The organism is Psychrobacter sp. Pi2-52 (genome assembly GCF_904846705.1).
Lineage (GTDB): Bacteria > Pseudomonadota > Gammaproteobacteria > Pseudomonadales > Moraxellaceae > Psychrobacter.
This window is the reverse complement of sequence record NZ_CAJHBS010000007.1, coordinates 1-57671: the sequence shown is the minus strand read 5'-3', so window position 1 is coordinate 57671 and position 57671 is coordinate 1. Positions and strand designations below refer to the sequence as shown.

Below are 57671 nucleotides of genomic sequence, written 5' to 3'. Positions count from 1 at the left end.
AGAAAACAAAGAAAACGACGAGATGGGTCAGTTTATCCGCCCACTTGCCAAGCATCTTAAAGAATGGGGCGATTTGACTGCACGCATCGGCATGCAAGCAACTGAAACGCCAGATGCTGTCGGCGGCGCGGCGGTAGACTATATGTATTTCAGCGGTTATGTAACTCTAGCTTACTTATGGGCGCGTATGGCACTGGTTGCTCAGACTGCTATCGCAAACGGTACTGGCGAAAAATCATTCTATGACGCTAAAGTTAAAACGGCTCAGTTCTACTTTGCTAAGCTATTGCCACGTACTACTACGCACGTACAGCGTATCAGCACTGGTGTAGAGCCATACATGAGCATGGACGTTGATCAGTTTGCCTTTTAATTAAAGCGCTAAACTTTGCAATCGTATAGTCTTGAGCGGCAATATACTTCGGTGTGTTGCCGCTTTGTTTTGCGCGTGCTTATGACAACTATCAACATAGTTTTGACTATAGCAACTGTCTATAAGTACCGACCTGTCTACCTTCTCACATTATAGTTATCAGCAAGGTGTCTATAAGTACTTCAATAGCCGTTGCTAACTTTTGGTGTACGCACAATTCACGAAGAAATACACTCGCTCACAAGCTTATTTGTTAAACTTTGATTATTAATCGCTAAGGTTATACCAAGAAAACAGTTGATAATCTTAACAACTTCAATTTTAATTATTTGAACCAAAGGAATGTTTATGGCTGTTTATAATGCCCCTCTTAATGACATGCGCTTTATCTTAAATGACGTATTCAAGGCGCCAGAGTTTTGGCAAAACAACGAAAACTTGGCTCATGTCGACATGGAAACTGTCGATATGATTTTAGAAGAAATGGGAAAACTGTCAAAAAACATTCTACTTCCTATTAACCGTAGCGGTGATGAAGAAGGCGCAACTTTCGAGGGTGATGGCGTCGTCACGACTCCGACAGGATTCAAAGAAGCCTATAAGCAATATGCTGAGTCAGGCTGGGTCGGCTTAAGCGGTAATGCTGAATACGGCGGTCAGGGCTTCCCTAAAATGGTTACCATGCTCACCGAAGAGATGGTTTTTACTGCTAACCAATCATTTGCTCTGTATCCAAACCTAACGGTTGGTGCGACGCTTTGCTTAAATGCGGCTGGCTCTGAAGAGCAAAAGCAAACTTATCTAGAAAAAATGTACAACGGTGAATGGGCTGGCACCATGTGCTTGACGGAGCCGCATGCTGGTACTGATTTGGGTATTATCAAAACCAAAGCTGTGCCTAATGATGATGGTAGCTATGATATCTCTGGTACCAAAATCTTTATCACTGGTGGTGAGCATGACCTTACTGACAACATCATTCATTTGGTATTGGCAAAAACACCAAATGCACCAGAAGGCTCAAAAGGTATCTCGCTATTTGTCGTACCAAAATTCTTGGTCAATGCAGATGGTAGCTTAGGCGAGCGCAACACATTAGCGGTAGGCTCTATCGAACACAAAATGGGTATCAAAGCCTCTGCAACTTGTGTCATGAACTTTGATAATGCTAAAGGCTGGATGGTTGGCGCGGAAAACACTGGTCTATCATCAATGTTTATCATGATGAACTATGAGCGTGTCACTATGGGCTTGCAAGGCCTTGGTGGTTCTGAGCTTGCCTATCAAAATGCAGCGTTATATGCCAATGACCGTGGTCAAGGCCGTAGCGATACCCAGCTACAAAGCCCAGAAAAACCTGCTGACGCTATTATTCATCATGCTGATGTCCGTCGTATGCTATTGAACGCTAAAGTAAACACTGAAGCGTCTCGCTGTTTTGCGATGTACGTTGCCAAAAATCTTGATGAAGAGAAGTTTAGTACCGATCCTGAGTCAGCCAAAGCGGCTGCAGCTCGTGTTGCCCTACTGACACCAGTTGCTAAAGCGTTCCTGACTGATAAAGCACTAGAAGCCACTGTTGATTGTCAGCAAGTATTTGGTGGTCATGGCTATATCCGCGAATGGGGTATGGAGCAGATCGTTCGTGATACCCGTATTGCACAGATTTATGAAGGCACCAACGGTATTCAAGCGCTTGACTTACTAGGTCGTAAAGTTGCTCGTAACAACGGTAAGTACGTCACTCACTTCTTGGGTGAGATTCGTGACTTTGTTAGCAACATGCAAGCAGATCACGCTATCAAACAAGCTACGTTAAATGCAGCAGATACCATTGAAGAGTTAACCACCACTGTGCTTAACAACATCGGTGAACGCAAAAACGAAATCAATGGCTGTGCGGTTGACTACATGCATGCGTTTGGCTACCTTGCTTACTCATACATGTTTGCGTTGATGGTAGAAGCCGCTAATGGAAAAGAAGGCGAGTTTTATACCAATAAAGCCAAGCTTGCTGACTATTTCATTGGCCGTGTCCTACCGCGTATCGATGCTCATGCAAAAATGGTCAAAGCTGGTAGTGACCCAATGATGAACTTTGATCTTGCTTATTTCGACGTTCCTGCAAGCTAAGCTAGCTTTACAACTAACCTAAAATACCTTGATTAAAAGGACAGTCGTGTTACTGTCCTTTTTTTTGTCAAAATAACTGCTAACAAAATAATTCAATATCAATAGGCAGTTCCGATTAAAATAACGCAAGACAAGATGTCGCTCGACTACAATTGAACGATTGGCAAACTTTACTCAACCACTTATACCGACTTAAATAATAAAAACGATTGAAACAACCATGATAAAGGGTGCGACGTGTCAGAATTAAAACGCATTTTACAACAGATTACCGCCTTGAGCGACGTGCCAGACCCTGCGGTACTCAAACGCTTGATTGATGAGCTACGAGTCAGTGATAAAGAACCTGCATTGGCCAATGAGAAAATTCAATCCCTTATTGATATCATACATCAGCATCCAGAATATGGTGATGGTCTGTCTAGTTTTGTGCTAAAACTGATTATCCAATATCGACAAATTGCGCTGTATACCGACACTGGTATCATGTCCGATCAAGGGTTCTTTAACAGTTTACGCCGGTTAATTGGTCATCGGTTTTTACCATTACTACCACAAGATGACTCTGTCGTTGAACTGGTGGGCTATCTGTTTAACAAGCGCTCTGATGAACGCTGGCTGGCCAATATCGAAAAGGAAAAATGGGACAAACTGGTTGAGCTGGTTCGCGTAGAAGAGAAACATTTAAACCTAGTCGCTACCGCAAAAAACAGTATTTTAAACGCCATTATCATTTTATCTTATCGCATCAGCGGTATCGGCTTGCATCCTGATTTGATGGAGTCGTATCCACAGATACTGAACTATTCCGCATCTTTTGTTGCACAAAATCAAGAAGCCGTACTCTTCGTTAATCAATATCGTCAAGCACATGAACTTGATACCTTGACAGATATTACGCCTGAGCAAGCAGTCGATCCCGCACCTCTATTGGTTATGCTTGAACAGTGCGAAGATATCGTCGCTACCGTACGCAAGCGGATTTATAAGACCGGTATTTCTATTCGTTTGACTAATATGATGCTGCGTCTAGATCAAAGCTTGCAGCGTATGCGGATTTTGACTGAGTTAGTCACAGACGATAATCAAAAGCGAGATCGTGCTGTTATCGAACTGATACAGGCGCTCATCACTACAGCCAACCAGCGCTATAGTATTGGTTATTTGATTGATAACAATACCAAACTACTCTCTCGCAAAGTCACAGAAAATGCCAGTCGCGTCGGCGAGCATTATATTAGTACCGATAAAGCTGGCTATCAAAAGATGCTCAAAAAAGCCTCTATTGGTGGCTTTATCATCGCATTTATGGCAACTATAAAAATACTGGCGTACCACTTAGCGCTCGCACCCATGGGTCGCGCGTTCATCAACAGTATGATTTATGGTTTGGGCTTCGTATTTATTCATGTTATTCGCGGCACAGTCGCGACTAAGCAGCCAGCCATGACCGCGGCTGCAATCGCTTCTACCATATCTGAAGGCTCTGGTAAAAAATCACATCAATTGACCAAGCTATCAGAATTGGTCGTCGATATCTTGCGCACCCAGTTTATTGCTATCATGGGTAACGTCATGTTAGCCGTACCCGTCGCCTTGATTATCTCTTTTGCTTGGTTGCAATATACTGGCGCGCCAATGATCGATACCGAAAAAGCAGGACACTTGCTACATGATCTCGACCCGTTCCACTCATTAGCACTGCCCCATGCTGCTATTGCTGGGGTTTACCTGTTCTTATCTGGTTTGATTGCCGGTTATTACGATAACTTGGCAGTTTATAACAACGTAGGCGCGCGTATACAACGTCACAGATTGTTGAAATATATACTGCCTAGCTCATGGCTTCAGCGTTTAGGCGGCTTTATAGAGGCCAACTTGGGCGCTATCATGGGTAACTTCTTATTCGGGGTGTTCTTAGGTAGTACCGCAACTATTGGCTATATCTTCGGCTTACCAATTGATATTCGTCACATTGCCTTTGCTTCAGCAAACTTGGCACATGGACTATTCAATATATCTGCTGACGACATCAGCTGGAGTCTCATCCTAATTTCTATACTTGGCGTGGCCCTTATTGGTCTGGTCAACTTAATCGTTAGCTTTTCGTTGGCACTGTTTGTTGCCCTACGTTCTAAAGAAGTTCGCTTTTTTGAATGGAGTCGTCTCACAAAGCTCGTATTTGGCCATATTATTAGCCATCCATCTGACTTTTTCTGGCCACGTGATAAGCCAATGAAATATGCGCGTATCGATAGTCAGGGTCACATGATATTTGATGATACCTCCGCACAAAAAAATGGCAAATCTATACCAAGTAATTATGTGGTAAGGCGTCTGTCTGATGTCAGAATCCTGCCTGAATCTAAACATGCTGATGCTCAACATTCCCAGACGAATACCGACATCAACTATGAAAAGCAGCCGACAGATGAGTATACGCAGCCGTATAACTCTCCTGAAAAGGTGATGGATCTGGATGATGGTTTAGTCGATGACGAACTAAACAGCGTTCCTTATACCGACGATATCCAATACGATAAGGCCACCAAAACGATAAGTGCGCTCAATAACGATATCGTTAGTGATGAGCCACACCACATTGACTCTGATGACAAGCAAACTGGTGACGCAAAAACCCCTTTACCAAAACCTAAAAAACCACCAAAGCTACCTAATTAAATAGGTAGTTGCGGTAGCTTTATGCTCGATCGACTGTTGATAATAAAGTCATTGAATACATGTAAAATAATGGATTGGATATGACCGAAAGAGTAACCAACAAAGCAATTTTCAGTAGTAGAATTTTTTCAATTAATTATGTTACCTACCCTACTAACCACAGCGTTATGAAGCACTGTGACCCCGTACAAAAAGGCCGTTATTACAAATTAAACTTTGTTTTAATTCAGCCTAAAGTTGGTGGTGTGTTCGAGTGTTCAAACTGCATTATGAACCTGTTCGACAGAGTTTATTTATTTCGTCCCGATAAATATGAGCACAGTGTTTCACGAATTCAGTCTGGTAAACGCGTGTTATTGAGTTTTGCTTTGAATATTTAGCCAAAGCTTATTAAAGCTGGGCAAACTGTCGAGTTATTTTCCTTTGATTGGTTTGCCATAGGTATACCCCCAAGGGAACCAGTTATTTCACCCTTTAAGCCTATTAACAGACCATCTAAAACGAACTGCTATAACGGAACTACTTATAACAGACTGTTTATTTAGCCTTGTATATTAAGACGCTTATAACCCTCTTTATGGGCTCAGGCACTGTGCGCTTGAAGTTATTACCTTGCCATCACCCAATCTATAAGCCAATAGATAATTACCCCACACACAGCCCCCGTCAAGTGCGCGCGCATGTGGCAAATCAATTTCGCCTTTTAGCGCAGCCCAATGTCCAAATAGTATCTTACGAGTGCGCGGTACTTGCCACTCAAACCAAGGCAAAAAATCGGTTGGCATAGCCTCATCTAAACCTGCTGAAAAGCTAAACTCAAGTGACCCGTCCTGCTTACACAAGCGCATACGCGTAAAGTAATTAGCAATCGCCCGCATCTTAGTAAATCCTTCGATACCTGCATGCCATTCATCCGCTTCTTTGCTATATAGATTCGGCAGCAATTGATCGAGCTGATTCAAATTACTTTGCAGCTGAGCTTCTAATTGCTGCGCATATCCTGCGGCGGCTTCAATACTCCAATGCGGTGGAATACCCGCATGTACCAGCACCGTGTGCTCATCAGGATAGGCTAATATCGGCTGCCTACGTAACCATTCGAGCAACTCATCACAGTCATCCGCAGCAAAGATAGGTGCCGTTTTGTCTTTATTTTTAAGCCTGGCGGCCCCGCGCCAGACTGCTATCAAATTAAGATCATGATTGCCCAATACCGTTGCCGCAGCGCCTTGCTCACACAACGCTTTGACATGACGCAGCGTGTTCAATGAGTCCTCGCCACGTGCTACCAGATCACCAGCAAACCATAATTTGTCTTGGGCAGGATCGAAATCCAGTGTTTTTAGCAATTGTAGATATGCAGCATAGCAACCTTGTAAGTCACCGATAACATACTGATGGCGAAAACTCATAACACCTCAATGATTTAAACACGATAGTTAAAGACAGCTAGCTCGATAAGAAATAAATACCTAAGCACCAATCACAAAAATAAAGCATAAAAAACCGCCATTATAATTGACGGTTAGTAGCATGCTTTTATGTATCAGAAATACATTATACGTCTAGCTGCTGTGAATGATTGCTTAGGTTCACAAAATCTGTGACGCTTAATGTCTCAGGTCGTGCCTGTGGATCGATACCACAAGCCGCAAAATCGTCTTCGCTCAATGTCGGTAGCAACGTTGATTTTTTGAAGATAGCACGTAGCGTCTTGCGACGATGGTTGAAAGTCTCACGCACGACAATAGCAAAGTGCTCTTCATCATTTGCGACTACTGGTTTGTTGATATGCGGTGTCAGGCGGAAGACAGCACTGGTCACCTTGGGTGGTGGATTAAACGCACCGCGAGGAACGGTCAGCAAGTAATCTGTATCACAGTGATATTGCATAATGACCGACAAGCGGCCATAAGTCTTGCTACCCACGTCGGCTGTGATACGCTCGACCACTTCTTTTTGCAACATAAAATGCATGTCTTGAATCACATCGGCATAGCTAAGCAGATGAAATAAGATAGGCGTTGAGATGTTATACGGTAGGTTGCCCACTACGCGCAGCTTACCGCGCTCTTCACTATATAGCTCACGGTAGTCCACATGCATCGCATTGTCTTTGATAATCTCAAAGTTTGGATGGCTATTGGCACCGATACGAATACGCAAGCTATCTGCCAAATCACGATCTAGCTCCACCACTGTCATTGCATCCACTTCTGCCAATAACGGCTCGGTCAATGCGCCCATACCAGGCCCAATCTCGATCAAATTGTCATCGCGCTCTAGACGAATACTTTCGACGATTTCGCGAATGACGCTAGTATCATGCAAGAAATTTTGGCCAAAGCGCTTACGCGGCTGATGTTTGGCAGCACGTAAGCTGTTAGAAATAGTTTGAGCATCAAATGAAGTTTTGGACATAAAAGAGTCTTAATGTATAAAAGATAAATGGGCGATGATAATGTAATGGCAGCGATATACTGACTTTATAATGGTGAATTATAGCACAGCTCATAATTAGGCTGTGTTTTTGAATAACTATTATCGATAGACGAGCCATGCTTTCGAGTAACTGACTCGGTAACTTTTTACCTCTACATCCATATAATATAAACTCTGATTATGCTAAATGGCAGCGTCAAACCAAGCGCTAGCAGACAGAAACAAGTCCAAAGATGGAGTCATCATAACAATCGCGGCGTAAAACTAAATCGATAATTAAGGATTTTTAACGCTTCTTGGGTTTAATAAAGCCCGACTACATAACGCAATCGGTTATGTCTCACCTTTTGAGTTTGAAAAGCAGTATTATGATAATTTAACCCTGTCAGGCATTGCTGCCTGACTCCAGTAAGCCAGTCTCTGATATAGTCGAGGCGGTCCAGCTCTACGCGATCGTCATCCCGCCAGATAAATACCCTTAGGGAGTTCAAATATGATCTTGAAACTTAACGTCACCCTCCATTATCGACTCTCAGAACCCATGGATCTTTTGCTTCAGATCGAAGCCGCCGATCTTGCGGATCAACGGGTACGGTCAGCCGAGATTTGGACATCAGACGTTGCGCATTTTTCACGGGTCGCCGCAGATGATGGTATAGGAGAGCGGATTTGGATTCACGCTGAAGGGGATTTTAGCTGCACTTACCTCGCAGAAATCGCTGTTGACCGTCCTGCCTTGAACATATCGGCATTGTCCCAAACGCCCTTGCATCTTTTGCCTGGAGAAACGATCAGGCATTTAATGCCGTCTCACTATTGCCCCTCAGAACAGTTCCATGCCTTTGTGGACGCCGAGTTTGGCGATCTCGCTGGCGGCGCACGGATTGCCGCGATGCGCGACTGGATCGAGTCGGCGTTTAGCTATGTACCCGGATCGAGCCATGCACAAACTACCGCGCTCGACAGCTTTGCTCAACGTCAGGGCGTATGCCGCGACTTTGCGCATGTTCTCGTAACCCTAGCGCGCGCGTCGTCGATACCAGCTAGGTTTGTGAGCGTTTATGCGCCCGATGTGACACCACAAGACTTTCATGCCGTGGCCGAGGTCTATCTCGAAGGGAGCTGGCACCTCATTGATCCGACTGGCATGGCAGATGCCGACACAATGGCCCGCATCGGTGTTGGGTCCGATGCGTCAAACGTTGCGTTCTTAACCTCGTTCGGATCCATGGAGCTGATCAACCAATCGGTATCCGTAACCAGACAGTCTTAGGGTCCTGACCCTAGGCTTTCGAGCCTAGGTTTAAAACAGATGCTGCCCGTCATGCACGATGTAAACTTTACTAAATCGTCTTAGGTGGCTGCCTTTTTAGATAGGCATTACTGATAATAAAATTATTAAGTACTATGTGAAAAATATCTATAAGCACTGACTTATACAGCAGGTACATCGATAAGTGATTTATCAGCCATCTCATTAGCCATATTTAGTGCTTGATATAAACTGGTCGCACTCGCACCGCCGCTTCCTGCCAAGTCTAACGCCGTACCATGATCGACAGAAGTACGTATATAAGGCAAGCCCAAGGTTAGATTAACCGTATCACCAAAACCGTGCGATTTTAATACTGGCAATCCTTGATCGTGATACATGGCAATGACCGCATCACAGTTTGTTAAATGTCTGGTAGTAAATAACGTATCAGCTGGCATCGCTTCTGATATATTGATACCTGCATCGATAAACTCTCTCAGAACTGGATTGATAATCTCAACCTCCTCACTTCCCAAGTGACCACCCTCGCCTGCATGTGGATTGAGACCACAAACTAAGATACGAGGCTGCGTGAGACCAAACTTCTCTCTCATGTCATCGATGACAATTTGTACCGTTTGCCGCACATTGTCGGCAGTGATGGCGGCAGGGATGTCCTTTAATGGTAAATGCGTAGTGACAAGCGCGACTTTCATCGCTTGATTAGCAAGCATCATGACGACCTTCTCACAGCCGCTTTGCTGCATAAAAAATTCAGTATGACCACTAAACTTCGTCCCGTCTAACAGCTTGATACCAGCATCTATCAACGCTGATTTTTGCAAGGGACCTGTGACGATGGCAGCGACTGTATTATTTATTGCCAGTTTATGAGCAATATCTAACTGCTGAGCCACCATCGCTGAGTTAGCAATATTAATTTTCCCGCAGACCACGGGTGCGGCACAAGGGATATTCAGTAGGATGAAAGCACTATCAGCGTCTATATCTTGCTGTGATATCTGCGCTACCAAGTTAACATCGAGGGTATCGGCGTTCATATCTGCATTGATAGTATGCCAACTAGGTGTGCTTTTGAGCACGCCAGCTGTAACCAATTCCTCTGCGCGAGTTTGCATGGCTTTAGCATCAGCAGTCACCCAAATTGGTCGAGCAAAGTCTTGCAACTTACCCTCTACTGCTAGTCCTAGTACGACGTCCATGCCAATACCTGCAGGCTCACCTGTCGTGATTAATAGTGGGCGCTTTTCTTCTGTCATAACAATAGCCTTATATTATTCAAATTATTGATTTTATTATACTTATAATTATTATTCTAAGTTTTTATACTTAGATATTGTATGGTATTTCTTAGTTCATGAAAAACAATCACTTCAGATTTAGTTCTTTATCGAGTCTAAAAAACCACATTATGTGTTAAACTTTCGCATCTGATTGTAGCATTTACAGACAAACCTGAGACCGCGTTTTGGTACTTCTATCGTAGAGGCGCGCCACGTTTGTATTGCTCTATCATCGACATCCTTTTTCATACCCATTTTAACTCATTAGGCACTCATGGCAGAAAACGACAAAACCGACGACTTACTCAATCAGACACCGCCGCACAATATTGATATTGAAAAGGCATTGCTCGCGTCTTTGATGAGTATCGAAGAGGCGTACGACAAGATTGCCGATATTGTCACCAAAGATGACTTTTATGCTGGGCGACATCAATATATTTTTGATGCCATTGCCCATTTGGCGGCAGTGAATGAGCCTTATGATACCGTCATGGTACACGACTGGTTAGAAGCGCAGAAATTACTCAAAGGTGCAGGTGGTGACAGTTATTTGGCCGATATTTTGAGCCAAAGTCCTGCGACTTTGTTTAACCTGACTGCCTACGCCCAGCGTGTGCGTGAACTATCAACCCTACGCCAGCTGATTACCACTGGTAATGATATGCTGACGCTTGCCTATAATCCAAAAGACCAAAGCGTTAGTGACATTCTCGACAATGTCGAGGGTAAGATATTTAGTATCAATGAGCAGCATAACAAGCGCGCGGAACAACGCGGCCCTGTCGGTATTACCTCTGTCTTGACCAATGTTATCGATAAAATTCAAGAACTAAAATCTAATCCCGATGGCATGATTGGTTTGCAGACACCATTTGCCGAGCTGAATAACAAAACCCAAGGACTACAAGCCGGTGATTTAATTATCGTTGCTGCGCGTCCTTCGATGGGTAAAACCACTTTTGCGATGAACTTGGCAGAAGGGATCTTGTTTAATGAAGATTTGCCTGTTGTGGTGTTTTCTATGGAGATGCCTGCCGAGTCTATCGTCATGCGTCTGCTATCCTCATGGGGCGCGATTAACCAGACGCATCTGCGTTCTGGGCAGATGAATGAAGATGAATGGGCAAAGATGATGAACGCCATTCAACATTTGCAATCAAAGCATTTATATATTGACGACAGTACTGCCCTACCGCCATCTGAGATGCGTTCCCGCTGCCGCCGTATCGCCAAAAACCATGATGGTCGCTTGGGTGCAATCGTAGTCGATTATCTGCAGCTAATGAAAGTACCCAGTCTAGATGGTAACCGTGTTGGCGAGATTTCTGAGATTTCGCGTAGTTTAAAGGCGCTCGCACGTGAGCTTGAATGTCCAGTGATTGCTTTATCACAGCTTAACCGTAGTCTAGAAAACCGTCCAAACAAACGTCCTATCATGTCGGATCTACGTGAGTCTGGTGCGATTGAGCAGGATGCCGATTTGATTATGTTCATCTATCGTGATGAGGTTTATAATGAAAACTCAGACCACAAAGGCGTGGCGGAAATCATCATTGGTAAACAGCGTAACGGTCCTATCGGTACTATTCGTCTAGGCTTTGAAGGTCAATTTACCCGCTTTATCAATCTCACGCCAGAGTACTACCAAGGCGTCAGTTTTGAGAATGATGAGTAACTAACCTTATAAAATTTAATTCTGACAAAGACTAAGCCTTATATAGACTCAGTTTAAATTATAGGTTAATAAATAATTTTACATAACCAGTTTTAATACAATAGCCAGTACCGCATCAAATCAATCGATGCAGTACTGGCTTTATAACTTCATAATTCTACTCATATAGAAGGCGATTATGCGCACAATCACTATAAAACCAAAAGCCCTTACCCATAACCTGAATCAAGTCAAACAACGAGCACCCCAATCTAAAGTATTAGCTATGGTCAAATCCAACGCTTATGGACATGGCGTGGCGGCAGTCTTGCCAGCCCTGCAGCAAGCAGATGGTATCGGTGTCGCTACGTTGACTGAAGCGCTAGAAGCCAGACAGTTAGGCTGGGAGAAAACCATCGGTCTAGTAGAAGGTGCGTTTACCGCTGATGAATGGCAACAAGCGATTGATCATGATATTAGCTGCGTGATTCACCATGGACCACAGCTAGAATGGGCACTGCAAAATATCCCGCCAGCTAGCAGTGCAACCAGAGTGGCTTGGCTCAAATACAATACGGGCATGAACCGTTTGGGTTTTAACGCTGAGGGTGTGCTATCAGCAGCAAAATGCCTACATGAGGCGGGTTATCAGCTGATCCTAGCCACGCATTTTGCCAATGCTGATGACTACGATCATCCATTAAATGCGATGCAGATTGAGCGTTTCTCAAGCGTACTAGCGACTTTGAAAGACATCATTAGCCCAGATATCCAAGGTTCGTTATGCAACTCTGCTGGTATCGTCAACTTCCCAGAGTACCATTATGACTGGGTACGTCCAGGCATTATCTTATACGGTAGCTCACCTGTCGTTGATAAGAGCGCACAAGAATTAGACTTGCAGCCTGCAATGGAGTTTACTGCTCAAATCATGGCTCTACAAACCGTTAGCGCCAATGATGCGATCGGCTATGGTAGCCGCTGGCGTGCGCAGCAAGACACCAGAACCGCTTTGGTCAGCGTTGGATATGGCGATGGCTATCCACGTGTGGTTACTGATGATGCGTATGTCACTGTCATCGATGCTAACGACAAACAAAGCTACCGTTGCCCAGTGATTGGACGCGTGGCAATGGATATGATTGTCATTGATATCAGTAGCGCACCTGAGAGTCTTGCCATAGATAGCAAGGTCATGCTCTGGGGCGATGCGCCGCGTGTCGACGAAGTTGCAAGTCATGCTGGGACGATTAGCTATGAGCTATTATGTCGCCTTAGCATACGTCCAAACCGTACACAGGCATAATCATTAACGGCACAGTCATTAGCATATAAGGTATTGCGGCTTGCTAATGTGATTTCGGTCTATTTAACAAGCCATTTGATCTTGATAAAAATGAACGTTTACATTGAAAGTAAATACGCTATACTAAAAGTTTGTTGTCAACCCAGTATACGCACTAACGCGATGCTATTGAAGACTGATGACGTTTCACTGACTGCGATCGACTGCTAGGATTACTATGAGTTTGCGCCATTTTTTAACCTTATCTGATTTAACCAAACAAGAACTAGAAAACTTAATCAAACGCGCAAGCGAATTGCGTAAGATGCAACACGCAGGCGAGATATACCAGCCTTTTGTTGGTCGTACGCTTGGCATGATATTTGAAAAATCTTCAACGCGTACCCGTATCTCATTTGAGACGGGCATGGGTCAATTTGGTGGTAACGCCATATTTTTATCACCAAACGATACGCAGCTCGGTCGCGGCGAGCCACTAGAAGACTCAGCACGCGTGATTTCTAGCATGGTTGATATCATTATGATTCGTACCTTTGGGCATGAAAAAGTTGAAACCTTTGCTGAATATTCCAGTGTACCGATTATCAATGCGTTGACCGATGACTATCATCCTTGCCAGTTGCTTGCTGATATGCAAACCTATTACGAGCATCGCGGTAGTATCGAAAATAAGATTGTGACTTGGGTCGGTGATGGCAACAATATGTGTTCATCATTTATGCAAGCTGCTAATCAGTTTGGTTTTGAATTACGCGTGGCAGCACCTTATGGGTTTGAGCCTGATCCGAAACTTATGGAACGCTTTTCACATTGCGTGAGTTTGGTAGAAAACGTACAGGACGCGGCAAAAGATTCTAATTTGATTGTCACCGATGTATGGGCAAGTATGGGTCAAGAATCCGAGCAAAATACGCGCGCACGTCGTTTTGCACCGTATCAAGTGACGCCGTCTCTATTAGACAAAGCCGATCCTGAAGTGGTGTTTATGCATTGCTTGCCAGCTCACCGCGGTGAAGAAATCTCTCATGACATGCTTAATGACCCACGCTCTGTCGTCTGGGATGAAGCTGAAAACCGCTTACATGCACAAAAAGCATTGATGGAGTTTTTACTTAAAGACAAAATCAAGTTACCTGCATAACTTAGGCTATTCTATAAAAAGACCGTGAGATCAATAGTAAAATAACTTGCTAACAAACTCCTAAATAAGTTCCCAAATAAAAAAGCCATCCAGATCTGGACGGCTTTTTTGTTTATACAAATGATTTGATCATAGATTAACGCGTGAGCGTTGTCACGCCATTTGCACCTGCTTTTAGCAAAACGTCTGCTTGGTTTGCTGCAAAGATACCATTACAGACCACACCTACGATATTATTTAGCTCTTTTTCTAGCGCGATTGGATTGCTCACATCCAAATCGTAGGTGTCTAGAATAACATTACCATAGTCGGTGACAAAGTCTTCACGATATACCGGTTCACCGCCCAATTTGGCCAATTGGCGAGCTACATACGAGCGTGCTTGTGGTAATACTTCAATCGGTACTGGAAACGCGCGACCTAATATATCAACACTTTTACTATCATCGACCATACAGACGAACTTGTTTGAAGCGGCTGCCACAATCTTTTCGCGAGTCAATGCACCGCCGCCGCCTTTGATAAGTTGCAAGTGCTCGTTAACTTCATCCGCACCATCGATATAAACATCCAATGTACCAGCAAAGTTCAAATCGACTATTTCGATACCAAGCGCACGAAGTTTGTCTTCTGTCACCTGTGAGCTAGCGACAGCGCCAGCAAGCTTCAATTGTGGCAACAACTCAATCAAACAGTTGACCGTACTACCTGTCCCTACCCCAAGTATCATATCGTCTTTGATATAGCTTAGAGCAGCTTTGGCCGCGGCTTGCTTTTGTGCTTGCTGATCACTCATCATAAATCCTTGGAAAATAAACGTATGGTCTTAAAAAAAGTAAAAGGCTAAAACAGATAAAATACGCGGCTATTATAACCGATGATATTAATGGATGTTAGCGCATCATGACGCTAATTTGTGAGTCCTATCGTGCCTAGCTCAGGCTTAACTTAGGTAAATACTTGCACTTCATGTAAATTCGAGCACGAAATCCCAAGAAAACTGCAATTGAGTCTTGCAAGATACTAAAAATCGGCATAGGCTAATCTATTTCGTTTTTATATTCATCTACATTTTTTATATTCACTCTGTTTAGGGATTACTATGCTGTCACACTGGGTACGAGCCATCTTACAAGCCACCGTCTATGACGTTGCTATTCAAACACCACTTGAAACGGCGCCCAAGCTGACCCAACGTTTTGCTAATGACATTCGATTTAAGCGTGAAGACTTACAACCAGTCAAATCATTTAAATTGCGCGGTGCCTATAACCGTATCAGTCAGTTGAGCGATGAGCAAAAAGCGCGCGGTGTGATTTGTGCTTCGGCAGGTAATCATGCGCAAGGCGTGGCTTACTCTGCGCGCAAACTATCACTAAATAACATCATCGTCATGCCAACCACGACTCCCGATATCAAAGTGGATGCGGTAAGAGCACTTGGTGGCAATGTAGATCTACACGGAGATAGTTTTGATCAAGCAAACCGTTATGCGATCGATCGTGCTGAACGCGAAGGACTGACCTTTATTCCACCTTATGACGATGAATTAGTCATCGCAGGACAAGGCACCATCGGTCTTGAGCTGACCCAGCAGTGGCGCAACATGGACTATGTATTCGTTGCCGTTGGTGGTGGTGGCCTAATCTCTGGTGTGGCCGCATTTTTAGGTGAAGTGGCACCACATGTCAAAGTGATTGCAGTAGAAGCCGAGCAGTCAGCCTGCCTAAAAGCAGCGCTTGAAACAGGTGAACGTGTCAAGCTTGAGCAAGTAGGATTGTTCGTCGATGGCGTGGCAGTCGCGCAGATTGGCGAATTGCCTTTTGACGTCGTGCGTACGCAAAAAAGCGATAATTCAGGCCCTGTCGTTGAGCCTAACGTCGTCACCTGTAGCAACGATGAAGTCTGCGCCGCGGTCAAAGATGTGTTTGAGGAGAGCCGCAGTATCGTAGAGCCTGCAGGCGCGTTAGCGGTTGCTGGTATGAAAAAATACCTTCAAGCTAACGAGATTACGGGCAAAAACTGTGCAGCCATCATTTGCGGCGCTAATATGAATTTTGACCGCCTGCGTTATATCGCTGAGCGTACTGAAATTGGTGAGAAAAAAGAAGCCATCTTTGGGGTTACTATTCCTGAACAAACGGGTGCTTTCTTGAACTTCTGTCGTAGTCTACATGGCCGTAATATTACTGAGTTTAACTACCGCGCTGACAGCAAAAAATCACCAGACTCAATGGAGCCTGCCTCAATCTTCGTCGGTATTGCTTTAAAAGAAGGTGAAAAAGAGCGTCAAACCATCAGCAACCAACTGGCAGACGATGGCTACACTGCTCACGACCTGACTGATGATGATATCGCCAAATCACATATCCGTCATTTGATTGGTGGTCATGCTCATGTCGAAAACGAGCAATTGCTACAAGTGGTATTCCCAGAACGTCCAGGTGCATTGCTAACGTTCTTAGAAAAACTGGGTGACGATTTTAATATTACCTTATTCCATTACCGTAACCATGGGGCTGCTGAAGGTCGTGTATTGGTCGGTTTACAAGCCTCTGAAGGCAACTCTCGTCAGCTACAAGACGCGCTTTTAGATATTGGTTATGACTGTGCCACGGTCAATGACAACATTGGCTATCAGTTATTTTTGAGATAGTAAAAATAGACGTAATGTCTCTTATCTAATGGCAGTTTTTAAGTCGATTAAAAACTGCCATTTTCATATTAATAATGATTATGAGCTGGCAGGTATGGCACAGTGATAAACAAAGTATTAGTGATATTGGCCTGTCTGATTTTCGTGCTTATAGGTTATAGAGTTCTTCAACCTAAAAACACGGTACATCAACCTGCAACCAATACAGCAGCAGATATCGTAACACAACCTACTCTTACCTCTAATGACGTTGATAATATTGATGATATACCACCAACATACGTTGATTTGGGTACCACTTCAACATCAGCGCCAACTGCCACTCCAGTCTTATCAACATAACCAGCCCCAAGCTTTTCATGTGACGGCAGAACACATTGCTCACAAATGACATCCTGTGCAGAAGCCACTTATTTCACAAACTACTGTCCTAATACCAAAATGGATGGTAACCACGATGGTGTACCTTGTGAACAACAATGGTGCAACTAACCCACAGTCATCAAATCTATTTGCAAATATTAAAGTTGCCCTAATATTGTTTATATAAACTATGATTTAATATAAAAACGAATGCAGAGTGACTCTTATGAAGAAAAGTGCTGATGATAACCAAGGTTTGGTGAAAATCCGTCTCGATAAATGGCTATGGGCAGCTAGGTTTTATCGTACACGTACCCTAGCCAAACAAGCGATTGAAAGTGGACGCGTACACTATGCCGGTAGCCGGGTAAAAACCAGTAAAGAGATTTCAGTTGGAGATGAGCTAACCATTCGTCAAGGCTCAGCGACCGCGATGACCGAAAAGACGGTCGTTGTTGAGGCGCTATCTGCACAGCGTGGCAATGCGATTGCCGCTGAGGTACTATATTCAGAGACAAAAGAGAGCGAGACGCGCCGTGCTTACTATGCCGAACAGCGCAAACTGGCCAATCTTGCTCGTCCTGACAACAAGCCCAACAAAAAAGAGCGACGCGATCTACAGCGTTTTAAAAGTAATCAAGATTAAAACCGTTTCACTATCTCACCTTTTGGCCATGCATCATATGGCCAAATTTTCATTGTTAAATGACGCTATTGTTTAGTCTCTATCCTTGCCATTCCAAGCATTAAGCGTTACGCTAGCAGCTGATTCAATCGATTGCATGCTAATAAAAGCCGCATTAACAATGCTGGTCTCTTATAGCATGTTTTTTTTGTTATAGAAGGTCATATTATGCTGATGAAAGCCTGTACTCCCTCGTCTGTATTATTGGTATGTTTAGGAAATATCTGCCGCTCCCCTACTGCTGAAGAAGTTTTTCGTCAGCAAGCAGCGATTGCTGGACTATCTATAAAAGTAGACTCAGCAGGCACCAGTGATTGGCACGTTGGCAGTGCGCCTGATGCTCGCTCGCAACGTCATGCTAAGTCACACGGCTACAAAATTAATAAGCTGGTCGCTCGTCAAGTCAGTGCCAATGACTTTCGTGATTTTGATTTAATCTTAGCCATGGACTCACAGAATCTAGCTGATCTACAAGCGATCAAAGACAGCATTGCAGAATCAGAAGATAGTTTAGCAACACTAGCACTGTTCAGTGAAGAAGACCCTACCTATTGCGGTAGCGATGTGCCAGATCCATATAAAGGCGATAACGATGATTTTGAAGAAGTGATCGAGCGTATCGAATCAAGCGCCCAAGCTTGGATAGAAAGCTGGAAAGCCTGCTAGCCATACCGTCTATATTTCTGCTACTCTTGCATCCGGTATCCTCTATAATATGATTAATCCTCTATAAAAGAGCTACAGCGTTAACCTCGCTTAAAGTATCACAGTTACGTCTGCACTCAGTTGCCTTGTATCTCTTTTAAATTGAATCAATTATAGCTACCTTATCATTTATTATCCTTTTGCCACATAGGCTACGTTATGACCCAAGCTTCACGCCTTGACCACAGTGCTCAGTCTAGCATCGCCACTGATGTTTCGAATGTCTCAGCGACTGCCGTAGTCAATGATTCGATCGACTTATCACATGACAATACGATGGCATTGGCCTGTGTTGCTGACTCTGTCGTGACATTAGAGAATGAGGCGCAGCTTGACAGTTTTATGGCAACTTATATAGAAGATATAGCAAACAAATTGCCACTGTTTGTGTTGTCTGGCGGTAGTAATGTTTTATTACCTGAAGCGTTGAACGCCATAGTATTGCAGCCAAAGATGCGTGGTATTCATCTGACCAATCAAACCGACGATTATGTCGATATCGAAGTAATGGCTGGCGAAAACTGGCATGATTTGGTCGTACATACGGTCAATCAAGGTTGGTATGGGTTAGAAAATCTTGCACTAATACCGGGCCTGACGGGCGCAGCACCCATACAAAATATCGGTGCATACGGCGTACAATTAGAAGACCGCTTACAGTATATACGTGCCTATCATTTGCCGACACAAACTTGGCATCATTTATCAGCTGCTGATTGCCAATTTGGCTATCGTGACAGTATCTTTAAACGCACACCAAACACATGGCTTATTAGTCGTGTGGGTTTCAGATTACATACTGATCCTGCCAATATTTTAGCCAGTTATGGCGATGTACAGACTGTGGCGCAGCGCTATGCGCAGCAACAAGGGCGCGAGCAAGCAACTCCTGCTGACGTTATGCAAGCTATTATAGATATTAGACAACAAAAGCTGCCTGACCCAAAGCAGCTACCTAATTGTGGCAGTTTTTTTCAAAATCCTATTATCGCTCAGGAGCAGTTCACAGCGCTGCAAGCAACTTATCCAGCTATCGTTGGTTATGCGATGCCTAATGCAATGGTAAAGGTTGCGGCTGGTTGGCTCATTGAGCAAGCAGGATTAAAAGGTGGCGGCATTGCACCTATTTTTACGCATAAGCAGCAAGCACTAGTATTGACTAACCATACGCCTCAGCAAGCCACGCAAAAGGATGTAGTCATAGCGCAGAAATATATCGCTGCTACTGTCTATGAGAAATTTTCCATTCAGTTGTCACGTGAGCCAGTCTGGGTAAATGCTGATGGCTCAATTGGATATGCTGAGCATGTGGCATAAAAAATCATGGTCTAAGCGGCTATTATCTAAACGATTATGGCGATATTACTTGCGGTTTTCTGAACGCATGGTGACACTATTTCGCATTATCAATATTACTTTTATACTAGGCTCTACGTCTGTCATTTTAGTGATTATCAGCCTATTTACCCCGCTGTTTTCGCAAGCAATCGTTTATATTTTTTCTCTATTGCCGCTACCTGACATGCCTTCTGCTGCCATGAGCTCACCGCCTACTGCCTATGTAGTCTTAGGCGGCGGTCTGACCAATGACCACAACAACCAAATTATCCTAAATCGCTATAGTCTCAATCGCGCTCGTACCGCTGCAGGCGCTTACCATGACTTACCTCTACCAATTGTACTGAGTGGCGCTGAAGCTCCATGGCTCGGTCAATGGTTGATGGAACACGGTATCGACGGACTGATCAGTGAAAATGCTAGCATGAATACATGTGAAAACGCCCGCTTTACAGCCAAACGCATTCCGTTACGCCATGTATATCTGATTACTGATAGCTATCATATGGCGCGTGCACGCAGACAGTTTGCTTTAAATGGTATCAATAGCACACCACTCCCTGCGCCACTGCCAGTAAGACGCGACTGGATGAAGCCTGCACACAACTTAAGTCACTCACGGCGCGCTGTCTATGAGGTCGCAGCCTATCTGCGCGATGTGATACGTCCCCAGATGGACTGCCGCCATGCCAATGATGTGACTTCGCAGCAGCTATTAACCCCAAGAGGCAATGCCACAAAAAACTCTGACGAATAAACGTTAAAGATGTATACGATACCATTGAGAGACGCATTCTAAATACTACCGAACATCCACTACATTTGTGATGGGTGTATAATAATAAGAGACACTGCTATTTAAGAGATTTGCCATGCTCAGTATATTTTTATTAATTCCATTAAGTCTCATGCTGTTTGTGGTTGCCATCTGGGCGGTGCGTTATGCGGTAAAATCAAACCAGTTCGAAGATTTGGACAATGCATCACAGCGTATCATATTGGATGATCGTCAAGAACGCCGCCAAACTATGCAGGCTCATGAACGCTCAGCACCTACCCAGCAGCAAGATAAAACAGCCGCAACTGATGGAAATAACGATCATTCTGAGATAAATAAAGATTCAGAAATCTAATTTATCTGCCTTATAAATGCGTAATTTATTGGTGCCGTTTTATTAAATAATTCAGCACTAGCAAGTTCGCCCTTTACCATTCTTAGGAGACGCATTCATGACCATCGCTTTACTTGTGGCGGCATTACTAATGGGATTCTTTGGTTCACCGCATTGTTTAGGCATGTGTGGCGGTCTTGTGACCGCATTTGGTCTGTCTATGAAAGATGTCAGCCCCGCCAAACGTCGTGCTTTGGTGGCCACGTATCATTTTGGGCGTTTAACGAGTTACGCATTATTGGGTTTAATTGCAGGGCTAATCGGTATTACCGTATTAAAGCCATTGATGATGGGTAATAGTACACCGCGTATTTTATTAGGATTGGTACTGGTATTCGTCGGTGTGACGATGCTTGGTGCGCCGTTTTTGACTAAGCTTGAACGTTTTGGTATGCGCTTTTGGCAGTATCTTAGCCCATTGCGTCAAAAGGTATTTCCACTTAATACTTTTCCGCGCGCATTAACAGCAGGGTTGCTTTGGGGCTTTTTGCCTTGTGGTTTGGTATATGGCGCTCTACTAATTGCGGTCGTTGCTCATAGTCCATTAAGCGGTGCTGCGTTGATGTTTGTCTTTGGTCTAGGAACCATACCGATGTTGGTTGCGACGCACGAAACGGTCGGTTGGCTACGTGATAAGATCGGACGTTTTCGCTTAAGGCAGTTAAATGGTGCGGTTATGGTCATATCAGGGTTGGCAGTAGCAGTCGTGCCGATGGTCATGGCAAATATGCATGGCGGCCATGGTGAGATGAATCATGGTAGCCACACTGCTATGATGTCTGATATGGACTCTCACGACATGAGCCAAATGAATCATGATACGGATATGGCAGCAGACATGGATCACAACATGCAGGATATGGACGACCATATGGATCATAGTATGAATGACATGAGTGATGAATCAGTGGACATGAATCACCATGAGCATACTGAGATGATGGAACACGCTCAATAAAGTTATCGGTAACAGATACTATTAACACTTAGCATATAAAAAAGCCCTCAATACCATTTTCGATATTGAGGGCTTTTATTTTTTGAATAATGCTCAGTTTATAGCAATTATTCCTGCCACTGCTCAAGCGTAAACTTGGTTTCCAAGTGCTTCTCTAATGCCGGTATATTGAAGGCATCATCTTCACTCACAAAACTGATACTAATACCTGTCTGTCCCGCACGGCCCGTACGGCCAATGCGATGTACATAATCATCTGGCTGATCAGGCAAAGTAAAGTTAACCACATGACTGATATCATCGACATGGATACCGCGCCCTGCTACATCTGTCGCCACCAAGATAGACGCGTGACCATCTTTAAAGCGCTGTAAGTATTTCTCACGTTTTTGCTGAATGACATCGCCCGAGAGCATCACAATATTATGCGCTTGACGCAGTTTGTGATACAGACGCTTTACTTGGTCTTTACGATTGGCAAAGACGATGACCTTCTCTACTGCTTCATCACTGATAATACGCTGCAAGGCGTCTAGCTTTTGATCTTCTGTCAGCAAATAAAAATGCTGATCTACTAACTCGCTGGTCTTGTGTTCAGGCTCAATTTCAACAAACTGAGGCTCATGTAACCAACGATAGGCCAAATTCATCACATCTTGGTTAAAGGTTGCAGAAAACAACAAGCTTTGGCGATCGGTATTGGCAGGCATTCGACCAACTAGGCGTTTGATATCAGGAATGAACCCCATATCTAACATGCGATCGGCTTCATCAAGTACCAGTACCTCTACTCTATCTAGATACACCATGCCTTTATTAGCAAGGTCAATTAGACGGCCAGGCGTCGCTACCAAGATATCAACGTATTGACGTTCAAGCTCGTGCTGCTGAGTTTCATAATTAGTACCGCCCATAATACAGACGCTATGTAGGGATGTATATTTGGTTAATGCAATGCAGTCATCAAATATTTGCTGAGCCAATTCGCGAGTTGGCGCCATGACCACAGCGCGCGGCTCACCAAGATAGCGCTCTTCGTCATTAGTAAATGGACGCTTAAGCAAGGCTTCCATAATAGTCAGTAGAAAAGTCGCTGTTTTCCCTGTGCCCGTTTGTGCTTGTCCAATAGCATCTTGATGTGCCAATGTATGCGGTAGTATCTTTGCCTGAATGGGCGTCAATTCAGTAAATCCTAGATCACTTACTGCATGCAGGGTCGCTGTTGAAAGTGGCAAATCAGTAAACGTTGTAAAATTGCTCAAAAAAATATCCTTTTAAATGAATTGCTCGTATTTTATTAATTATAAATAGGTTCAAAATCAACCTTTATAGTGTCAAATGTAGCGTTTAAATCGTAATCAGTAAAAGTAGCCTTATCGAGTCTGTGGAAAACCATCAGACATATAGGCATAAAAAAAGCCAAGCCCAAATCCAATCCTACCAAATATGCTGCAGTTCATTCAACATAGGTAAGATAAGATGGGCTTGACTCAGTAGTATATCAGTAGTTTGTACAGACATTATAACTAAACCGCTTTAATGTCTGAGTAAATTACTCTTCTATCTTTCTGACTTCTTCAGCTTGCAGACCTTTGTCACCTTCTACTACGCTGAACTCAACTTTTTCGCCATCCTTTAGAGAACGATAGCCATCACCCTGAATCGCGCGGAAATGGACGAAAATATCTTCTCCGCTGTCACGTTGAATGAAACCAAAGCCTTTTGAGTCATTAAACCACTTAACGATACCTTGCTCACGAGCTGACATAATATTACTTCCTAAAAAAGTCCGCTTAGCCCTAGCTTCCTTTGCGACATTGCATATAAACAGGGTCTAAGATTATGAAATCAAAAATTAAGAGTATTACTACTCTACTTACCATCATCTATGTAGTGCTTTAATTACCTACATAGTGCTTCGATGACGAATTCGCCAAAAGCGCTTATCGTCATGAAATTCGATGATAGCAACAAACTTGCAATATTTATTGCATAAAAAATATCATAGCACGGGTTTTTAGCAACATAAAGACTTTTAATATGCTTTTTGATATCTAGATAATTTTTTTAGACAAATTTTTATAACCTAGCTGGCAAGCTGTTATGATAAAGAGCAAAATGCGTTGAAGCCAATTTAGCTTGGCAGCTCACGCCTTAAATTATTCATATATTATTATAAATTATTAACATCGCTCAATAGTTACCGAGACCATTATGACCTCCTCTACTCCGTCAAAAACAGCCGAACAATCGACTAACGAAAACTCAAATCAAATACTGACTCATAAATTACTACTGGTAAACGGCGTAAATCTGAATTTACTAGGTAAACGGGAACCGCATATTTATGGTCATACGACACTTGCTGATATAGAAAAGCAACTAGTTGAGCGCGCCGCACGCCACGGTGTAGAGTTAATATCCATACAGTCCAACCATGAAGGTAAGCTAGTAGACGACATTCAGCATCATGGATTATTGGCGGATAAATCTGCCCAAATTGACGCTATTATTATCAATCCGGCTGCATTTACGCATACTTCAGTGGCTCTACGCGACGCGCTATTGGCCACCCAAAAGCCATTTATAGAAGTACATTTATCCAATGTTCATGCCCGTGAACCTTTCCGTCATCATTCATATCTAAGTGACGTTGCGGTCGGAGTCATTTGCGGCTTGGGACAATTAGGCTATCAAATGGCGCTTGATTACTGGTTGAGCAATATGTATGCAGTTGACACAAACAAATGATATGACTGTGCTTACTTTTTTGTAAATGATTACTCGCGTCTTCACACATTAGTCAAACAGTAATCTTGCAATTAAAATAATAGAATTACGACTGAGCAAACAACCCATTATACGGTGACATGAATGGCAAAATCGTCCGGAAAACGCTTTATGAAACTCGCTGGTATGACAGCAAGTATTGCTGGCAAAGCCGCTAAAAACTCATTTAAGCATCTCTCAAGTGACGAAGAAAAACGTCTGCAAGCTCGCTCAGATCTGATGCAAGACGTGGGCGTTCAAATTGCCGAAACGTTGGGTGAGATGAAAGGCGCAGTGATGAAGGTCGGACAGATTGCTTCACAATATAAGGATGTGTTCCCGCCTGAGGTTGCATCAGCGCTCGAAAAGCTACAGAAAGATGCGCCGCCAATGCCGTATGCGCAGATACGAGCTCAAGTTGAACGCGAACTGAAAGCGCCAATCTTAGAATTATTCAGCGAGTTTGAAGAGACACCCTTTGCCGCAGCATCTATTGGACAAGTGCACAAAGCGACGTTGCCATCGGGTCAAAAAGTGGTAGTTAAAGTCCAGTATCCTGATGTCGATGAAAACTGCGATAGCGATCTCAAACAAGTGCGTATGGCATTAAAAATCGCTGGCGTGCTCAATATGAGTAAGCAACTACAAGAGCAGCTTTTCAATGAGATTCGCCAGAGTCTGCACGATGAATTGGACTATGTTAAAGAAGCTCATAACTTACGCGTATTCGGCGCTTTTCATGCAGAAGATGAAGGCCTTATTATTCCAAAAGTGATTAGCAGCCATTCTTCTAGACGGATTTTAACGCTGACCGAAGAGATGGGAGAGACATTGACTGTCGCCGCGACGTGGGACAATGACGTCAAACAAAAAATAGCAGAGCGCCTATTTCACTTTACCGCAGGTCAGCTGTTTGGGTTGTACCGTATGCACTGCGATCCTCATCCAGGTAACTTTGCGTTCCGTCATGATGGCAGTGTCGTGGCTTATGATTTTGGTGGCATCCGCAGCTATAGCGATAGCGAAGTGCAGCTATTCAAACGCTTTGTTAAACATGCGCTAAGAGGTGACGTCACTGCACTTGAACAAGATTTGATTGCCCTAGATATTCGCCGCGAAGATGATAAGAACATCCCTGGTGAGTTTTATGAAAAGTGGCTATCGATTGGGCTTAAACCTTTATCCATTAGCCCCTATCAAGAAGGCGAATTTGATTTTGGCAGTAGCCAAGTCCATCACGAGGCCATTGCACAGATGCGTACGTCTTTGAAGTACTTCGGTCAGTTTCAACCCTCAGCTACCACTATGATGCTAGACCGTACTGTATCAGGACAGTACTGGAATCTGGTCAACCTAGGCGTCGAGATCGACCTTTCACCACTGGTTGACGAATACATCGATGCGTAGATGCGTAGTAGGTAGGTATATTGACTGCCACGATTAAACCTATCTCTAGATATGTAGCGCGTGTCCACAACGATCGCAAAAGTCTGCCCCTACTGCATGGCCGAACTTACCACAGTTTGGACAAGTCACTGGGTTAAGCTGTGGACGCATATTACGTGCTAACTCTGACGTAAAAATACCTGTTGGTACAGCAATAATCGAATAACCTGTGATCATGACCATGGTTGCAATTGCTTGGCCGAGCGGTGTTTTAGGTGACATATCACCATAGCCAACCGTTGTCATCGTGACAACTGCCCAGTAGATAGACAATGGAATACTGGTAAATCCATTTTCCGGCCCTTCTACCACATAAATAATTGAACCAAAGATGGTTACTAACAATACAAGCGATAGGAAGAAAACCGTAATTTTCTGCTGACTGGTTTTTAATGCCGACGCCAAGAACCCAGCCTGTTGCATATAGGCTTTGAGCTTAAGAACGCGGAATACACGTAAAATACGCAATACCCGTATCACCAGTAGATACTGCACGCCCACAAACATTAAGCTCAAATAACTTGGCAATACAGACAGTAAGTCTACTATCCCAAAGAAACTAAAAGCATAGCGTAAGCGGTTGGGTGCTGAAAACAGCCTTAACGCATACTCAATAGTAAACAAAATGGTAAAAAACCACTCTGCATAAAAGAACAACGTGCCATACTGCAAACGCATATATAGCACACTATCAAGCATGACGACGGCCACACTGGCTAAAATTGCAATCAGCAACACAATATCAAAGAGCTTACCCAGACGAGTATCGGTGCCTTCAATAATGATATGCGTACGGTTACGCAAGTGTGTAAGAGCTTCGGCGGTTGGTTGCTTCATAGAATCAGTACTTTATAAAATCAATGGCTTGATAGCACGCAATGACTTAAAATGTGATGGATAAGGGCAAGTTGGTCAAAATAGCTAAAACTGGTTTATAATATCGCTCACCTATCACAGTGAATACAATCTATAAGTTGCCACAGTGTAGCAAAAAAGCACTCTCAACAACATACAAATCGTTAACGTGCTAGTAGCGCTACTACCTTAAATAGACAAAGTAATGATAGTATAAAATCAGGCAATCAGATATCGAAGGTTGTTGTTGATCACTTTTTTTACCCATAAAAATAGTACGTAGAACTTAAGGATGTTATATGGCAGGCCATTCAAAATGGGCAAATATTAAACACCGTAAAGCCCGTCAGGATGCAGTAAGGGGTAAGATATTTACCAAAATTATTCGTGAAATCGTTTCAGCTGCCAAACAAGGCGATCCCGATCCTGACAAAAACCCACGCTTACGTGCCGTTATCGAAAAAGCCCTATCCGTCAATATGACGCGCGACACGATTAATCGTGCTGTCGACCGTGGTACAGGCGGCGGCGATAATGAAAACATGGAAGAAGTCAGTTACGAGGGTTATGGTGTCGGTGGTGTGGCTGTACTGGTCGAAACCATGACTGATAACCTTAACCGTACGGTCAGCGAAGTACGTCATGCTTTTACCAAGAATGATGGTAATCTTGGCACATCAGGCTCAGTGGCGTATCTATTTACTAAACGTGGCGAGATCACTTTTAACGATGTCAGCTTAGAAGATGAAGTCATGCTCGTTGCACTAGATGCGGGCGCCGTTGATATTGAAAATGATGGTGAAAGCTTACTCGTTATTACTGAATGGGAAAGTTTCGGTCAAGTCCAAGATGCCCTTAATGCGGCTGGTCTTATTTCTGACAACGCCGAAGTCACTATGTCACCATCTACCACGGCTGAGATCGACAATGTTGATGATGCTGAAAAGATCATGAAGATGATCGATATGCTAGAAGATGCTGATGATGTGCAAGAAGTTTATACTAACGTGAACTTCTCTGCTGACGTCATGGCTCAGCTTGAAGCATAAGCGTATTAATTGTTCAGTAAAAAGGGCCAGATACTAAAAGTATTTGGCCCTTTTTTATTAAAATATCTCCAGACTCAGTTTTACGTCCAACTTCCTTCTAATGATAGTAAATACTCTTTTTTATCTAGCCCGCCTGTATAACCACCGAGCTTACCGTCGCTGGCAATCACTCGATGACAAGGAACAATAATGCTAAAAGGGTTTTTGCCATTGGCCTGCGCAACCGCACGGAATCCCTTTGGACTGTTGACACGCTGCGCGAGTGTGGCATAGCTGATGGTTTCGCCATACTCAATACCTTGTAGTGCCTGCCATACTCTTTTCTGGAACTCAGTACCCATAGAGAAGTCTAAAGGCAAATCCAATGTCTTACGTTTACCATCAGCATAGTCTTTAAGTTGAAAAATCGTTTCTATTAATAACGCTTGAGCAGGTTCATTCATGCTTAGGCTATTTTTATCTATAAAGGTAAAGTCTTCATCTGTCAGTCCATAGTACTTTTTAAGTTTAGGTACAGATTTTGAGCTATGCCATGAGTTATCTGCCAGCAGCCAGTTGGCTTCAACGAGCATAGGCTGACCATGTTCATTGACACGAGCAATCAGTGTTAATCGATGTGACCCAAAGGCTGCTGTGGTAACTATCATAGCGTCTACTTCCCTATTCTTTTAAAAATGATTTACCAGATAAAACTGGCTCTCTTATTCTTTATCATCGGTCTCGAACAAAGCGGCGACAAATTGCTTCGGACTAAAAGAACGCAAGTCATCAATTGACTCACCCACACCAATATAACGGATAGGCACATCTGTCGTTTCGGCAATATTAAACACCACGCCACCTTTAGCAGTACCATCTAATTTAGTAATGGTGATGCCTGTCAGCGGCACAACTTTATTAAACAGTTCGACTTGGTTGATAGCATTTTGACCCGTGCCAGCATCCAGCACAATCATACCTTCATGCGGGGCACTTGGATCCGCTTTACGCATGACACGTACGACTTTCTCCAACTCTGCCATCAAATGCGTCTTGTTTTGCAGACGTCCCGCAGTATCGGCAATGAGCACATCGATATTTTTCGCTTTGGCTGACTGCATCGCATCAAAAATGACAGAAGCGCTGTCAGAACCATGACCTTGCGCCACTACTGGAATATGATTGCGCTCGCCCCAAATCTGTAACTGCTCAGTAGCTGCCGCACGGAACGTATCACCCGCTGCCAGCATGACTGATTTGCCCTCGCCCTGTAGGCGCTTGGCAAGCTTACCAATCGTTGTGGTTTTGCCCACACCATTGACACCTACTACTAATATAACGAATGGCTTTTTGCTAGTGTCAATCACCAGAGGCTCAACTTTTGGTGTGAGGATATCAACCAACTCACTTTGCAATGCTTTATATAGAGAGTGTGCATAGATCAAGTCACCACGATCTGTCTGCTCAGTAAGGCTCTTGATGATACGGTTCGTCGCGTTGACGCCAATATCGGCTACCAATAGCTGATCTTCGACTTCTTCTAATAGCTCGTCATCAATCTCTTTACCACCGATTAAGATACTGACCATGCCTTCGGCTAAGTTTTTGCGTGACTTACTGAGGCCCGTTTTCATACGGTTAAACCAGCTGCCCTTTTTCTTATCTTCTTTAGTCTCTTGTGACTCTATAGCAGGCTCTTTGGTAGTAGCTACCTCATCGCTGTCAGCCACTGGGTTTACACTTGGCGTATCACCCAATTGCTCTTGCAACGGCATAGCAGGAATAGTTGACGCAGTATTAGATTGACTTGTAGCGGCTGTCTTTGTAGCGCTCGAAAAGCTTTCAGAATTACCTTTAGGTACGTTATGCTCTTCTGTCATGACAATTGGCGTCGCCAAAGCAATATTGTCCGCAGCAACATTACTAGAGACGTCTTGGTTTACCGTACTATCCTTTTGTGGAGCAACACTCTCTGTTTCATCAATAATGGGCACAGATTGCACCGGTAGACTGGGTAAGGTAATATCATCGTCATCTAAGTCGTCAAGACCAGCATCAAGGTTAATGACTACGCGGTTACTGTTGTTTGGGTTGTTCATAAATTTGCCCTAAAAGTTATCACAATCAATTATTTGTTTATTGTTAATGGATTTATAGGTTGTCATCTGGCTACGAGCGACATGACGCTTAATTTTGACCTATTTTAGCATAATTCAAGTCATGCTCAGCCCTTACCCTATTAGACTATCGTCAAAATTTATCTGTTTAAAAAATCACTCGATGATTTGAGAAAGTTTTGCTTAAGGTTTGGACACAAAATTCTGACCTGTTACTTGTCAGACTTCGCCTACTCTACCAAGACTTATTCGATAAATACTTATTAGGAATCCGTTATGTCATTATTCTCTAAGCATTACAAAAAAATCAGCAGCATCAGTGTGGCTGTTTTATTAACGACGACTATATTGGTGACGGGTTGCACCACGACGCAAGAGTTTAGACCGACTGCTAGCGTTATGGTTGGTGCTCAGACCTCTTTGTAATGTCTTCTATCGCTATGATTATCATCTAATTCTTCTATTATTATTTTATATAAGTAGACCATACCATGCCATTGTCTTTACCTCTAGCAGCTGCGCCATTACGCATGGCTTGTACCTTAGCAGTAGCAGCGTCACTTGCTGCATGTCAAACCAATACGATGCCTACTAACTCTGCAACCGCGACAAGCTCAATCGCAACCGATAGCTTGGCTCAAAATATGTCAGATGAAAATAAAACGAGCAAAGACACACAGCCGTCTGAATTGACAATGGACATGTCAGGTAGACATGAATATCAGTTAGAAAATGGTCTAAAAGTCGTTATAAAAGAAGACCACCGTGCCCCTGTCGCTATAACACAAATCTGGTACCGAGTGGGCTCGGCAGATGAGCCTCTTGATAAAGGTGGTATCTCTCACTTACTCGAGCACATGATGTTTAAGGGCACGACCAATGTCTCTAGTGATGATTATGAGCGGCTAATTGCTAAGTTTGGCGGCGTCAACAATGCCTTTACCAGCTATGACTATACCGGATACTACGAGCTGTTCCCTGCCAATCGTATGCCGTTAGCGCTAGAGCTTGAAGCAGATCGCATGAAAAACCTTATATTCGATGACAAAGAATTTGCTAAAGAGCATCAAGTCGTTATGGAAGAGCGTCGCCAACGTACTGATGACAATCCCCTTGCCAAAGCGTATGAGTCGTTTCGTCTGCTGGCCTTACCTGATAGCCCAAAAGGCGAATCTGTTATTGGGCCTATGAGCGAGCTAGAATCGATTAAACTTTCAGATTTAAAAGACTGGTATAAGACATGGTATGCACCAAATAATGCAACGTTAGTCATCGTCGGCGACGTGCAACCACAAGAAGTACTTACTCAAGTCAAACGTTACTTCGGTGATTTAGAAAAAAGCAACCTACCCAAACGTACCTCTGTGACTCAAAAAGGCTTCCGTGGTTATCAAAAGGTAGACTCTGAGCAAGCCGTACAAGTACCCGTTCTACTGATGGGTTACAACGTGCCAAGCCTTGCAACGGCAGGCACCAACAATGAAAAACAAGCTTATGCCCTGTCACTTGCGCAAGATGTGCTCGATGGCGGCTTATCTGCACGCTTAGAGAGTCGACTGATACGTGAGCAAGGTCTGCTTACCACGGTTGGTACTTCTTACGACTTGTTAGATCGCGGTGATGGGCTGTTTTTGATTCAAGCAACACCGCGTGAAGGCGTCAGCTTAGAGCAAGCACAACAAGCTATAACTTCGGAAATAGAAAAGCTAAAAACCGATCCTATTGCCGATGACGAGATCAGTCGCGCCAAGACCAATACGGTTACTGGTTTGATTTATGCGCAAGACAGCATGGAAGGACAGGCACGTATGATTGGCTCGTTACAATCTATCGGTCTAGATGACAGACTGCTTGCTAAACTGCCAGCTAAGCTCGACGGTATCAGTGTGGCTGACATTCAGGATGCCAGCAAAAAATATTTGGTCAAAGACAACTTGACGGTGATGCATGTCGTGCCACCTAAAGACAATAAAACCCCAGCGAAATAGTCGCTATATATGATCAAACGTCTCATAAAAATGGCCATAACACCGTATTCTTAATAAGAAGAAACTCATGATTCAGAATAAATACGACTATCAAGTAAGACAAAAATTTTTTAAGACTGCTTCATCCTCTATAAGAAGCACTATCGCACTTAAAAAGCGATCCCACCTCAGTGCTAGCGTAATTTTTGCTTTTAGCATCTTAGCTACTACCGCGCAGGCAGATGCAACAGCTGCTGAAGATTACCGCTCACCTGCTGCAGTCGATGCAAGTGCGCCAATTGCTGCCTTATCTAAGCTAACCAGCTTAGATGATGACAAACCTTTAAAAGTCACCGTACCGACCATTCAACAGTTTAAGACCAAGTCAGGCGTACCTGTCATGTTTGTACAAACGACCACCTTGCCAATTGTCGATGTTGATTTGCGTTTTAATGCTGGTAGCGCGCGTGATGGTAGTATCAAAAAGGATGGTTTTGGTATTGCGAATATGACAGCGACGATGCTCGAACAGGGCTCAAAAAGCCTAGATGAAAATGCATTTACTCGTGCAGTGGAAACGTTGGGCATCAATCTAAGCAGTAGCGCCTATAAGGATATGTTTATTGTTTCACTGCGCAGCCTATCTGATGATAAGCATCTCCTGCCAGCCATTGACTTAATGACACAGATGGTAAGTGAGCCTACGTTTGACGAGCAAGTTCTAGCTCGCAATAAAGCAAGACTGTTGGTAGGCCTGCAGCAACAAAAACAAGATCCCAATAGCCTAGCAAGTATCGCTTTCAATGATGCTTTGTACGGTACTCACCCTTACGCGCATCCATCAGTCGGCACGCTAGAAAGCGTTCCTACGATTGAGAAACAACAACTGATAGACTTTAAAAACAAATATCTGGTAGCAGCAAACGCGTCTGTTGCTATGACAGGCAACCTGACATTAGAACAAGCCAAAAAACTGGCAGAAAACATCACTGCTAAATTGCCTACCGGCCAAGCTGCCACTGATTTACCTGAGCCGAAACCGCTTACTAAAGCGCAGCACGTTCATATTCCATTCCCAAGCACTCAAACCACTGTACTCATGGGACAGCTGGGTAGTAAACGGGCAACTGACCCAATAGCACAGCAGCAGCAGACCAACTTTGCTGTTGGAAACGAAGTCATGGCAGGCAGTGACTTTAATGCGCGACTAATGACGGAGGTAAGACAGAACCTCGGCTATACTTATGGAATCTCGGGATCGATGAATCCGATGCTCTCTCGAGGTCCCTACCAGATTGGTTTTTCGACACGTAATGACAAGGCGCGTGCGGCTATTGATGCAAGTTTAGCGGTTATCAACGAAACGCTTGACAAGGGTATCACCAATGAGGAGATGCGCTTAACTACAGATAATTTGAAAAACAGCTTTCCGATGGGATTTGCAAGCAATGCAGGTATTAATGGCTTACTTGGAATGATGAATTTTTACCAATTGCCGAATAATTACTTAGCTGACTATACCAATCGCATTGATCAAGTCACTCTTTCAGAGGTCAATCAAACCATGCGAGATACGCTAAAACCTGATAACTTTTTGATAGTTACAGTTGGGCAAGAAGATCCGTGGAAAGAAAATAAAGCGGCAAAAAAAGCCAGTAAGAAATAAGTTGCTAGGAAAGTAGTTTAGAAAAGTTAAGGCTCATTAATTTTGTGAACGTATTATAAGTGGTAAAGAATACTGCTTATAATATGTCCATTTAAATATTTGAATTACTATGATGCATTAATAAGAAGCAGAACATTCTTAATGCTTGGCATTAGGAATGCTTGGCATCAGAAATTTTTAGCGCAACATCATAGACAAAATGCTCAGGCTTATGGGTAGCCCCGTTATAGCTCAAACGGATAACATGCTTATCATAAGACGTCACTTTATAATTACCATTGGCAAAGTTATGTAGCGTCGGCACAATTAATAGCGCTTCTATTTGACGGTTATCTACTTTAACATTGAGGCGCTGACCCTCTCGCGGATATAAGAAATAATCACAGTAGTCATTTACCATGACCTCTGATATACGTTCGATAACCTGATTACCTGTTTCTTCCTGAATTAATTTTGGACAGACATCAGAGCGCTTAGATGCCAAACGAGCATAAGAGTTCTTGATACTATCTTCTATCTCTTTAGAGCTTTGTATATGTCTATCAGCTTTATCCGTCACTATCATACTATTCTCAGAGGACATCTCTGTACTACACGCATTAATCAATAATACCGACATAAGTGCAGAAGTAAACAAAGCGCCATACTTATAGTTCGAGTGCAAAAAACTTTGCTTCTCGTTATTTAATTTATGATAGTTTTTCATTGTCAAGCGCTGATTTTTCATAGTTTTCGCTTAAAGTAAATTTGGTGGTTTTCTTTATAAGCCATGAAAATATAAAGGCGATTGATAACAGATATTATTAAAGCATAGTTTTTAAAGACCAAACAAATTTTTAATGAACTCATGCATCTATCCTATGAATCCTACCAAATAATTACAAAATTATTATTTTTAGTAAACACCGGAATAGTATATATAAAAATGAATATATATCTAGCGTTATCTCGGCTAACTTTATAATTATTTGAATTCTCGATTCTTGATAAATCAATTAATAGCGGCAAGAAGAGGAACTACTAGCGTGATTGAACCCCCACTTACGATAACCATCAGTATCTAAATGAATAGCCCCTGTCGCATATAATCCTAAGCCAAAGTTATAAGGCTGTCCTTGATACTGCCAAAACTGGCATAAGCCATCATGCATGGTACTCAAGCGCCATAAATTGTCTTCGTACTCAGGTACCCAGATATCCATAGCACTTGCATTCATATGCTTACTACCGTCTGCCCCGCCTGCACAATCGTTCAAACCTGGGTTACGATATACCGAACGTATCTCACTGCTGAGTGGTAAAATACCTTGGTTTTTCAACTCACTATAAAGGCGTAATGTTGGTACAATGTTAGACCATAACTCCTGAGGCGGCAATTGATACGGCTCATACCCGCATTTACTCCAACTACGGGCAGTCGTCAGCAGTTGAGACAATGGCGGTACATTCTGCGACCCGACTCTTGCGCTGAGATAGCGTTCGTACTCTGCTACTTGTCTGGCACGATAACTACTGCTATTTAACCATGCGTTAAAGTCTATACTCATAGAATCGTTATAAGCACCATTATAGGTGCTGTTTGCTGTACTATAAGTAGTACCGCGTCTCACTACATTCACACGTTTGTTTTCCTCAATGGACAATCTAGCATCAATCTCGAAATCCCGCTGTTTTTGTACAATCAAGTTTTGCATACTGTCGCTATTTGATGCATTCGCACCACTCAACATGGTGACACCAGGACGCTGATTTGAGCTATTGGTAGAGGGCGTTATATAAGCATTACTGTTATTGCTTGTACTGCTACTTTGACGTATTTGAATACGGCGTTCACTATCATCACTGATGATAACGGCATGAGCACTGACACTGCCAGCACATAGGATAAGGGTGATAATAGGTTGGCAAATTTGCCTATACGCATGGATTTTTGATTTTATCATTGCAATAAACTACCGCTAAAAACGTTTTATCGATACTATCAAATTTTCAACAAGCAGGCTAAACTATCGCTTCTAATTTGAAGTCCAATATTGATAATTAACACTTATCCTTACAACTTTTATAATTGAGTGACTTTATTATTATTTGTGAATGATATAGCCATCGCGTGCTCGCATACTTTTATTAAAGTCGGTACTTTTAAGTACGCTTCTCATCATTATTTATAATGAGATAATTTAGTTAGTACTTCCCTCCTACACCAATTGTTAGCCAAATTCTGCCTATGTCTTCTAACCCGCAATATCGTTTTTCACGTCAGAGCCATCATTTGGGTCAAGGTCATGCACCGACACTATGGCAACGTATTCATATCGACCCATGGTTAACTTTACTGTTATTGACGGTTTGTTGTATTGGTCTGACGATTCTATACAGCGCCGCCAGCCAAGATATTGGTATGGTTATTCGCCAAATGGTCAGTTATGGGGTGGCATTCGCTGTAATGTTTACTATGGCGCAGATACCGCCCAGTCTCTATCGTACTTTTACGCCTATATTTTATGTCTTAGGGCTTATATTATTAGTGCTGGTAGATATTATCGGTGAAGTACGTATGGGTGCTCAGCGCTGGATCAATTTGCCTGGGTTCGGTAGTGTGCAGCCTTCAGAGTTTATGAAGCTTGGTATGCCAATGATGTGTGCTTGGTTTTTGTCTAAGCGTGATTTGCCACCGTCAGCGTCTAGCATTGCTATTACCTTGGCATTGATCATTGTACCGGTGCTATTAATTGCTAAAGAGCCCGATCTTGGTACATCACTACTGGTCGCTGCTAGTGGCATATTTGTGCTGTTCTTAGCAGGCCTCTCGTGGCGATTGATTTCTGCTGCTGTAATTTTGGCTGTGCCGTTTATAGCATTTGCTTGGAACTTTTTGCTTCATGACTATCAGCGTACGCGAGTATTGACACTTCTTAATCCTGAAGCAGATGTACAAGGCGCTGGGTGGAACATTATTCAATCGAAGACAGCTATTGGCTCTGGTGGCCTCACTGGAAAAGGTTATCTGGAAGGCACTCAATCACACCTACATTTTCTGCCAGAAGGCCATACTGACTTTATTATTGCCGCCTTCTCCGAAGAGTTTGGTTTGCTCGGTGTGATGCTGCTGATGTTCATTTACTTTTGCCTTTTATCACGTGCCTTATATATCGCTTTCACCCATCCTGATGTCTATAGCAGATTGTTGGCTGGTGCTATCGCCATGTCTTTCTTTGTTTACATATTCGTCAATGTCGGCATGGTTGGCGGCATTTTGCCTGTCGTAGGTGTTCCACTACCATTCATTAGTTATGGTGGTACGGCTATCGTGACTCTGATGGCAGGATTTGGTTTACTCATGTCTATCCATACACATAAATCTGGCTAACTGGGATAGGATAATTTCTGTATAATTCGTCTTTCAAGTAAGTTGTTGTAATAATTATGGTAGTACCATTAAGATAAATTGTTTTGTACTACTAATGATTTGATAAAAGACAATGAGCCATGGCGCGAAGAAGAGTTTTATTCTTAGCGCTATGGCTCTTTTATTTTAATGATCTTCATATAATTTATGTTCGTATCAATCACTATAATAGTTACAAATCCGAAATAATTATTCGTTTTAGCGCCTCTTATTTCTAATAGTAAATAGGCAGAATTTCCAATATAAGTTAACCACCTATAAGTTCAGAAAGATTTTATTCCTTGTTTTTTACAAAAAATTGCGTTAACCTCGTTTTACTGTACTCTGATACATAACCCGTACATAGCTACTAATAAACTTTGCATTTAAATATATTTAGGTTGTAGCGTAGCCGTATAGTTAGCATCTTGTAGATTCCAGACTTTCAGATACACTACTTAATTAACGGTTTGATAACAAAGTGATACGCGATGTCCTTTGAACCTTTTATTAACGTAGCATTCTAAAGAAGTTTGTATATCGCACATTATGTAAATACGACATATAGTGACATTGTCACTCAGTCCTGATTTTGGACTTTGTATTCAATGCTTATCGCTAACTATCATTTGAGCGTATCGTCAGTCACTCTATCTATTAGATGTACTGAATACTGATGATAATGAAATGAAAAATTACCATATATTAATATCTATAAGAGCCACTCATTAATCAATATGAAGACAATAGATTAATGCCATGCTCAATCTAAAATATTTAGAGTTAGGTTTTGATGTATAAGTTATAGAGGTATTTATGAACAAGCGTTTATCTGGTTTACTTACAATGTCAGCAATGTTATTTGCTGGCTCTGCAGTCGCGACCAATGCAAATGCTGTAGAAGCAAAGACCACACTTGCTATGATTTCGCAAGATAACGCCTCCCACATTGACCGTGTACTTGGTGAATTAAGCCGTCAACATGATGGTGCATCAAGTTTGGTAAAGTCAGCCCGTCAGCCGACTTCATTGGCACTTAGCAGCTCATTGTTAGCCAATGATACGACACAAGTTACCAATGATGAAGATGTATTAGAGCGTCTAACAGCTGTTGCCTCTAACTCTGTCAGCAAATTTAAGCAAACTGGCCTCGCGTCTTGGTATGGTCGTAAGTTTCATGGTCGCAAGACTGCCAGTGGCGAAACTTTTGACATGAACGGTTTAACTGCAGCGCATCGCTCATTACCATTAAACTGCTATGTCAAAGTCACTAACAAGACCAATGGCAAAAGTGTCGTGGTAAAAGTGAACGATCGCGGCCCATTCCATGGTAACCGTGTATTAGACCTATCTTATGGTGCTGCCAAAAAACTCGGTATTACGAGCAAAGGTGTGGGTAACGTTGCTATTGAGCGCGTTGCAGGACCTTAATTTTAGGTATCAGTTTTAAAGACCAATAATATTACTAGCCCATATAGCAAAAAAGCCTAACTAATAATTAGTTAGGCTTTTTTTATGGTTCATATTTATCGCTCTAGGCTCATAGTAGCGACTGAACTACTCAAAACAAAGTGCTATTAGTCCTATGTACTTTATAACTCAAATGCGCTTTCGATAGCGTCATCGAGTCGCTCAACAGCAATCACGTTGATACCTTTAAACTGAGGCGCATCCTTAGCAGGTGCATTGGCCTTTGGAATGATGGCATGCTTAAACCCATGCTTCATGGCTTCTTTTAAGCGTTCTTGTCCATTAGGTACTGGGCGTATCTCACCCGATAGACCAACTTCGCCGAATACTGCTAATGAAGATGGTAGCGCTCTCTCTTTAATACTTGAAGCACAGGCCAACAGTACAGCCAAATCAGATCCTGTCTCTATGACTTTGACGCCACCAACGACGTTGACATAGACATCTTGTCCACTGGTATGTATTCCACCGTGACGATGCATCACCGCTAGTAGCATGGATAAACGTTGGAAATCTAGACCCAATGCCATCCTTCTAGGCGAACCTTGTGAATCGTCTACCAAGGCCTGCACTTCTACTAGTAGCGGCCTTGTTCCTTCACGGCTGACCATGACAACTGACCCAGCAACAGGTTTGTCATAACGACTTAAAAATATCGCTGATGGATTGGCGACTTCTTTGAGCCCCATATCGGTCATACCAAAGATACCCAGTTCATTAACCGCACCAAAGCGATTTTTGACCGCACGAATCATACGAAAACGCGAGTCAGACTGGCCTTCAAAATAAAGTACCGTATCAACCATATGCTCTAATACTCGCGGACCAGCTAGCGTACCTTCTTTGGTTACATGTCCTACTAAAAATAGTGCCGTTCCCGTTTGCTTAGCATAACGCGTCAAAATCGCTGCAGACTCTCTAATCTGACTGACACCACCTGGTGCAGAGTTAATAGCATCCGTATAAATAGTCTGAATAGAATCAATAATAGCAATGGCTGGCTGCTCTTGCGTTAATGCAGCACAGATAGTTTCTACGTTAGTTTCGGCCAGTACACGCAGTCTATCAGCAGGCAAGTCTAAGCGTTTGGCTCGCATGGCCACCTGTGCAAGTGACTCTTCACCTGTCACGTATAATGCACTACCTGCCAGTGAATCAGCTCGTGCCATATTGGTCGCGGTTTGCAGCAAGATAGTTGATTTACCAATACCCGGATCACCACCGATTAACACTACGGAACCCGCCACTAACCCACCACCCAGTACGCGATCAAACTCACTAATACCGGTTGGTAGGCGCGTGTCGAGCGTTACACTTACTGCATTAAGCGGCATGACAGCACTATGAGTACCAGAGTAGTTGCCAGCTGGCGCACTGGTACCACGAGTAGCAGCTCGTGCGTTATTGGGCTTCGCGGTGCTTTTATTGTGATGTGGCATGCTGACATTTGGGGCTTCGACTAAACTGTTCCATTCCCCGCAATCCGTACACTGCCCAGCCCATTTACCAAAATGCGCACCGCAATGCTGACAGACATAGCTGCTTTTATTTTTTGCCATAGCTTATAAGCCTTATTCAGAGGATCAATCGAGAATAATGAAGAAAGTATTATCACGCTTTATAAGCGCTGATTCAAAAATATTTGTTATGATAAGTCAGCCATTGGTTTTGCAAGCTGTACTTGAAAGAGGATGATGTTAATTGTAGAGATAAGTAGTAACTGGCTTATAAGCTCTATATAAAATAGTTGTAGCCAGCTCTAGTAGTTAATTAGAAAATACAAAATTGTTGGTGTAGTTTTACGTAGCGTTTGGAAATCAAAATGCATAGGCAGTAAGGAAAATCTATACCAGATAACTCTACTTTAACGGCACCTTTTTGTTTTGAGCGCACTATATAAAATAGAGTATGAGATAAGTAATTTAACGCTCTAACTTATACTTGGAAGTCTTTACCTAGATAAACAGACTTCACTAAATCATTTTCTAACACTTCAGCTGAAGTACCTTCTGCAATGATAGCGCCTTCTGATACGATATAAGCTTTTTCACAAATGGCCAGCGTATCTCGAACATTGTGATCGGTGATTAAAACGCCAATGCCGCGATTCTTTAACGTTAAAATAACGTCTTTGATATCGCCGACAGAGATAGGATCTACCCCTGCAAAAGGTTCATCTAATAAGATAAACTTAGGATCAGCGGCCAATGCTCGCGCAATCTCACAGCGACGACGCTCACCGCCTGACACGCTCATACCCTGAGACTTGCGCACATGTTCTAAATGGAACTCGCCAATCAACTTTTCAAGTTCTTGCTGTTGTTCAGCTTTATTTAATTCTGTGCGAGTCTGTAGGATAGCTAAGATATTATCTTCGATAGATAATTTACGAAAGATTGATGCTTCTTGAGGTAGATAGCCGATACCCGCACGAGCACGCTCGTGCATTGCGTATTTAGATAAATCCATTTTACCTAATGTAACGCGGCCTTTATCCATATTGACCAGTCCCACCACCATATAGAAACTAGTTGTTTTACCAGCACCATTAGGCCCCAACAATCCGACGACTTGACCCTGTTCGACAGAAAATGAAACGTCTTTGACTACCCAACGCTTACCATAGCGTTTGCCTAAATTTTGCATAGTCAATCGAGCGACAGGCGCCGTATTGGTATTTGATGCCGATAGGTCTAGATTTTTATCATCGCTCATAACTTACTCTTACTTTCACAAAATTTAAGCATTGCTAAAGGCAGACTTATTTACTTATAGCCTGTTTATTTGGATTAACGTACGCCACTTTGGTTTGTACCATTGTTAGGCGGGAATACCAGTTCAACGCGCTGATTGCCACCAGCGGTTGCTTCCACATCACCTGCTTTTAGGCTATAACGGATAACATTACCAGCAAAGCTTGCACCATTCTGAACCAGCTTTGCATTGCCAGTTAGCGTAATAATCCCAGACACTGCGTTGTAGTCAATCTTATTAGCCTGCCCTTTTGCCAAGCCCTTTTCTTGCGTGACTACTTGCTGCATAGTCGCTGGACGGCCAGTTGCTACCGCTGAGTTAATGCTACGCTGCTGAGATAGATTGACCGTGATGTTGTCGGCCGTCATCTTAAACGTACCTTGAGTAATAATGACATTACCTGCATAACTGGTCACGCCGGTACGCTCACTATAAGTGGCCTTATCTGCTAGCAATTTAATCTGCTGATTAGAATCTGATGGCAACGCATGACTATATAGCGGTAGCGCCAATAACATCACCATTGGCAGTGTGCGCAATTTATGCAAGCAGAGTGCTGATGCGCGTAAAGTAGGCAAAAATTTAAGTTTCATATAAATAACTCATTTCATAATAGGTGGTAGGATTTGCAAACTTTATGCTAGCTGCTATTTTTTGACACAGTAAATAAGAAAGACTTTGATTAAAACAATGCTTTGTCTTGGCGTTCAGATGGAGAAAAGGCAACAGCAACTTGGCCAAATTCATACTCACCCGTCTCAAGATTGGCAGTCATACTAGAGGCTTCAAATCGATTCATGCCTTGTTCGATTTTCACAGGGGCATCACTATATACTTTGCCTGACTTCGTATTACCTTTTAGCGTACTACCAGTTACTTTTATTGGTTCGATATCAGGGGTACTCTTATTGCCTTCGCTAACCAGTGTAAATCCACCTGATAAACTAAGCTCCCCTGTCTGTTGACTGATGGCTGCACTGCCCGCTTGAATACGATAGCGTTGCTCTGCAGATGGTTCCCAATTCATGGTAATGCCTGACATTTCATCCTGATTGGTCTCAGGATTATGCGTCAAAGACTCAGCGGTAAGCTCGTATTCGGTTTCACCTTGTTCATTGGTCTGCACGGCTTTGATATCAGTGGCTTCATAATCGACATCTGTTGTTTCAATATTGACTGGCGGCGTTACGTCGCCTTGCTGCTGAAAAAACCAACCCGCGATACCGGCAATAATTAAGGCTAATACAATTAAGACACGTGTATTCACGACTGATTATCCTGAGTTTGTGCCTCATCAAGCGTGTAATGCGCGATAAAGTCTTGATAATGTCCATGACCTTTTAAAATAAGGTCACATATCTCGCGCACTGCACCAGTACCGCCAGCACGAGTCGTTACCATGTCACTGCGCTTGATAACTTCAGCATGCGCGTTAGGTACGGTTGCTGCGAATCCTACTGTTTGCATTGCTTTGATATCCGGTAAATCATCGCCCATATAGGCACAGTCGGCAGCAGTGATATTCAGGGCAGGATCTAAAGACGATAGCAGCTCGTTTAATGCGATTAATTTATCATCACGGCCTTGAACCACATGGTTGACGCCCATTTCTGCTGCGCGCTTATTCACCATTGTACTACTACGACCGGTAATAATGGCTGTCAAAATACCGTAACGGGCTAAAGACTTAACACCCACACCATCATGTACTGAGAACGCTTTGGTCTCAACACCATTAGCATCATAGATGATTTGACCATTGGATAAAATACCATCGACATCCATGACCAATAGTTTTACTTGTCCGGCTTTCTGTATCAAGTCCTGCATTATTTGTCTCTTTTTAATATTTATTTTCGAAGCGTTATTCTATATAGCTTAACTATTTCAACGGCAACTCACAAACCTTATTTGACCCCAGCTTGTAGCAAATCATGCACGGTAATAATAGCTTCTAAACGATCTTCATTATCAATGATCAATAACTGGCTAATACCACTTTCATTCATAACACTTAGCGCATCTGACGCACGCATCGTTTTACTGATATGGCGTGGATTGCTGACCATCACTTCATGCATTGGCGTTTGTAGATCGATACCTTTTTCTAACCCTCGGCGTAAGTCACCATCTGTGAACACACCGACGACCTTATTGTTATCATCAGTCACTACGGTCATGCCCAATCGTCCGGCAGACATGGTAAACAAAGCTTGTTGCAATGGGGCCTGCTGATGAATCAAAGGCAAGTCTTCTGAATTGGTATGCATCAAATCTTCGACACGCGTCAATAGCTGACGACCCAAGGCACCAGCAGGATGCGATAATGCAAAATCTTCAGACGTGAAATTACGTGCGTGTACTAAAGCAACCGCTAACGCATCTCCGAGCGCTAAAGTAGCCGTCGTACTGGAGGTAGGCGCTAGATTAAGTGGACACGCCTCCTGCGACTGACCAAGCGTTAATACAATGTCAGCTGCTCGTGGTAGCATACCGCGCTTATCACGACTGATACTGATAAGAGGGATATTTAGATGTTTAACAACTGGCAGTAGCATCTTGATTTCATCTGACTCACCTGAGTTTGAAATAGCAAGCAGCACATCACCTTTCACAAGCATCCCCAAATCACCATGCCCCGCTTCACCAGGATGCATAAAAAAAGCAGGCGTACCAGTTGAGGCAAAGGTCGCTGCAATCTTGCGTCCAATCAGCCCTGACTTACCCATGCCTGTAACTACCACTCGACCCTTACAAGTCAGGATGATGTCACATGCTTGGGCAAATCTGTCGTCAATCTGCTCTGTTAGTAGTGCTAACGCAGATATCTCTGTGTTAATGGCCTCGATAGCAGTGGTAATAAATTGCTCATGGGTTAAGTTGTTTTTGGTATCACTCATGAATCCGCTCTATTTTTATAATGAATCAATACGCTATTTTACTACACTATGTTTCATATTAGTAATGGTCTACAAAATCTACACTAATATAGTGCTGCATACGGAATAAAAGAGCTTGCTGCTATCTATACAAAAAAAACCCACTATATCAGCAGGTTTTAAACGAATAAATCATGTCTTAATGTTTTTTCAGACAACGCGCTCGATTAATGCGATAAGTTAGCTATTGTTATCATTAGAACCATCGTTTGGCTTATCTTCGAAACCTGTGTTATCTGCCGTGGCATCAAACCCACGATCTTGACCAAAACCACCACGCTCAAACCCGCGCTCTTGTCCTTGACCAAAGCTACCTCGTTCAAAACCACGGTCTTGACCTTGGCTAAAACCACCACGATTAAATCCACTACGGCTCGATGCAAAACCACGTTCTTCAAAACCACTCGCAGCAGGGTTGCTACCACGTTCAAAGCCACCGCCTTGATATCCAGTCGGTGCTGCGCTCTGCGGCTGAGCACTTGTACCTGTCGTCGCACTACTACGCGGGTTACGTGCTGGTACGACCGTTGAAATGGCATGCTTATATACCATTTGGCTCACTGTGTTTTTCAGGAGAACAACATATTGATCAAATGATTCAATTTGGCCTTGTAATTTAATACCATTTACCAAAAAAATAGAGACAGGAATGCGGTCTTTGCGCAGCGAGTTCAAGAACGGATCTTGTAAAGTTTGTCCTTTTGACATGAAATCTCTCCTAAATATTATATAATTATGTTTTGAGTGCCAATTATTTTAAGTGTTAATTTAATTATAATGGCTAAAAGGTAGATACAATAAGGTGTTTTCTTTATAAAACGTATCTAAATAAATATTCATTGCTCTTAAGTGATTCCACTTTATCGCGAATACGTTATTATTGTAAATAATTAAGTAACTAGTTGTTTCGTTAATACTTTCTGTCTACAAAAGTTCATAAACCAGACATCATAACAATGCTCAACGCGTTGAGCTAAATTATAACAGCTATCTATGCCAATTTTTGAAACTAATTGTGTTAGCTATCATTGCACCTTAAGACAAATACTCTCGTGCTTCGGCCATGGTTTCAAACGTTTGTAATATCATACGACTGCTAGCATCAGCCTTGTTCTCAGATTCTGCTATCCCAATTGATGACGCACTGGGCAATTGCATTACCTTTCTTAGCCATGTGTACTGACGTTTTGCTAACTGTCTTGTAGCATATAATGCCTTATTTTGCATTTCCTGACAAGCAAGCGCCTCGGTCTCTTGGTTAGCCATGTTTGGTTGAACAGCTGACTGAGCAACATTATCTGAGATTTCTTTTTCTCCGTTGACAGCTGTATGCTTTCCAAAAGCTTCATAAAATTGAGCTTTATCCAGATGAGTCTCATCAAATATCGGATGCTCAATATGCACCAAGTATTCTAGTGCTTGCCTGTAACCCACACAGCGCATCGAAGGCATATTAGGCGTGAGCGGATACTTTTTTAGTAAGTCTATGACTTCAGCCACTAGCCCTTCATTCCACATGATATCTAGACGTTGTTCGATACGATTATGTAGCCATGAACGATCTGGCATTACCGATAGCGCGTGCCACTGCTGCTCTGGGTTGTGGGCTAGGGCTTGCTTTGGCTTGCGCTGCCAGTCACTTATTGGAATATTTGTCTGTAGATAAACTTCAACTGCTCGCGTGATACGCTGAGTATCAGTAGCATTCAAACGCGCATGGCTTATAGGATCTATACTCCCCAAATAATCATATAGAGCGCTAATACCTTCCTCTTGACGCCACTGCTCTACGCGCGCGCGTACGCTGTCATCGCTATCGGGCACAGGAGACAACCCATCGAGTAGCGCCATGTAATACATCATGGTGCCGCCTACTAATAATGGTATCTTGCCATTTCTATGACATTCGTCAATGAGACAAGCAACATCACTGACAAACTCAGCCACGCTATAGCTTTGCATAGGATCAATGATATCGACCAAATGATGTGGATAACGCGCCAACTCAATCGCTGTTGGCTTGGCTGTGCCAATATTCATGTCACGATATATCAGTGCTGAGTCCACAGAAATTAATTCAAAACGACCTGTATCGTATAGCTCGTATGCCAGTGATGTCTTGCCGCTAGCAGTTGGTGCCATAAGACAAACTACGCTATTATCCGCCAGCTTGTGAGGTAGGCTATCAGACGAATGTTGCATAAAGTGGCCTTTCATAATATATGGATAACTCAGATATCAATTGGTTTAATTGCTTTAAGATGTTGTAATTATTTTCAGATATTCAGGATAGCATGAGCTTTACTAAGCGGTGACTATCTATCGCTTTAATAGCATTGCTCATAATTATTTCAGTAAGATCATTCACAAAAACTATTGAATCTTGCGCAGACATTTGCGCATTGACCGTTGTAAGTTGCTGATTAACCTCAGTAGCACTATTTGGCAATCTATCTTTTTTGAATACTTGCTGACTAGAGGTAAGTGATTCAAATAACTGGCTTAGTTTAAGCTGCCAGTCTTTAGCACTTATCAATACACACTGCCCTTGGTGATAAAATAATAGCCAAGGTAGACTTCTATCATCTGTGTTTAAGTCCATGTCAACAGCTTCTACATCGTTAATGATATCTAAGCAAATTGGTAAAGATGCAGAGGTAGCTGCTCCATCAGAATAATGTGAAGTGCTGTGGTTACTATTGTTAGTTTGGTCTGATCGCTCATTGATATAAGATTGCACTGACTCTTGCAATAAAGGATTATTTGAAGATGATTGGTTTGCAGTAGACTGATAAGACTGTCTAGTAGATTCTACTTGATTATTCTGCCTTGGGTTATTAGTAGGCTGAATACTTGAGATGGGCACTTCAGAAGAACGACTTAAAGAAGCATCATTATTTGCCCGTTCCGCAGATATGTATTGGCTATCAGCTTCTGGCTTCGGTACCGATTTAGATGCAGAATCAATTCCAAACCCAAACTTAGCTACATTAATCGTTTTCAACTGCGTACGAACTGTATGGCCTAAGTGCGCCATAATATTATTCAATGGACTGATTTTGATACGTTGTTTAGATGGATGTACATTGATATTTAACCATTGCGTTGGTAAATCAAAATACAGTGCATACCCCATACCTGTTAGCTGCGCACCTTGTGCCAGTTGACGTATCTGATTGCTAATCAACGCTTCTTTTACCAGTCTGCCATTTACATAAATCAGCTTTGGTAAATCAGTTTTTTCATAATGCAATGGCCATAACCAACCACTAATCGCTGCTTGATTAACATTGCTATCATCGCACGCTACAGACGACTGTACCAGACTCGACAAATCTATGGATATTGCTAATGCATTATCTGTCAATGCCATACCCGTTGCTTGTTCTAGACGCGGCAGTGGCAGGCGACTGTCATTGTTACCACTAATACTCGTAGCACTTGCAGATAATGATAGCCGCTGTTTATTGTCATGAAAAAGTGTCAAAGCAACATCGGCACGCGCCAGTGCGACTTCTCGGACAATGGTTTCGATATGACCGAATTCAGTAGCAATAGATTTTAGGTTGCCACGGCGGGCAGGCACATTGAAATATAAGTCTTTGACTATGATTGTTGTGCCGCGGTTATGGACAACTGGTAAAAGTTTCGGAGTGTCACCTAATACGCCAGCGACCTGTAATTGTCGGCCAATACCACTATCATCATGACTACTGATTAAGGTCAAACGCGAGACAGCAGCCATCGCCGCTAACGCTTCACCGCGAAAACCCAATGTCGTAATACCATGCAAGTTAGCAACGTCAGCAACCTTACTGGTCGCATGACGAGTGATGGCCATGACCATGTCGTCAGGATAAATGCCGACCCCATTATCTACCACTTCAATCAGGCCCATACCGCCTTGAGTGATGCGCACCTCAATATTGGTCGCACCAGCATCGATGGCATTTTCCAGCAGCTCTTTGACCACTGCTGCTGGACGTGTCACCACCTCACCTGCTGCTAATTGATTGATTAGCAACGGCGATAGTTTTTTAATGCGTTTATTAGGATGATTATCTGGCATAGATAGATGTCATGTTTTTGGAAAGTAGCGATTGGTGTAATTTAGATATTCATTTAGATGATAAGTTGCGATAGTTCCAAGCCCTGCGCTTGACCTGCCTTTGACACTCTCAACTGCACTTGGCGTGCTTCAGTGTCGTTATCATCGCTTACATTTTGAATCATATCGATGAATAACGTGGGCGGTGGAAGATAGCTATCAGCGCGGCTAGCCCATTCGATAATAACTAACGCTTCAGGCTCATCAAGATACTCATCAAACCCAATAAAAGACAGCTCTTCTGGATCTTGCAGACGATATAAATCTGCATGATAAACCGGCTTGATCGAACCATCCTTTCGCTGAATACTGTAGGGCTCAACCAAGGTATAGGTTGGGCTTTTCACCGCACCTGTATGACCAAGCGCTTGTAACCAATAACGCGTTAGTGTCGTTTTACCAGCGCCCAAGTCACCTGCCAGCCACACGCTACCTGTCAGTGACAAGGTCGCTAATTGCTCAGCCAATGCTTGAGTATCTTGCTCAGAGCTTAATATCAGAGTCTTTAGGTATTTGCTATTTTCTATAGATTGACCATCACACATCAGACTGAACCTGCTTGTACTTGCTCTGTCTGAACCTGCATGGTCACGGTTGGATTGGTAAAGCTTTCACCGCGAATCAGCTTGGCATACAGCTCAGAGTCAGTCCACTCAGCACGAACCTGCTCACTGAATTCAAAATCTTCTAGAACTAGTTTACCCATTTGATCGTTTGCAACATCATCAGCAAAACACTGCGCATACCCTGTCGCCGTCTCATGGGCAATCACTGAGTACACGCTGACATCTGCTTCACCATTTTGCATTTGTGTCTGACGTAGTATTTCTTGTGCCCAAAAGAATATCACTCGTGAAAACTGCTCTGCCGATGGCGAAACTGGTAGGCTGATCCAACGTGCGCTAAATTTCTTACACGCTGCGACATACTCAGGATCATCTTTGTTCCAAAAGCAAATGGCATGATCAAAGCTATCGATAATGTCTTTGATAGAAGATTTTAGTAGGCCAAAGTCATAAACCATTTGCCCATGGTCTAAACGAGTGGCCTCAAGGATAAGCTCAATCTGATAGCTGTGACCATGAATCGAATGCTTACAACGCTCAGAACTACAATTACGAACGATGTGAGCATTTTCAAATTTGAACAGTTTACGAATACGCATAATAATTTGACCAAAACAGTAAGCACTATGGTGCTAAATGTTAATAAATAAGAGTTTGCCGCGTTTATGAATCGGTTTATGGCTCATTATAGCAAATCGCCATGTATCCGTAAGTAAGCACTTATTAATATAATGATTGATTGAACGAATCAATTGGTAAACTAGGACTAACCGTAAACATAAAGAATTTGAACGATAATTGAATCGTAGAGGAATTGTGCGAGCGCTATCTATTACTAAAGCTTAAGCCTATACTCTATTAAGTAAACAGCTATGTTAGCTGTATTCACACTGTCTTGAATTCGCTTAACTTTGCGTAATGAGTAGTGTGCTGTAAAAAAGGAAACGATTATGAGCAAAGGTCAAGATAGTAAGAAAAATGTTAAGAAAAAGCCCCTTTTGACTGCTAAAGAGAAGAAAGCTGCCAAACAAGCCAAGAAAGACGACAACGGTAGCATCCTAGGCAAACATTAATAATCAATACATCAATATGCTAATCTGACGTAACCGTTCGATTGGTATTTTTTTTTGGTTCGTCATTGGCCTTTAGCTAAGCACTGTCTTTAATTAAGCTCCGCGCGGAGCAAACATAATAATCGCCATTCCTAGCAACGCCACTATCGAACCCACTATGTCCCACATGGTTGGTCGTATACCATTGACCGTCCACAACCATAAAATCGCCATACATATATAAACGCCACCATATGCAGCATAGACCCTGCCCGCAGCAGTTGGGTGTAATGACAGCAGCCAAACAAACGCGACTAAGCTCAGCGCACCAGGTATCAGCAGCCAGATTGACTTGCCTTCTCGCAGCCACAGATAAGGCAGATAACATCCTGCAATCTCAGCCAATGCAGTAAGCGCAAATAGCCCAACCGTCTTTAATTCTGTCAAAAATCACTACTCCTCATCTACTACTTTTCTAACCTGCTAAAACCAGTCAGGTATTGTACGGCATTGCCAGAAATAAGCACTCTATCTCTGTCACCACTTATAAAAAGCTATTTTTTTCTAACATTACAGTCAAAATCACAGTAAAATCTATCATAACAAACAAACCTCTTAGAGAGCGCTCTATCGAGGTCATACCGACATTGTAAATAGGAAGTTAGCATCATGATGCGTATTGGATTATTTTTATTAACCAACTTAGCAGTGATTGTGGTATTTAGCATTGTGTTTGGTATTTTATCGAGGTTTTTTGGGATTGGCGGCGTGCACAGCGCAGGTGGTCTTAACTACATTAGCCTTGCCGTTATGTGTGGTATCTACGGTATGGTCGGCTCGATGATCTCGCTATTTATATCAAAGTGGATGGCTAAAAGATCTACTGGTACGGTAGTTATAGAATCTCCACGCACCGCTACTGAGCAATGGCTAGTCGATACCGTAGCCAAACAAGCACGAGCCGTAAATATCGGTATGCCTGAGGTTGGTATTTTTAATAACTCGCAGCCAAATGCCTTTGCGACTGGTTGGAATAAAAATAAAGCGCTAGTGGCGGTTTCGTCTGGTCTACTACAGAATATGAATCAAGATGAAGTCGAAGCGGTATTGGCGCATGAGATTGGCCATGTGGCTAACGGTGATATGGTAACCCTTGCCCTCATTCAAGGGGTCGTAAATGCCTTTGTAATGTTCTTTGCACGTATTGTAGGCAGTTTCGTTGATCGTACTGTGTTTAAAAATACCAGTGACCGCCCAGGTATTGGTTACTTTATTACGAGTATCGTAATGGATATCTTACTTGGATTTTTGGCATCTGCCATCGTGATGTGGTTCTCACGCTTACGTGAATTCCGTGCGGATCAAATGGGTGCAAAATTGGCCAGCCGCGAAAAAATGATTAGTGCGCTTGATGCGCTTCGTCCTTCTGCACAGCGACCAGATCAAATGCCTGAGAGTATGAAAGCATTTGCGATCTCATCAGGACAAACGCAAGGCTTTAGTATTGCCAACCTATTCCGTTCACACCCAACGCTTGATGACCGTATTGCGGCGTTGAGAGAATATAATCCTAATTAATGACAATCGATTTAAAACCAACTTGCTACTTGTTAGCAGGTTGGTTTTAAAAAAATACTTTATATAGAAAATTAGAAGTTAGAGTATGAATACTCAGTCACTATCATTTTATTTAGTAGTAAAAGGCTAAACATTAGCGCTAGTTTAAATAAAAGAGATATTACTTCTTTTCCTTAGACGGAAAAAGCGATACCAAACCATCTCCTATGATTCCTCGCCAAGCAAAGTAATCATGTCCTGCAGCATACTCTTGATAATGTGTATCGTACCTTTTTGCCAATAAAACGTCTCGCAGATGACGATTGGTTCCCAATATACCGTTGCTACCACTTTTACCACGAGCCGTTTCAAACACGCCTGCGCTCAAAAAGAAACGAACGGGTGCCTTATCCATTTTTATTACCTCAGACGCTACGAAGTGTTTATCTTCTGCTGTCTGATCTTTTGGATGCCACCAGTAAGACCCAGACATAGAGATAACATTGCCAAATATGTCGGGGTGACGTAGTGCGATAGTCGTCGCTGCTAAACCGCCATAACTTGACCCTGCAATGACCGTTCTATCCGTTGGTATCGCTACTGGCAATCGTTTATTTATTTGTGGTACTAACTCATTGGCCAATACATCTGCAAACATTGGGTTGGCAGGTAATTCACGTGCACGGGCATCATTGTCAGGATTGCTAATAAACACCGCTGTCACTAGTGGAACCTTACCTTCTGCAATCAAATTATCTAAAATCGTGGGCAATCCAACCGTATCAATATAGGCTTCAGCATCAAAGATATATAACAGCACCGCATCATCTTTACTATTCTCCTTGTTGTTATTAACAGTTGGGGAGTAAATGGTGATATCGCGAGTATTATCCAATGTACTACTAGTAAATTTAAAGGTAGACAACGCTCCTTTGGGAACCTCTGCCTGTCTTTTTATCCAACGCCTATTTGGTGCGTCTTTTAACGTAATAGTAGATTTGGTTGTGTACTTATCAGTGGCTGAACGTGGCCATGAATGGTGATTATAAGGATCAACTTGAGCCACGGCTTTTATGGCGACTCTACGAGCAAACTCAGACAGAGGTGGCTCAGGGATATTAGGGGCAATTTGATAGGATAAGTGCGTGTTGTTTGGCACAATAAAACTTTTGTACCATGTATCAGAGTCTACCAATCGTTGCAATGCATCATGATTGGTGGACGGGCCACCCATTAACTTGACATTGCGATAGTCTCCTCGCGCTAAAAACGTCATCACAGTGCCCAAAGCTGTGTCTTCAATCAGCGGTGTACCTAATACTTCCACTTCCGCCCAAAAGCGATCTGTACTCTGCCCTTTCTGCAATGACTCAAGTAATGCCGATACTCTGGGGCTGAGTAACGTGTCAGAACTGTCTAGAGAATTTCCTAAAGAACCTTTTAAATCTTGCTCTGCTAAACTAACACGTTGTTCGAGCACTATCTGATAAGCACCTGAGCCAGACAGTCGCCAGGTCTCTGCACAGTTTTCGGCTACTGAATAGAAGTGTTGTTTGCCACTTTTATTATCAATCAAACGGCGCGATACTTTTCCTGTGGCATCGATAACATCTAGCGTCATCATACTTCTATCACTCTCAACATATCCGGTTAGATAATCGCCTGTATCGCAAGGAACGCTAAAATCTAATGACTTATGCTGTGGCTTGATATCAGCGTTTTCCCTGTTGGAATGATTTAAATCGCCTTTTAAGGGACTTTCAATCGTTAGCATCGTTGCCTCCGAACCAAATGCAGGAAATGACGCCGAATATAATAAAAAGGTAAAGCCTGCTATGGCCCATTTCTTCTTAGGAAGAAATCGTATGTATCTCATTCACTACTCCCTCATTTATTCACTGACAAACATCTAATTTCTACCTTTACAGAATGTCTAGCGAATGATACAAAAGTAAAATACTACCTTATTTTTAATATAGATGATATTGAAAATCATTATCGTTTGATAATTTATTCTGTATAATTAAATAGACAATGACAATTTATTTTTCCTTTATAAAATAAAAAGCCCACCTGACTCAATTAAAGTCAGATGGGCTTTTAGAATAGATATAATGACTAACTAAATATCAAACTCAAGCGCTCTGTCACCTTCGCTATCTTTGATACGCGTTGGCAGACCAATCTTGTTTAGTAGATTGATAAATGGCTTAGCATCTAGCTCTTCGACGTTGACCATCTTGCCTGCATCCCATTCGCCAGTCGCGACTAGTATTGCAGCAGCAACAGGTGGCACGCCTGCGGTATACGAGATACCTTGGCTACCCACTTCATTGTAAGCATCTTTATGATCTGAGACATTGTAGATAAATACTTCAGTCTCAACGCCATTGATTTTGCCTTTGACTTTATCACCAATGCAGGTCTTGCCTGTATAGTTCGGTGCAAGCGAGCTTGGATCTGGTAGTACCGCTTTAACAACTTTTAGTGGTACAACTTCTTGACCTTCAGCAGTCATCACTGGCTGCTCAGACAGTAATCCTAAGCTCTGTAGGACAGTGAAGACATTGATATAATGCTCACCAAAGCCCATCCAAAAGCGAATGTTTGGTACATCTAGATTGGCTGACAATGAATGCACTTCATCATGACCGCTTAGATAGCTGTTTTGCACACCTACAACTGGCAAATCGTCCGTACGTTTGACTTCAAACATTTTGTTAGACTGCCACTTGCTATCCTGCCAAGAGTAAACCGTACCGGTGAACTCACGGAAGTTGATCTCTGGGTCAAAGTTGGTCGCAAAGTATTTGCCATGGCTACCCGCATTGATATCAATGATATCGATATCCGTCACAGATCCTGCATCCATCATATCATAGCCAAGACGCGCATAAGCGTTGACCATACCAGGATCAAACCCTGCACCTAAAATGGCAGTGACATTGTTGTCTGCACAGCGCTCTTTACGTTGCCACTCATAGTTGTTGTACCACGGCGGTGTCTCACAAATCTTACGTGGATCTTCATGAATCGCCGTGTCAATGTAAGCAACACCTGTCTCAATACAGGCTTCTAATACCGTCATATTGATAAATGCCGAGCCGACATTAATGACGATTTGAATTTCTATTTCTTTGATCAATTGCACCAGCGCTTGGCTGTCCATCGCATCGACTTGATGCGTGTGCAAAACCGCAGCTTGTTTAAAGCTGTCTTTTTCTTTTACGCTTTGCGCGATATCATCGCATTTGTCTTTGGTACGTGAGGCGATATGAATCTCACCAAGCACATCATTATGCATCGCACATTTATGCGCGACCACTTGAGCGACACCGCCTGCTCCGATGATCAGTACATCTTTTTTGTTGGGCTTAGCTTGTTGGTTTGTGTTCAATGAACAATCCTCCTTTGTGTCCCTGTCGATACCATTGATAGCGGCTATGCAAAACAGAAACGAGTGAATGATATGCGTGAATTAAAAAGGAAGACCGAGGAAAACCCACGCACCCGTCGGGCAAATAATACTCCATTATTTGCCCGACGCGATTATAACAATTTTTATTCCCTTATCGGTAAAAAATATGTATAAAAAGTAGAGATATCAAAATATCTACTAATACAGGTTAAGTATTTGTTTTTTAATAATTAAAATACAAAAACCCGACAATAGCATAGTCTTAAAAGCTAAGGCTTAAGATAGGCTAGCTTTATAATCTTGATAATCAAACTCGCGCTGGATATCGATACTGCCATCTAATCGGCGGATGACTATCGCTGGCATGTTGACACCATTGAACCAGTTTTTCTTAACCATCGTATAACCAGCAGCATTGCCAAAGGCAATCTTATCGCCTATCTGAAGATTACTCGGTAATGCATACTCACCAAAGATATCACCTGCCAAGCAAGAACGACCATAGATAATGGTATGGTCTGCCGACTCAGCATCAGCTTCAGACGGTGCAGCTTCTGCAGGATTGCCAATAGGCGCAATATCGGCAGCTGTATGATTAATCGCAGCAATCGGTGCGGACTCACGATAAATCAGTAAATCAAGCATATGTGCTTCGATAGAAGCATCGACGACTGCTAGATTTTTTTCATTATGCATGGTATCCAATACAGTAGTTACCAACGTACCTGCACCATGGATACTTGCTTCACCTGGCTCAAGATACACTTGCACGCCATAGGTTTCGCTAAACGCTTTCAAACGTGCAGCCAATTTTTCTAATGGATAATCAGGCGCGATAAAGTGGATACCACCGCCCAAGCTCACCCATTCAAGCTGCGCTAAGGTATCACCAAACCTTTCTTCGATATCAGCCAAGCTTTCACTAAAGGCTTCAAAGCTGTCATTTTCGCAATTGTTATGAATCATGACGCCAGTGATATCGCCAAGTACCGCTGCGATTTTCTCTTTGTCATGCTCACCAAGACGGCTGAATGGACGCGCAGGATCAGCAATCAAAAACGATGAGTTGCTGGTCTTTGGATTGAGTCGTAGACCTACAGGTATATTTTGCGCGGCGGCTTGTGCTTTAAAAGCGTTGAGCTGTGAGATTGAGTTAAAGATTATTTTATCCGCATAGTTCAGCACTTCAGGGATTTCATCTGAACTATAGGCGACGCTATAAGCATGCGTTTCTTTTTTATCTTGGCTATTGGCATCATCGTTATTGCCAAAGGTCTCATAGCCCAATCTCACTTCATTAAGTGAAGACGAAGTCGTGCCATGCAGATAAGGCTGCATCACATCAAAAACGCCCCATGTGGCGAAGCATTTTAGTGCTAATAATGCCTTTGCACCAGACAGCTCACACAGCCTAGCGATGATTTTCATATTAGCGACGATGGCCGCTTCATCAAGCACGTAGTAAGGCGTTGGTGGCAATGTCGCGTTGATAGAATTCTCTAGATTTTTTGCATTCATAATAGATTACCTAATAGACACTCTGCTGTTGGTATCTTGACAGACAGATATAAATATTTGCGCTATAGTAGACTAAATTCATCATAATTAGAATATCTTATGGCACTCTCAACCGATTATTCCACTTCAGCCAGTCTATCCCATTCATCACAATTGGATCCAAAAAACATAGATTTGACTTATCTAGATCCTGATGCGCGTGCCGTGTTGGATTTTTGGTTTGATAAAAACAATGAAGCTTACTGGTTTGAACAAAACGATCGTTTTGATAAGCAGATACAAGATAAGTTTGGCGGCATTTGGGAAGCAGCGAAACAAGGTGAATGTGTCACTTGGCGTATCGCAGAGTCTTCATTGGATGGTAATAGCTCGATAACGGCGTTGGCAGGACGCTTGGCAGAAATTATTGTGCTGGATCAGTTTTCACGCAATTTATGTCGCGGACAAGCAAGTGCATTTGCGCAAGATGGTATGGCATTAGCACTCGCCCAAGAAGCCATTCAACAGCCTTATTTTGATACTCTACCGATGCAATGGCGTAGATTTATTATCATACCGTTTATGCACTCTGAGTCGGCCATGATTCATAAGCGTTATCTACCGCTGTTTGAACAACTAGATGATGCAAACACATTGGACTTTGAACATCGTCACAAACAAATCATCGATCAATTCGGGCGATATCCACATCGCAACGAGGTACTAAATCGCGACTCAACCGAAGATGAAAAGAACTTTTTAAAACAGCCTAATTCATCGTTTTAGGCCACATTCCTAGTATTGTACGAAGATAATTAAAGTTATTAGGTAATCCCCCCAATAAATAAGAACACTCATAAATAGAGAGTAACTGCTAGAATACATCAGCAGGAGAATCCTATGA

Annotated in this window: 52 protein-coding genes and 1 pseudogene (1 of these 53 running past the window's edge); 26 read left to right on the top strand and 27 right to left on the bottom strand. The window is 42.8% G+C overall.

Going from position 1 to position 57671, the window contains the following annotated elements:
* From JMY00_RS05850 to JMY00_RS05840, 3 genes are all read left to right on the top strand, one after another.
* Positions 1 to 373: the 3' end of an acyl-CoA dehydrogenase C-terminal domain-containing protein gene (locus tag JMY00_RS05850; RefSeq protein ID WP_201579458.1), read on the top strand. 1421 nt of this gene lie to the left of the window's left edge; 373 of the gene's 1794 nt are visible here — the last part of the coding sequence; its start codon lies beyond the left edge, outside the window; its stop codon occupies positions 371 to 373.
* 348 nt (positions 374 to 721) lie between these two features.
* The gene (locus JMY00_RS05845; protein ID WP_201579457.1) at positions 722 to 2506 is read left to right on the top strand and encodes an acyl-CoA dehydrogenase C-terminal domain-containing protein; all 1785 of its coding nucleotides are present in this window, start codon (positions 722 to 724) and stop codon (positions 2504 to 2506) included.
* Positions 2507 to 2743: 237 nt separating this feature from the next.
* Positions 2744 to 5188, top strand: coding sequence for a site-specific recombinase (locus tag JMY00_RS05840; RefSeq protein ID WP_201579456.1), 2445 nt, complete (start codon positions 2744 to 2746; stop codon positions 5186 to 5188).
* Positions 5189 to 5763: 575 nt separating this feature from the next.
* Here the strand turns inward: JMY00_RS05840 and JMY00_RS05835 are convergent.
* Together JMY00_RS05835 and rsmA are read right to left on the bottom strand one after the other, a co-directional pair.
* Positions 5764 to 6600: a symmetrical bis(5'-nucleosyl)-tetraphosphatase gene (locus JMY00_RS05835; protein WP_201579455.1), complete on the bottom strand. Its 837-nt coding sequence runs from the start codon at positions 6598 to 6600 to the stop codon at positions 5764 to 5766.
* A 145-nt stretch (positions 6601 to 6745) separates the two neighbouring features.
* Positions 6746 to 7609, bottom strand: a complete 864-nt coding sequence (gene rsmA, locus JMY00_RS05830) for a 16S rRNA (adenine(1518)-N(6)/adenine(1519)-N(6))-dimethyltransferase RsmA (protein ID WP_057760387.1) — start codon at positions 7607 to 7609, stop codon at positions 6746 to 6748.
* 514 nt (positions 7610 to 8123) lie between these two features.
* Between rsmA and JMY00_RS05825 the strand changes: the two genes are divergently transcribed.
* Positions 8124 to 8903, top strand: coding sequence for a transglutaminase family protein (locus JMY00_RS05825; protein ID WP_201579454.1), 780 nt, complete (start codon positions 8124 to 8126; stop codon positions 8901 to 8903).
* A 161-nt stretch (positions 8904 to 9064) separates the two neighbouring features.
* On the opposite strand, the gene pdxA is transcribed toward JMY00_RS05825, so the two are convergent.
* Entirely contained in the window at positions 9065 to 10165 is a 1101-nt protein-coding gene (gene pdxA, locus JMY00_RS05820; RefSeq protein WP_201579453.1) for a 4-hydroxythreonine-4-phosphate dehydrogenase PdxA, read from the bottom strand.
* A 298-nt stretch (positions 10166 to 10463) separates the two neighbouring features.
* Here pdxA and dnaB point away from each other — a divergent pair, with 298 nt between their 5' ends.
* The 3 genes from dnaB (at position 10464) to argF (ending at position 14293) form a co-directional block, all read left to right on the top strand.
* Positions 10464 to 11867 carry a replicative DNA helicase gene (gene dnaB, locus JMY00_RS05815; RefSeq protein WP_057760393.1) on the top strand — a complete coding sequence of 468 codons (1404 nt, stop codon included), beginning with the start codon at positions 10464 to 10466 and terminating at the stop codon, positions 11865 to 11867.
* Between the two features lie 178 nt (positions 11868 to 12045).
* Positions 12046 to 13152: an alanine racemase gene (gene alr, locus JMY00_RS05810; protein WP_201579452.1), complete on the top strand. Its 1107-nt coding sequence runs from the start codon at positions 12046 to 12048 to the stop codon at positions 13150 to 13152.
* Positions 13153 to 13369: 217 nt separating this feature from the next.
* Positions 13370 to 14293, top strand: coding sequence for an ornithine carbamoyltransferase (gene argF, locus JMY00_RS05805; RefSeq protein ID WP_057760398.1), 924 nt, complete (start codon positions 13370 to 13372; stop codon positions 14291 to 14293).
* A 136-nt stretch (positions 14294 to 14429) separates the two neighbouring features.
* Here the strand turns inward: argF and rpiA are convergent, their stop codons facing one another.
* Entirely contained in the window at positions 14430 to 15089 is a 660-nt protein-coding gene (gene rpiA / locus JMY00_RS05800) for a ribose-5-phosphate isomerase RpiA (RefSeq protein WP_201579451.1), read from the bottom strand.
* Positions 15090 to 15395: 306 nt separating this feature from the next.
* Here rpiA and ilvA point away from each other — a divergent pair, with 306 nt between their 5' ends.
* A complete protein-coding gene (ilvA, locus tag JMY00_RS05795) occupies positions 15396 to 16949 on the top strand; it encodes a threonine ammonia-lyase, biosynthetic (RefSeq protein WP_201579450.1) in 1554 nt (517 codons plus the stop codon).
* 188 nt (positions 16950 to 17137) lie between these two features.
* On the opposite strand, the gene JMY00_RS13605 is transcribed toward ilvA, so the two are convergent.
* Positions 17138 to 17359 (bottom strand): hypothetical protein, encoded by a 222-nt coding sequence (locus tag JMY00_RS13605; protein ID WP_240990667.1) that lies wholly within the window; start codon positions 17357 to 17359, stop codon positions 17138 to 17140.
* Here JMY00_RS13605 and JMY00_RS05785 point away from each other — a divergent pair.
* The 7 genes and pseudogenes from JMY00_RS05785 to JMY00_RS05755 all read left to right on the top strand — a co-directional run.
* A pseudogene (locus tag JMY00_RS05785) lies at positions 17304 to 17441 on the top strand (excalibur calcium-binding domain-containing protein); the annotation flags it as partial. The gene JMY00_RS13605 and the pseudogene JMY00_RS05785 overlap by 56 nt on opposite strands.
* A 97-nt stretch (positions 17442 to 17538) precedes the next feature.
* A complete protein-coding gene (locus JMY00_RS05780) occupies positions 17539 to 17958 on the top strand; it encodes a S4 domain-containing protein (protein ID WP_201579447.1) in 420 nt (139 codons plus the stop codon).
* 207 nt (positions 17959 to 18165) lie between these two features.
* Positions 18166 to 18663, top strand: coding sequence for a low molecular weight protein-tyrosine-phosphatase (locus JMY00_RS05775; protein WP_191113680.1), 498 nt, complete (start codon positions 18166 to 18168; stop codon positions 18661 to 18663).
* Between the two features lie 315 nt (positions 18664 to 18978).
* The gene (gene murB / locus JMY00_RS05770; RefSeq protein ID WP_240990671.1) at positions 18979 to 20019 is read left to right on the top strand and encodes a UDP-N-acetylmuramate dehydrogenase; all 1041 of its coding nucleotides are present in this window, start codon (positions 18979 to 18981) and stop codon (positions 20017 to 20019) included.
* On the top strand, positions 19985 to 20797 hold the full coding sequence (locus JMY00_RS05765) for a YdcF family protein (RefSeq protein ID WP_240990666.1): 813 nt from the start codon (positions 19985 to 19987) through the stop codon (positions 20795 to 20797). Before murB ends, JMY00_RS05765 begins: the two co-directional genes overlap by 35 nt.
* A gap of 115 nt (positions 20798 to 20912) precedes the next feature.
* A complete protein-coding gene (gene ccoS, locus JMY00_RS05760) occupies positions 20913 to 21173 on the top strand; it encodes a cbb3-type cytochrome oxidase assembly protein CcoS (RefSeq protein WP_227526711.1) in 261 nt (86 codons plus the stop codon).
* A gap of 97 nt (positions 21174 to 21270) precedes the next feature.
* On the top strand, positions 21271 to 22170 hold the full coding sequence (locus tag JMY00_RS05755; RefSeq protein ID WP_179798959.1) for a sulfite exporter TauE/SafE family protein: 900 nt from the start codon (positions 21271 to 21273) through the stop codon (positions 22168 to 22170).
* Between the two features lie 107 nt (positions 22171 to 22277).
* Here the strand turns inward: JMY00_RS05755 and JMY00_RS05750 are convergent, their stop codons facing one another.
* Together JMY00_RS05750 and JMY00_RS05745 are read right to left on the bottom strand one after the other, a co-directional pair.
* On the bottom strand, positions 22278 to 23432 hold the full coding sequence (locus JMY00_RS05750) for a DEAD/DEAH box helicase (RefSeq protein ID WP_201579445.1): 1155 nt from the start codon (positions 23430 to 23432) through the stop codon (positions 22278 to 22280).
* A 290-nt stretch (positions 23433 to 23722) separates the two neighbouring features.
* Positions 23723 to 23938, bottom strand: a complete 216-nt coding sequence (locus tag JMY00_RS05745) for a cold-shock protein (protein WP_057760416.1) — start codon at positions 23936 to 23938, stop codon at positions 23723 to 23725.
* 446 nt (positions 23939 to 24384) lie between these two features.
* Here JMY00_RS05745 and aroQ point away from each other — a divergent pair, with 446 nt between their 5' ends.
* Together aroQ and JMY00_RS05735 are read left to right on the top strand one after the other, a co-directional pair.
* Positions 24385 to 24921 (top strand): type II 3-dehydroquinate dehydratase, encoded by a 537-nt coding sequence (gene aroQ / locus JMY00_RS05740; protein ID WP_201579444.1) that lies wholly within the window; start codon positions 24385 to 24387, stop codon positions 24919 to 24921.
* A 123-nt stretch (positions 24922 to 25044) separates the two neighbouring features.
* Positions 25045 to 26346 carry an AarF/ABC1/UbiB kinase family protein gene (locus JMY00_RS05735; protein WP_057760420.1) on the top strand — a complete coding sequence of 434 codons (1302 nt, stop codon included), beginning with the start codon at positions 25045 to 25047 and terminating at the stop codon, positions 26344 to 26346.
* 45 nt (positions 26347 to 26391) lie between these two features.
* On the opposite strand, the gene JMY00_RS05730 is transcribed toward JMY00_RS05735, so the two are convergent.
* Positions 26392 to 27222, bottom strand: coding sequence for an ion transporter (locus JMY00_RS05730; RefSeq protein WP_057760421.1), 831 nt, complete (start codon positions 27220 to 27222; stop codon positions 26392 to 26394).
* Between the two features lie 317 nt (positions 27223 to 27539).
* On the opposite strand from JMY00_RS05730, the gene JMY00_RS05725 reads away from it, so the two are divergent.
* Positions 27540 to 28289 carry a YebC/PmpR family DNA-binding transcriptional regulator gene (locus JMY00_RS05725; protein WP_102091781.1) on the top strand — a complete coding sequence of 250 codons (750 nt, stop codon included), beginning with the start codon at positions 27540 to 27542 and terminating at the stop codon, positions 28287 to 28289.
* Between the two features lie 80 nt (positions 28290 to 28369).
* Here JMY00_RS05725 and JMY00_RS05720 read toward each other — a convergent pair whose 3' ends face one another.
* Together JMY00_RS05720 and ftsY are read right to left on the bottom strand one after the other, a co-directional pair.
* Positions 28370 to 28936, bottom strand: a complete 567-nt coding sequence (locus JMY00_RS05720; RefSeq protein WP_201579443.1) for a methylated-DNA--[protein]-cysteine S-methyltransferase — start codon at positions 28934 to 28936, stop codon at positions 28370 to 28372.
* A gap of 54 nt (positions 28937 to 28990) precedes the next feature.
* Positions 28991 to 29902, bottom strand: a complete 912-nt coding sequence (gene ftsY / locus JMY00_RS05715; RefSeq protein ID WP_227526712.1) for a signal recognition particle-docking protein FtsY — start codon at positions 29900 to 29902, stop codon at positions 28991 to 28993.
* A gap of 759 nt (positions 29903 to 30661) precedes the next feature.
* Between ftsY and JMY00_RS05710 the strand changes: the two genes are divergently transcribed.
* The 3 genes from JMY00_RS05710 to JMY00_RS05700 all read left to right on the top strand — a co-directional run bounded on the left by JMY00_RS05710 (position 30662) and on the right by JMY00_RS05700 (position 34018).
* Positions 30662 to 30811: a hypothetical protein gene (locus JMY00_RS05710; RefSeq protein ID WP_156410696.1), complete on the top strand. Its 150-nt coding sequence runs from the start codon at positions 30662 to 30664 to the stop codon at positions 30809 to 30811.
* A gap of 65 nt (positions 30812 to 30876) precedes the next feature.
* A complete protein-coding gene (locus JMY00_RS05705) occupies positions 30877 to 32373 on the top strand; it encodes a pitrilysin family protein (RefSeq protein ID WP_201579441.1) in 1497 nt (498 codons plus the stop codon).
* A 67-nt stretch (positions 32374 to 32440) separates the two neighbouring features.
* The gene (locus JMY00_RS05700; protein WP_201579440.1) at positions 32441 to 34018 is read left to right on the top strand and encodes a pitrilysin family protein; all 1578 of its coding nucleotides are present in this window, start codon (positions 32441 to 32443) and stop codon (positions 34016 to 34018) included.
* Positions 34019 to 34169: 151 nt separating this feature from the next.
* On the opposite strand, the gene JMY00_RS05695 is transcribed toward JMY00_RS05700, so the two are convergent.
* Both JMY00_RS05695 and JMY00_RS05690 read right to left on the bottom strand, forming a co-directional pair.
* Complete coding sequence (locus JMY00_RS05695) at positions 34170 to 34745, bottom strand: hypothetical protein (protein ID WP_201579439.1); 576 nt, start codon at positions 34743 to 34745, stop codon at positions 34170 to 34172.
* Positions 34746 to 35013: 268 nt separating this feature from the next.
* Positions 35014 to 35961 (bottom strand): D-Ala-D-Ala carboxypeptidase family metallohydrolase, encoded by a 948-nt coding sequence (locus JMY00_RS05690; protein ID WP_201579438.1) that lies wholly within the window; start codon positions 35959 to 35961, stop codon positions 35014 to 35016.
* Positions 35962 to 36245: 284 nt separating this feature from the next.
* Here JMY00_RS05690 and rodA point away from each other — a divergent pair, with 284 nt between their 5' ends.
* Complete coding sequence (gene rodA, locus JMY00_RS05685; protein WP_057760433.1) at positions 36246 to 37388, top strand: rod shape-determining protein RodA; 1143 nt, start codon at positions 36246 to 36248, stop codon at positions 37386 to 37388.
* 834 nt (positions 37389 to 38222) lie between these two features.
* A complete protein-coding gene (locus JMY00_RS05680; protein WP_101205034.1) occupies positions 38223 to 38837 on the top strand; it encodes a septal ring lytic transglycosylase RlpA family protein in 615 nt (204 codons plus the stop codon).
* A 161-nt stretch (positions 38838 to 38998) separates the two neighbouring features.
* Here JMY00_RS05680 and radA read toward each other — a convergent pair whose 3' ends face one another.
* The 11 genes from radA to JMY00_RS05625 all read right to left on the bottom strand — a co-directional run bounded on the left by radA (position 38999) and on the right by JMY00_RS05625 (position 49842).
* Positions 38999 to 40435, bottom strand: coding sequence for a DNA repair protein RadA (gene radA / locus JMY00_RS05675; protein WP_102094543.1), 1437 nt, complete (start codon positions 40433 to 40435; stop codon positions 38999 to 39001).
* Positions 40436 to 40811: 376 nt separating this feature from the next.
* Positions 40812 to 41591, bottom strand: coding sequence for an LPS export ABC transporter ATP-binding protein (lptB, locus tag JMY00_RS05670; RefSeq protein WP_179798948.1), 780 nt, complete (start codon positions 41589 to 41591; stop codon positions 40812 to 40814).
* A 74-nt stretch (positions 41592 to 41665) separates the two neighbouring features.
* Positions 41666 to 42154, bottom strand: coding sequence for a lipopolysaccharide transport periplasmic protein LptA (lptA, locus tag JMY00_RS05665; protein WP_179799007.1), 489 nt, complete (start codon positions 42152 to 42154; stop codon positions 41666 to 41668).
* Between the two features lie 158 nt (positions 42155 to 42312).
* Positions 42313 to 42897, bottom strand: coding sequence for an LPS export ABC transporter periplasmic protein LptC (lptC, locus tag JMY00_RS05660; RefSeq protein WP_057760443.1), 585 nt, complete (start codon positions 42895 to 42897; stop codon positions 42313 to 42315).
* A complete protein-coding gene (locus JMY00_RS05655) occupies positions 42894 to 43460 on the bottom strand; it encodes an HAD hydrolase family protein (protein WP_201579437.1) in 567 nt (188 codons plus the stop codon). The genes lptC and JMY00_RS05655 overlap by 4 nt, the downstream gene beginning before the upstream one ends.
* Before the next feature lie 77 nt (positions 43461 to 43537).
* On the bottom strand, positions 43538 to 44530 hold the full coding sequence (locus tag JMY00_RS05650; RefSeq protein ID WP_101205038.1) for a KpsF/GutQ family sugar-phosphate isomerase: 993 nt from the start codon (positions 44528 to 44530) through the stop codon (positions 43538 to 43540).
* A gap of 219 nt (positions 44531 to 44749) precedes the next feature.
* On the bottom strand, positions 44750 to 45277 hold the full coding sequence (gene hfq / locus JMY00_RS05645; RefSeq protein WP_201579436.1) for an RNA chaperone Hfq: 528 nt from the start codon (positions 45275 to 45277) through the stop codon (positions 44750 to 44752).
* 327 nt (positions 45278 to 45604) lie between these two features.
* Entirely contained in the window at positions 45605 to 46771 is a 1167-nt protein-coding gene (miaA, locus tag JMY00_RS05640; protein ID WP_201579435.1) for a tRNA (adenosine(37)-N6)-dimethylallyltransferase MiaA, read from the bottom strand.
* A gap of 82 nt (positions 46772 to 46853) precedes the next feature.
* Positions 46854 to 48638 carry a DNA mismatch repair endonuclease MutL gene (mutL, locus tag JMY00_RS05635; RefSeq protein WP_201579434.1) on the bottom strand — a complete coding sequence of 595 codons (1785 nt, stop codon included), beginning with the start codon at positions 48636 to 48638 and terminating at the stop codon, positions 46854 to 46856.
* A gap of 53 nt (positions 48639 to 48691) precedes the next feature.
* The gene (tsaE, locus tag JMY00_RS05630) at positions 48692 to 49222 is read right to left on the bottom strand and encodes a tRNA (adenosine(37)-N6)-threonylcarbamoyltransferase complex ATPase subunit type 1 TsaE (protein ID WP_201579433.1); all 531 of its coding nucleotides are present in this window, start codon (positions 49220 to 49222) and stop codon (positions 48692 to 48694) included.
* Positions 49222 to 49842 (bottom strand): 6-carboxytetrahydropterin synthase, encoded by a 621-nt coding sequence (locus tag JMY00_RS05625; RefSeq protein WP_102091507.1) that lies wholly within the window; start codon positions 49840 to 49842, stop codon positions 49222 to 49224. Before JMY00_RS05625 ends, tsaE begins: the two co-directional genes overlap by 1 nt.
* 351 nt (positions 49843 to 50193) lie before the next feature.
* Here JMY00_RS05625 and JMY00_RS13675 point away from each other — a divergent pair, with 351 nt between their 5' ends.
* Positions 50194 to 50316: a hypothetical protein gene (locus tag JMY00_RS13675; protein ID WP_021815223.1), complete on the top strand. Its 123-nt coding sequence runs from the start codon at positions 50194 to 50196 to the stop codon at positions 50314 to 50316.
* 93 nt (positions 50317 to 50409) lie between these two features.
* On the opposite strand, the gene JMY00_RS05620 is transcribed toward JMY00_RS13675, so the two are convergent.
* Positions 50410 to 50742, bottom strand: a complete 333-nt coding sequence (locus JMY00_RS05620; RefSeq protein ID WP_102091506.1) for a YnfA family protein — start codon at positions 50740 to 50742, stop codon at positions 50410 to 50412.
* Positions 50743 to 50964: 222 nt separating this feature from the next.
* On the opposite strand from JMY00_RS05620, the gene htpX reads away from it, so the two are divergent.
* On the top strand, positions 50965 to 51873 hold the full coding sequence (gene htpX / locus JMY00_RS05615) for a protease HtpX (RefSeq protein ID WP_201579432.1): 909 nt from the start codon (positions 50965 to 50967) through the stop codon (positions 51871 to 51873).
* Between the two features lie 160 nt (positions 51874 to 52033).
* Here the strand turns inward: htpX and JMY00_RS05610 are convergent, their stop codons facing one another.
* From JMY00_RS05610 to JMY00_RS05600, 3 genes are all read right to left on the bottom strand, one after another.
* Positions 52034 to 53728, bottom strand: coding sequence for an alpha/beta hydrolase-fold protein (locus JMY00_RS05610; RefSeq protein ID WP_201579431.1), 1695 nt, complete (start codon positions 53726 to 53728; stop codon positions 52034 to 52036).
* A 246-nt stretch (positions 53729 to 53974) separates the two neighbouring features.
* Positions 53975 to 55249, bottom strand: a complete 1275-nt coding sequence (locus JMY00_RS05605) for a saccharopine dehydrogenase family protein (protein ID WP_201579430.1) — start codon at positions 55247 to 55249, stop codon at positions 53975 to 53977.
* A 297-nt stretch (positions 55250 to 55546) separates the two neighbouring features.
* Positions 55547 to 56788 (bottom strand): carboxynorspermidine decarboxylase, encoded by a 1242-nt coding sequence (locus JMY00_RS05600; RefSeq protein ID WP_240990665.1) that lies wholly within the window; start codon positions 56786 to 56788, stop codon positions 55547 to 55549.
* A 99-nt stretch (positions 56789 to 56887) separates the two neighbouring features.
* Between JMY00_RS05600 and JMY00_RS05595 the strand changes: the two genes are divergently transcribed.
* On the top strand, positions 56888 to 57553 hold the full coding sequence (locus JMY00_RS05595) for a DUF924 family protein (protein ID WP_201579429.1): 666 nt from the start codon (positions 56888 to 56890) through the stop codon (positions 57551 to 57553).
* Positions 57554 to 57671: the final 118 nt, after the last annotated feature.

What these genes read in the sequence shown, in the direction of transcription:
- dnaB (WP_057760393.1), top strand. Translation starts at nt 10,464, where the DNA reads ATGGCAGAAAACGACAAAACCGACGACTTACTCAATCAGACACCGCCG.
- htpX (WP_201579432.1), top strand. Translation starts at nt 50,965, where the DNA reads ATGATGCGTATTGGATTATTTTTATTAACCAACTTAGCAGTGATTGTG.
- JMY00_RS13675 (WP_021815223.1), top strand. Translation starts at nt 50,194, where the DNA reads ATGAGCAAAGGTCAAGATAGTAAGAAAAATGTTAAGAAAAAGCCCCTT.
- JMY00_RS05755 (WP_179798959.1), top strand. Translation starts at nt 21,271, where the DNA reads ATGACCATCGCTTTACTTGTGGCGGCATTACTAATGGGATTCTTTGGT.
- tsaE (WP_201579433.1), bottom strand. Translation starts at nt 49,222, where the DNA reads ATGTGTGATGGTCAATCTATAGAAAATAGCAAATACCTAAAGACTCTG.
- JMY00_RS05595 (WP_201579429.1), top strand. Translation starts at nt 56,888, where the DNA reads ATGGCACTCTCAACCGATTATTCCACTTCAGCCAGTCTATCCCATTCA.
- aroQ (WP_201579444.1), top strand. Translation starts at nt 24,385, where the DNA reads ATGACCTCCTCTACTCCGTCAAAAACAGCCGAACAATCGACTAACGAA.
- JMY00_RS05725 (WP_102091781.1), top strand. Translation starts at nt 27,540, where the DNA reads ATGGCAGGCCATTCAAAATGGGCAAATATTAAACACCGTAAAGCCCGT.
- radA (WP_102094543.1), bottom strand. Translation starts at nt 40,435, where the DNA reads ATGGCAAAAAATAAAAGCAGCTATGTCTGTCAGCATTGCGGTGCGCAT.
- JMY00_RS05745 (WP_057760416.1), bottom strand. Translation starts at nt 23,938, where the DNA reads ATGTCAGCTCGTGAGCAAGGTATCGTTAAGTGGTTTAATGACTCAAAA.
- mutL (WP_201579434.1), bottom strand. Translation starts at nt 48,638, where the DNA reads ATGCCAGATAATCATCCTAATAAACGCATTAAAAAACTATCGCCGTTG.
- JMY00_RS05700 (WP_201579440.1), top strand. Translation starts at nt 32,441, where the DNA reads ATGATTCAGAATAAATACGACTATCAAGTAAGACAAAAATTTTTTAAG.
- pdxA (WP_201579453.1), bottom strand. Translation starts at nt 10,165, where the DNA reads ATGACAGAAGAAAAGCGCCCACTATTAATCACGACAGGTGAGCCTGCA.
- JMY00_RS05765 (WP_240990666.1), top strand. Translation starts at nt 19,985, where the DNA reads ATGGCTCAATTGGATATGCTGAGCATGTGGCATAAAAAATCATGGTCT.
- JMY00_RS05705 (WP_201579441.1), top strand. Translation starts at nt 30,877, where the DNA reads ATGCCATTGTCTTTACCTCTAGCAGCTGCGCCATTACGCATGGCTTGT.
- JMY00_RS05650 (WP_101205038.1), bottom strand. Translation starts at nt 44,530, where the DNA reads ATGAGTGATACCAAAAACAACTTAACCCATGAGCAATTTATTACCACT.
- argF (WP_057760398.1), top strand. Translation starts at nt 13,370, where the DNA reads ATGAGTTTGCGCCATTTTTTAACCTTATCTGATTTAACCAAACAAGAA.
- murB (WP_240990671.1), top strand. Translation starts at nt 18,979, where the DNA reads ATGGCATTGGCCTGTGTTGCTGACTCTGTCGTGACATTAGAGAATGAG.
- JMY00_RS05695 (WP_201579439.1), bottom strand. Translation starts at nt 34,745, where the DNA reads ATGAAAAATCAGCGCTTGACAATGAAAAACTATCATAAATTAAATAAC.
- JMY00_RS05780 (WP_201579447.1), top strand. Translation starts at nt 17,539, where the DNA reads ATGAAGAAAAGTGCTGATGATAACCAAGGTTTGGTGAAAATCCGTCTC.
- alr (WP_201579452.1), top strand. Translation starts at nt 12,046, where the DNA reads ATGCGCACAATCACTATAAAACCAAAAGCCCTTACCCATAACCTGAAT.
- JMY00_RS05735 (WP_057760420.1), top strand. Translation starts at nt 25,045, where the DNA reads ATGGCAAAATCGTCCGGAAAACGCTTTATGAAACTCGCTGGTATGACA.
- JMY00_RS05625 (WP_102091507.1), bottom strand. Translation starts at nt 49,842, where the DNA reads ATGCGTATTCGTAAACTGTTCAAATTTGAAAATGCTCACATCGTTCGT.
- lptA (WP_179799007.1), bottom strand. Translation starts at nt 42,154, where the DNA reads ATGGTGATGTTATTGGCGCTACCGCTATATAGTCATGCGTTGCCATCA.
- ilvA (WP_201579450.1), top strand. Translation starts at nt 15,396, where the DNA reads ATGCTGTCACACTGGGTACGAGCCATCTTACAAGCCACCGTCTATGAC.
- JMY00_RS05680 (WP_101205034.1), top strand. Translation starts at nt 38,223, where the DNA reads ATGAACAAGCGTTTATCTGGTTTACTTACAATGTCAGCAATGTTATTT.
- JMY00_RS05730 (WP_057760421.1), bottom strand. Translation starts at nt 27,222, where the DNA reads ATGAAGCAACCAACCGCCGAAGCTCTTACACACTTGCGTAACCGTACG.
- JMY00_RS05610 (WP_201579431.1), bottom strand. Translation starts at nt 53,728, where the DNA reads ATGAGATACATACGATTTCTTCCTAAGAAGAAATGGGCCATAGCAGGC.
- rpiA (WP_201579451.1), bottom strand. Translation starts at nt 15,089, where the DNA reads ATGAGTGATCAGCAAGCACAAAAGCAAGCCGCGGCCAAAGCTGCTCTA.
- miaA (WP_201579435.1), bottom strand. Translation starts at nt 46,771, where the DNA reads ATGCAACATTCGTCTGATAGCCTACCTCACAAGCTGGCGGATAATAGC.
- rodA (WP_057760433.1), top strand. Translation starts at nt 36,246, where the DNA reads ATGTCTTCTAACCCGCAATATCGTTTTTCACGTCAGAGCCATCATTTG.
- JMY00_RS05845 (WP_201579457.1), top strand. Translation starts at nt 722, where the DNA reads ATGGCTGTTTATAATGCCCCTCTTAATGACATGCGCTTTATCTTAAAT.
- JMY00_RS05655 (WP_201579437.1), bottom strand. Translation starts at nt 43,460, where the DNA reads ATGCAGGACTTGATACAGAAAGCCGGACAAGTAAAACTATTGGTCATG.
- JMY00_RS05600 (WP_240990665.1), bottom strand. Translation starts at nt 56,788, where the DNA reads ATGAATGCAAAAAATCTAGAGAATTCTATCAACGCGACATTGCCACCA.
- JMY00_RS05720 (WP_201579443.1), bottom strand. Translation starts at nt 28,936, where the DNA reads ATGATAGTTACCACAGCAGCCTTTGGGTCACATCGATTAACACTGATT.
- lptB (WP_179798948.1), bottom strand. Translation starts at nt 41,591, where the DNA reads ATGAGCGATGATAAAAATCTAGACCTATCGGCATCAAATACCAATACG.
- ftsY (WP_227526712.1), bottom strand. Translation starts at nt 29,902, where the DNA reads ATGAAAACGGGCCTCAGTAAGTCACGCAAAAACTTAGCCGAAGGCATG.
- rsmA (WP_057760387.1), bottom strand. Translation starts at nt 7,609, where the DNA reads ATGTCCAAAACTTCATTTGATGCTCAAACTATTTCTAACAGCTTACGT.
- ccoS (WP_227526711.1), top strand. Translation starts at nt 20,913, where the DNA reads ATGCTCAGTATATTTTTATTAATTCCATTAAGTCTCATGCTGTTTGTG.
- JMY00_RS05775 (WP_191113680.1), top strand. Translation starts at nt 18,166, where the DNA reads ATGCTGATGAAAGCCTGTACTCCCTCGTCTGTATTATTGGTATGTTTA.
- JMY00_RS05690 (WP_201579438.1), bottom strand. Translation starts at nt 35,961, where the DNA reads ATGATAAAATCAAAAATCCATGCGTATAGGCAAATTTGCCAACCTATT.
- JMY00_RS05710 (WP_156410696.1), top strand. Translation starts at nt 30,662, where the DNA reads ATGTCATTATTCTCTAAGCATTACAAAAAAATCAGCAGCATCAGTGTG.
- JMY00_RS05825 (WP_201579454.1), top strand. Translation starts at nt 8,124, where the DNA reads ATGATCTTGAAACTTAACGTCACCCTCCATTATCGACTCTCAGAACCC.
- JMY00_RS05835 (WP_201579455.1), bottom strand. Translation starts at nt 6,600, where the DNA reads ATGAGTTTTCGCCATCAGTATGTTATCGGTGACTTACAAGGTTGCTAT.
- hfq (WP_201579436.1), bottom strand. Translation starts at nt 45,277, where the DNA reads ATGTCAAAAGGACAAACTTTACAAGATCCGTTCTTGAACTCGCTGCGC.